Genomic DNA, 56,067 nt, shown 5'->3' with positions numbered 1-56,067 from the left:
TCGACACTCCGGGAAGTCTCTACCGCGCTCGGTAAGCGTGGCGCTAGCGCCAATGACGTTCGTTCGGGGCTGACGAAACTTCCGCTCGTCGAAAGTTGGCAAGGTGATGGCGGAGAGGCAGCCCGTGCCTCGCTGGACAAACTGAGTGCCTACCTTGCCTCTCACGGCGAAGAAATGGCCAGAGTGTCATCGGCGACCTGGGCCAGTGCCGACGAGATCGAAGGCGTCAAATCGACACTAGAGCGCATCTATGAGGACGCCCGTACTGAAGGCTTCAGCATCGATCCCGTCACCGCAGCGGTGACCGCTACCGACCAATCGAAAGTCGGCGACCCGCTGTACGCGCTGCAACAGGCCGACCTTGAAGTCCGGATCAAGGATCTGCTCGCCGCGGCAGATCAAGCCGACGACGGTTTGGCCAGAGCCATCACCGATGCCGGCGAGCATTCCGCCGGTACCGATCCGCCCGATGTGCGTGACGCACTGTCCAAGCCGGTCCCCGATGACCCCAACCAGTTCCGTGACTTCTGGGAAAGTCTGACACCCGAAGAACGTGACGCGTTGTATCAGCGGGATCCCTCAATCGCCAACCACAACGGCATGCCAGCCGTCGACCAGGACTACTACAACCGCCAGACACTGGACCGCGAACTGCCCCAAGCGCAGGCCGCCCAAGCCCGCGCCGAAGCACTCAAGGCGCAGCACCCCGACTGGGCTGGCGGCAACAACATCCCGCCACCCAACAAGCCCGGCGCCATCTTCGATGACCGACTCAAATACGAGGCGTGGCAGCGCGAACTCAACGACGCCCAAAACGGTGCCAAGCCGCTACCGGCTCTACAAGCCATCGACAGGGCCGTCCGCGACAATCCCGAACGCAAACTGATGCTGCTTGACACCAAATCCGGCGAACTGGTCCACGCGGCCATCGCCGTGGGAGACCCCGACACTGCCGACCACGTCTCGGTGACGGCTCCGGGTTTGAACACCACGGTGCAAGACTCCATCGAGGGCATGGCCAATGAGGCCACCGACGTTCGCAAAGAAGCGCTCAACCAACTCGATTTGGCCAACCGCGATGATGAGACGGTCGCTGCCATTGCGTGGATCGGATATGACACCCCGCAGGTTCCAGGCTGGGACCAATTTGGCGTGTCGGCGGAGGGCGGGTGGGACGTCACACACGACGACCTGGCCCGCGCCGGGGCCCACGACCTGGCTGGGTTCTACGACGGCATCAACGCCGCACACCAGGGCCCATTGGATCTCACTGCGATCGGGCACTCCTACGGCTCTCTCACCACCGGTCTGGCGCTGCAGGAACCCGGGAACCACGGTGTCGACAACGTTCTGTTCTACGGCTCGCCCGGCATCGAAGCCTCCACACCCCAAGACCTACAGATGCAACCCGGCCACGTCTATGTGATGGAAGCCCCCGACGACCCGATCCAGAAGGTGTACGACGCCAGAGCTGTCATCCAAGGCATCCCGATCATCGGCTCGTACCTCAATGACGAATTCGGCGATTTCGGACCGAACCCAGCCACCAACCCCAACTTCACCCAGCTCTCCACCGCCCCCACCACCTTGCCCATGCCTGATGGCCGCACGCTGGAAGGAGTCAGCGGTCCGCACGCACACAGCCAGTACCCTCAACTCGGCGACAACAGTCAGCCCCGCACCAGTGGCTACAACATCGCTGCCGTCGTGGCAGGCACAGCACCCATCCCGGACAAGTGAGCACAGCGCCTATGACCTTGAACCGCACCGTCCGCCACCAGCTCAGCGCGATCACCTGCCTCGCGTTGATTGCGCTACTAGCCACAGGATGTCACGTGACCAACCCGTACAAGCCCACCGACGCCGGCCACGCCAGTCAAGCCGCAGACGCGCTGAAAACCCTGCCCTCACTTGAAGAGACCCACACTCAAGTGCAATCCGCTATCGAAAAACTTGGCCAGCAGATCACCGCCATCGCTCCGTCGGTGACATGGGAATGGCGACGCACCGACAGCAGAGCTGGCTGTAAACCACCCTATGAGCAATCCGACGGCCAACTGATCCTGCTGCGAAACTACGTATCTGCCAGCCCAATTCCCGAACAGAACTGGAAACAGGCTTTCGAGCTGGCGCAACAGGCCGCTTCCTCGTTAGGGGCAACCGAACTGACTGTATTCAAAGACAACCCCAACAACCATGACCTGCAATTCACCAGCGACACAGGCACCACGCTGCGCGTTGGATCCCAAGCCGCCGCGCTGATCACCGGCAGCACGGGATGCAGACTGCCCAACAAATACAAGTAGCAACCTGAGGACGGTCTGCAATCTCGCAGGCAATCCCAACCGCACTACGCCGGTAGACACTTGACCCTTGCGCTGGCGGCGGGGACATGGCTTTGGAGATTGTGAGATCCGGCCGATGGGTCCCACGCGTGTCGCTGCCCGCGCTCGACCCCGACGGACCAAGTTGGTTACTGGCCCGCTTCGATATCGGCCACCTTGACGGCTGCTTCGTCTCCGCAGAGGCGTTGCAGGTTGACCGGCCCGGCGTCGAGCAGGGCATCGATGCGCGCGTGGAGGTCGCCTGAAGTGAGGTGAGCGTAGAGGTTGGCGCCCGGGCAGGCCGTGTCGGCGAAGTCCCGGTGCCCACCCAGGGTGTCGCTGGCCAGATGGAACTGTTGGGCTGCCCAGGCGAATGCTGTTGCCGCACCAGTGAGTTGGGCCTCAGTGACGGGTTCTTGGTCGAAGTCGCCCTCGCATAGGACGAGGAAGTGTCCGGCGGGGTCGTAGTTGGTCGCGGTGTCACCGGCGAGCTCGGGGGTGCGAAGTTCGTAGATGTTGCCGTTGCGGTCGACGCCGACGTGGTAGGCGATGTCGATCCACCCGCGGTCATTCTGGTGGTAGCGCTGGTGCTGACGTAACCGACTGGGCGCAAGTCGATTGTCGCCGAGAACAACAGCTGTGTGGTGCAACGTCATTCGCGTGATGGTGTGCGCACGCCCACCAGGCCGGGCCGGTGCCGCACCCCACGCCTGCCGGCAGATCTCGACCATGGGTTGGCCACCGACCAACGTGGTGGTTGATGGGGCAGGTTCAAGCGGCAGCGGACTGATGGCGGCAGGTGCTGGCGGCAGGGCCGGTGGATGGCTCGTCGGCGGCACCGTGGGAGTCGACGCCGATTCGGTGGTTGCCGCGCAGGCTCCGAGCGTTGCGGCCAACCCGAGGCTGCTGCTGAGCTGTATCAGCTGCCGACGACTCAAGGCGTCAATCCGTGTTCTGGATCCACCGCCCGGCTGCGTGTCCATCGTGGTCACGATACGTAGCCATTCGCTCCGTCTGGGGGTGGTTGGCAAAACTGTCCAGTCGTGCTCAGCGGCCGGGATGCAGCACCGCAATAGTACGGCAAAACACCAGATCAACTCGGGTGGCGCTGGGTAATATGCGGCCATGTCGATCCCTGACGGCCAGGTGTTTGCCGGCTACCGCATCGTGCGGCTGCTGGGAACCGGCGGCATGGGCGAGGTGTACCTCGTGCAGCACCCACGGCTCCCGCGTCAGGAGGCGCTGAAGATCCTTCCATCGGAGATCAGCGCTGACCCCCAGTTTCGTGCCCGGTTCACACGTGAGGCCGACATCGCCGCGACGTTATGGCATCCGCACATCGTGTCTGTCCATGATCGCGGCGAAGACGAGGGCCAGCTGTGGATCACGATGGACTACGTCGAAGGCAAAGACGCGGCCCAACTTCTGCGGGACCGCTACCCACATGGCATGCCGCCCGCTGACGTGTTCGAGATCGTGTCAGCCATCGCTGAAGCACTCGACCACGCCCACGAACGCTATCTGCTGCATCGCGATGTCAAACCGGCCAATATCCTGCTGACCGACACGCGCATCGACGACCGGCGAATCCTCCTGGCCGACTTCGGGATAGCCCGGGACACTTTCAATGCCACGGGATTGACCGCCACCAATGTCACGGTGGGATCGGTAGCCTACGCCGCCCCTGAACAGCTCACCGGTCAACCCTTGGATGGCCGTGCGGACCAGTACGCATTAGCCGCTACAGCCTTTCACCTGCTCACCGGCACATTGCCGTTCCCCAATACCAACCCTGCCGTTGTGATCGGCAATCACCTGTCGTCGCCACCTCCGCGGTTGGCCGCCATCCGTGCCGACCTCGGCGACATTGACGACGTGCTCGGCAAAGCCATGGCCAAAGAACCACACCAACGGTTCGACAGTTGCCGCGCCTTCGCTGCCGCACTCACTCAGCGCCATGTCCGGTCCGCGGCTCCGGGAGATGTCACCCAGCTAGCCGTTCCGGCGTCAGCCGCGCCCACTTTGTACGCCGTCCCGACTGCGCCGGATCCCGAACCAATTGCACGCGAAAAGCATTCATCGCAGCGGTGGCCCTTGATCGCCGGCGGGATCGCCGCTGGATTGCTCGCGGTCGGCCTGGTTGCCTTTCTCGGCGCAAGACTGGGGCAACCATCGCCTCCCGCCGCTCAACCTCAACCGACGGCCTCACCGTGGCCGGAAACGATCAGCACCCCAGCCCCGCCACGAACCATCACCCAGACCGCGCCCGCGACTGCGACCCCACCGGTCCCCGCTCCGGCATCGCCGAAACAGACCGCGCCGCCACGACCTGCGGCGGCGCCCTCGGGAGATTTGGGCCTGCGCCAGCCGATGAGCCGCCCGGCCTGCAACGGCCAAGGCATTGTCATCCTGGGATCCGTCACCACTCCGGGTCTGTATGAGGCTGGGGTGCAACGACTTCTAGACGCGCACCCTGGCGCCTTCTACCTGCGCACTGATCAAACCTGCCCTTCGCTACGGGCCGCTACGGAAGGCGGTGACCCGATCTACGCTGTATTCGTCCCGGGCGGCGCAACTCACGCCCAGGTGTGTGCCGGAGTGCAGGCGGCCGGCGGCGACGCCTATGGCAAGATCCTGGACTACACCACCGATCCCGGCTATAGGATCCCCTGCTGAAGGGAAATATTCGGCAAGGGTCAAGCTTCCGTCAAGAATCTTCGGTGACTGGGAGAGTCGTCGACCGGCGAGGTGCTGTGCGAGGTCCGGTCGATGGAAGTTCAGCTTCCGCCGGTGGGGTTACAGTCCGCCGACTAGAGCAAGCGCTTGGTCGGCCCAATACTCGGCGAACGCCGCGCCCTCGGGATGACTCACTATCCACTGATGGTGAGCGGCGCAGCGTCGTCGCATTTCGTCACTGTCGCTGTACTCGGGGCGCTCCGTCATTGCTGGATGATAGTGCCGCCCCTCGGCAGTGACCGCGAGGTACTCGGGGACCGCCCAACGTGCACTGCTCCCGTGGTCTGCACACCGTGCCTAATTCGTTGGCACCGCCCCGTTGAATTGAGGGTCCTTGTGCCGAAGGGCTGACGGTTAGCGGCCGACGGAATCGGATGTTATCGGCAGGGGTATTGGGCGAGATACATCCTTGAGGTAGCCGATGTCTGTCCGTGATCGGTCTTCATTCCCAAGGTTGGTATTCTGGGTCATGGTCGAGTTCTTTTGCACGCCAGGTCGGTCGCCAGTAGGCGTCGTTCTCAGCCGCTCGTTGGCGCCGGTAGGCGGCCGCCTCGTCGATTGTGCGTTGGCGTTCAAAGGCTTTGAGTTCGGCTTCGCGGGTGGCGTCGTTGAGGCGGGTCCATCCTTCGGCGGGATAGATGATCGGGATGCCGAGGTTGCGGGCGGCGGTGTGACGGGAATCGGTGGCGTTCGGGGTTACGGTCACTACCCACTGCACGGTTTTGGTGATGTTGATAGCGAGTTTGGCGCCGTAGGATTCGGCGTGTTTGCGAAGTTCGACGACCTCGCTGTGGTCGCCGAGTATGGCGATGCGTAGGCCGCGTAGGTATCGGGCTTCGGCTGGGGGGTCGGGCTCGGCGCAGGCTTCGATAACGGCGTGGATGTCTTTGGCGAGTTCGGTGAGTCCGAGAGCATCGGCCAAGAGGTACATTTCCCGGCGTTGAACCGGAGCAAGAGACGCCCAATCGACGTCCTTCTCGTCGGAATACGTTGCTTCCCAGGCTTGCTGGTGAAGGTCGAGAAGTTGAGGTCCGGTGAGTCTGGTCCGCCGCGCCTGGCGCGTAAGTGCCTCGGTCTCCTCATAGGTGAGTCGCCCGTCATCGACTGCATCAGCGAGAACTATTTTGTATTTGGATATTTCGGCAGGTTCTCCAGTCCGGAGTGTGTGTGAGCGGGGAAACGAGCTGAGAAGTTCGGCGACCGAAGCCCGCTGCATGGGGACTGGGCGGCAGCTGATCGGGCACGGCGCAAACGTTTTCGGAGCCGCGGGTATTGGTGCTGTGGTGAGGTGCAGCGGTTTGGGGGAGCTCTTCAGTAGCCAGAGCATGACTTCAGCTACAGCGCGGGCGTCGCCGAGAGCGGTGTGTTTCTGGTCGTTCCAACTTCCCGTGGCCGTCTTGTACATCGCGACGAGGCTGAAAGCGCGTCCCTCTAACTGTCGGCGTGAGGATTGCCACGTGCACACGCCCACTAGTTGGGGGACCGGAATGCCGGCACGCCGTGCCGCGGCGTTGAGGAAGCCTTCCTCGAAGTCGAGTTTGTGGGCGAGAAGCACCGTGTCGGTCATGAAGGCGAAGGCCTCAGGCAGAACCTGCTCGATACTGGGAGCATCGCCTAGAGCGGCGTCGTCGATGCAATGAATTGCTCGGGCTTCGGGGCTAGATCCTGGGTGGTTTACCAAGGTGGCGAATTCGTCGATGACGGTGCCGTCGGCGGTGAATTTGACCAGACCGATCTCCACGATCCGATCCCGTTCGGGGTCCAAGCCTGTTGTTTCGATATCGATTGCGGTGAAGGTCAGTCCTGCTGCCGGGTGTGCGGTAGCGGTGCGGGTGAGGTTAGCCCTGGTGACGCCCGCCTTGGGTGACGTACGTGCGGGGTCGGTCCGTGTGGCGACGCTTGCTTTGGCCTGGAGCGCCGGCGCCGGCTTCGGCTTTGGTTTCGGTTGGACCTTGCGACGTGTGGGCGTCAGCGCCACTGGTTCAGCGGGTTTCAGTGTGGCTGGCGCGGTGGATGGCCTAAGTAAAGGAACAGCAGCCAGGACCCTGGCCACTGCCGGGATAGCGTCGGCACGTGATACCTGCAATTGCCATAACAGTCCCTGGACGCTGGTGAAGTCGACTGTCCCGTAGAGCATTATCGGCAGGACTCGATTGTTCTTGTAGCGCCGGTCCGGGCCGCCCTTGACGTTGACGTATTGCCAGGTCTGGCCGACCTGGGCCCCATCACCAGGAGGTGAGGAGCTTTCGATGAACTGAGTCTCACCAGATCTGACGCCAAGTTGGGTGTAGCTGATATCGCTGAAGTGCTTACCCTCGCGCACCAGGATCCGGTCCGGAAGAAAATAGAGCGCGGCGCTACCTGCAGTGAGTGAGGGGACAGCGATGTTGGTGGATAGCTGCTTTGGGCCTGCGGTTGTCGCAGCAACGGCGACGCGTTTGATGACGTGGCTAGCACCCGAATTCGTTTTGAACTGGTGGGTGGTGGTGACCGCGCCTTCCTGCAGCACCCGCCATGTCCGTTGCGAGCCGGTGAACCAACCCCAAGTCGTTGCGAGCGAGTCAAACCATGTGTAGTGCTCGTCGCGAACGGGTCGTGTCCGGGACGCGGTGTAAATACGGAGCACGGGCGTAGGTTCCGCTTCACGACCTGCAAGTCTGCGAAGAAGGAGTCACGCCCGTGCCTGTTCGAGTATCAGCCGTCGATCGCATCCGCACCAGAATCGATGCCCTATTTGCCGAGGATCGGGAGCTTTCGGAGATCCTTGAAGAGGTTGCCCGGCTGGGCGCTCAACTGTTGATGCAGGCGGCCCTGGAGGCTGAGGTCACCGAGTTCCTCGGTCGCGAACGCTACCAACGCGCTGCTGCCTGTCCCGACGCTAACGGCGGCTCGCGCAACGGGTATCGACAGGTGACGGTGAAAACCACCACTGGGCCGGTTACGTTGGAGCGGCCGAAGCTGCGTGGCACCACCGCAGCGTTTGCGTCGCGGTTGTTCGGCAAGCACGTGACGAGAACCAACGCCTTGGAGACGCTGGTGATTGCCTCGTTCGTACGCGGGTTATCGGTGCGCGACGTGCAGGCCACCCTCGCCGAAACACTTGGCGACCAGGCCGCGATCTCCAAATCCACGGTCTCGGAAGTGTGCAAGGCGATCCGAGCCGAATACCAGGCGTGGGCGCGTCGTCGACTTGACGAGATCACGCTGGATTACCTGTTCTTGGATGCCAGCTTCTTTCGGATGCATCCGGGGTCGCCGGCCGAGCCGGTGCTGGCCGCCTGGGGCATCACCACCGAGGGCAAGCCGGTGTTCGTCGGGTTGGCGCCCGGGACCGGCGAGTCGACCGACGCATGGGCCGACTTCCTGACTGATCTGGGCGATCGCGGCCTGGGTTGTCCACTGTTGGTTGTCTCTGACGGCGCCAAGGGCCTGATCGCAGCCATCGAACAAATTTTCCCAAAAGCGTTGCGGCAGAGATGTCTTATTCATCGACTCCGCAACGTGCTCGCGAAGATTCCCGCCGGGATGCAAGCCGAGGTCCGCGACGGCTACTGGGCCATCTTCGATACCGCCGATCTGACGGTTGAACCGGGGCCTGGGCTCGTTGAGATCATCGACAAGCGGATCGAGGCGTTCGCCGCCAAATACTTCGACCTCTATCCGGCGGCGATGCGCATTCTGCTCACCGACAAAGCTGGGTTGACTGCCTATCTGCGGTTCCCGGTCGAACACCATGGGCGCGTTCGACATTCGAATTTTATTGAGCGCTCCTTTGGGGAGACCAAGCGTCGGACCAAGGTCATCGGCCGATTCCCCGGCGAGACCAGCGCCGTTAGCCTGGTATGGGCGGTGCTCGACCGGGCCTCGGCCGGTTGGCGCGGGCTGTCCATGACACCGGTCGGTACCCGATTGCTGCACGACCTACGTCGATCGCTGCTGGACCCACCCCGTGAACTGCGGCTGACACCGTCCACCACGAGTAACGGCACCAACCCCGCAGATCCCATCTCGGCCACCGCGTAACAACTCCGTGTCGCTTTGGCAGGCTCAGTTTCGGTGACGGCTGGCGGTGACCAGGTCGATCGGTGGGATGTAGCCGGTGATGCTGTTGATGGTGCGATGCAGGCCGTGGTGCAGCGCGTCGATGTCGCAGCGGGCCAGGCCGCCAGCGGTGGCGATGACGTGTTCGGTGGTGAACGCCAGGTCGTTGATCGTGCCCAGGATGCGGCGGTCGGCGGTCTTGGCCACGGCCACCTGCTGGGGATCAAGATCGCCGAGCGTATCGGCGGGCAGACCCTCGACGTGCAACGCGGCCTGGATCGCCGAGACGACCGGCGGGCCGATCGGGCGCAACCCGGCGGCGGTGACGTTCGGCATGAACACCGAGAACAAGGTCCCGGCGTGGGTCACCAGCAGGCATTTGCGTCGGTCGATCCAGACCAGGTGGGCATACCAGTCGGTCGCGCAGGCTTGGCCGATGGCCGGCTCAGGCGCCCTCAGCAGCGCCAACACCTTGGCGGTACATCGCAGCATCACGACCCATGATCGTAGGCAGCGTCCCCGAGGATCGGTACCCAAGAACACCGCGACGTGGCGCCGGTACAGTGTGGCGACGTGTTGGTCGCCGATCTGCATCACTTCCTCGACATGCCGCACGACGCTTCCGGTCCCGCGCGCCGCCTGGCACAACACCTGGGCGACATTGTCCGGGCGGGCACCGCCGGCCAGGTCGGTGATCGGTGGGTATCGGCATTGCCGTGTCGGCGCCGCCCCGCCCACAGGCGCTGCCCCGGGCGGATGACCATCGCTATCGCCTCGGCCGAGACGGCGGCGCCGATCCGATGGTCGTGCAGCGTCTGCGACGACGAGGGGGTGATCAGCAACTGGGCAGACTCCCCATACGACCTGCGCCGCCGCCGCTCCAGCGTTGCCGGCGACCTCAAGGAGGTCATCGTCAGCGACACGACCGCCGCCGTGTTACGCGACCTGATGCTGCTTGACCCCGACTGTGAGCGACTGGTGTACGGCATGCGCGCCCACCCAAACGGCGCTGCCTTACTGACCAATGCCGACGACCTCGAAGAGCTTATCGGGTTCGTAGCCGCCGAAGCCAACCACGAACCCAACCGCCGCCGCCAAGACCGCCTCGACGCCGCGTTCAACGCACTGACCGACGCCGCCCAAACCCTCTCCAGCTGAGCATCTCTCGGCCCTACGCATCAGCCCTGGGCGCGCCAAAGCATCCGCAGCAAGCTACCGAACCCGCTCGCCGTTATCCCCAACACCACCAGCTCAAGCTGCAAGAGCCTGTCACTTGAGTTCCCCAGCCCGTATGCTCACCCACGAAGCTGCGAACCGACCGGTGCTTTTACACCCACTTTCGGACGCGACCCGCGAACGTCATAGAACAACACAACGGTCTTGTGCGCCCTGTCGTTGAGAACCAACCAGATACACACCGGTGCCAGCACCGCCCACAGAATCAACCCGTAGGGCATGAGCGGCAAGCCCGCTGCGAATGCGGCCGCTACCGCCCACCAGCCCCACGCCGTGCGCGCCGACGCGGAATTGAGCTGCTGCACCAGGTCGCCGCTGCCAGTGGGCGCGAGCTCGATAGCGGTGCTGCCGGTGACGTCCTCCATGATCACCGCACTGGGACGAAGCTCGGCGGGCAATGGCTGCAGAGGTCTTGGGTGAACCGGGCTCGGGCCGGCACCGGCTTTCGGGGCACCCAATGTCGCCTGGTAGAACACCCCCGCGCGGCCCATCCGCACATAGTTTCCTCGGGGACCCGTTCCGACCCGGAAGCCCGGCACCCCAACGCTCACCCCGAGACCCGAACTGCTCAGGTTGAACCGGAACGGACCCGCGTTCAGGCTCTTGCGGACATAAAACCCCACGACAACCCCCACTTTTGACGCTTACGTCAGCATGGTGACACAAGTTGGCAGCTGGGCTGAAGCCTTTGCAGAGTCGAGGTTTGGATGGCCGCGAGTTCAATGCCCGTTTAGGGCGGCTCGATTCACAACTCGGACTGAAGCAGTGACTGCCGGACCTACGATGACGTAAGCAGTTCAAGATCGAGCGGGGACTGAGATGTACATACCGCCGGTGAACCCACCGCGACTCGGAGATCCCCTAGACGCGAACCACTACAGCTACGTCAAGCGATCCAGTGCGGATCATCAGGCTGATTGTGGAATCAGGTGCTCGCCGATCACCCCACCTTGGGCCCGAGTTCTGGCCTGGTCGTCCGCGTTGCACCGATACGTGATCACGCGGGCCGGTACCCACTGGTTTGGGTGTAAGCATGAGACGAAGGCCGTTCACCAGCGCAGGCGGCGACCCAAGAACTGGCAGGTCCACTCCTTCCAGCGGGTCACCGTCGGCCGATCAGCTCAAGGGCCTGGTCAGCCCACGACTCGGCGAACGCCACACCCTCGGGGTGAGTTGCTATCGACTCGTCGTGCGCGACGCAGCGTCGTCGGAGGTCCTCACCGTCGTCATACGCGCGGTGTTCAGCCATCGCTGGATGATAAGTACGGGCTGTTGGGCACCGCCACGGCGCTGGCTGCGAGGGCGACAGCACTGCCAACGATGAGCCGTTTAAATCTATAAGTCACACGCGTAGCGGTCGCCGTCGCCCCAATACGCCAGATCATCCTGCGGGATGTCATAACGACCGTCTTGAGGGAGACCTCCGTGCAGTTCTTGTACGGTCTTTCGGCTGCCGCGACTGGGGCCGGGCCGATCGTGCCTACGCTCATGGCTACGGCGATGAGCTGGGGCGGGAGCATCGTGCGGGCTCAATGGCGATTGACTCGTCACCAATCGGACACCCCGTGTATGTCGATCCACTGGCGTGGTGCGCGCACACCCGTCTGCATCCGTGCCAGAACCCTTGATCGAACTTGTCCAACTTATCGGCACCATCGTGCAGAATACTCTGCGTGACTGGACCTGACGACGGCGAAGAGCAACTAAGTGCGCTCAAGCGCAAGCTGTTTGGCGACAGTACGGCGAACGTTCCTCGAGTGCTGATCGAGCTACTCGGCCACTTTGGCGTGGGCGGCTTTCCCGCAGCAGTGTTTGAGCGTGACTATCAAAACGCGGCGTTCGGGGTCTACTGGCTTCACGGCGCACTCCTCCACAAGTGCGAGTACTCAGGCCGGGAAGAAAACGCGAAAGCAACCCATCGGGTGTTCCCATTGGACCGGCTGACTGGTTTCACCTCGGACTTCACGTTCGAGTGGGACGACTTCCATAATCGCCACACCGGCTGGAACCGGCAGATAACGCTGACGCCTGAACTCAATGAGCCAATCGTTCTGGAGGTACGCGGCAACACTCAGTGGGCCGCAGCACAGAACGAGCTGATCGACGCGTTGCTTGAGGCCTTCGGCGCAATGTAAGCCAACAATTTTCGTGAGCGAACCCTAGTTCTAGTGCGAGATCGAGATGTGGCGCCTCCGACCCGACGGGCAACGAATCCAGTACTCCCGGAAGCGGCGGGGCGATCGATACGTGGGAGTCTCGGGTTGAGTGAAGTCGACCGAGTCTGGTGTTGGTGGTGGGTAGGGGATCAGTTTGGTGGCCGCGTCAACACCATTTCCCGTGACGTCGGAATGTAAGACAATGGCGGCCCCCATCTCCGCTGTGAGACCGTGACGGCAATTGAGGAAGGACGTGGAGGAAACACTGTGAAGGTCTTCATCTCATCAGTCACCTACGCACTGAAGGAAGAACGCGCCGCTTTGGTTCCCTTCCTACGGCTGCTTGATCACCATCCGCTGAGATTTGAGGACTTTACGGCGCAGGACCGCTCCAGCCGAGAGGCTTGCCTCGCTGGAGTGGAGGCCGCCGATGTATACGTGCTACTGCTGGGTCCCCGGTACGGGCAGCCCTTCCCCGACACTGGACTGTCACCGACGGCGGAGGAATTCAAGAGGGCACGTCAGCGCGGCATTCCGATCCTGGTGTTCAACAAGCTCCTTGCCGAGGAAGACGACACAGAGCAGTCGGATTTCAAGGACCAAGTTGGGCACTACGTCAGTGGTCGGTTCTGGCGATCTTTCACCGATCCGCTTAGTTGTAATCAAGCCGTAGGGGAATCGTTGAAGGAGTTGGACCTAGAGTCGGGTCCGGTTGAGCGCTCAACGCCGCGAGAGTCGGTGAATGTTCCTTGGCTGGCCGAGAGCGGGATCCTGGCCACCGGATCGAATAGCGCCGTTTGGTCGGGCCAAGGGGGCAGACTGGCGCCGCCGTTCACCGTGGCCGCACCGATTCTGGAACTCCATGTGGTCGGATTGGGTGGAACAGATGCACCTAGTCGGAGGCAGCTAGAGGATCAGGCGACGCACTTCGCCCGAGACGCACGAAGTGCCGGCTTCGTGTCAGAGGCTGATCAGCTGGTCATCGGAGGGACGAGTGATATTGGCTGGGCAATACGTCCGCCTGGGACTACATCGTCTGGATCATCCCTCAGCCGACGCTCGGTTGAAAAGTTTCGGGGATTAGTGTGTCACCGCAGTGGAGTGGTCGGTGCCTTCATGTCCCTGGACTCAGATCTCATGGGCAGCCTGGTCGATCAACGGAGTCTTCAGACGGATCTTGCTGAGCTGTTCGGTTTGATGACACCGCATATGCCAAAGACCGAATTTCTTAGTGTGGCAGCCGGACTCAACAACGCCAGCCAGGTATGGGAGGGCAATCCGGCGAGCGTCGGGGACCGCAATTCAGGCAGGATGCGAATTGCTCAAGGAGTGGTGATCAGGGTTGGAGGAGACTTCGCCGTTCCCGGGGGTCAACTCTCGGCGTCTTTCGGTGACGTTGGCAAGGATCTCGCTCACGACCTGCTTACGCAACTGCGCGAGAACGATCTCTGAGAATCAGATCGCTAGCGCCATGCCATGTCCCACTATGTCAGCGGGACAGCGCGCTGCGGGCGGTTGCGACGAATCGCTCCCACCGCTCTAGCTTACCTGGATCATCCAGCGCCCCGGCCAGGCTGATCGTTGTCGAAATGCCATCTGAGAACGCGAGTTTGATCGATGTTGGGTAGAACTCGGGGGGAGGTTCGCGGAACGGACGTGATCGACGCACGTAGTGCACTGCATCGACGGACAACGCCGACAACGCATTGGCTGGACGTACCCACGCATGAACTGGCGCCGCCGCGATCGGCTTGTCGAAAGCGTCTGGCTTTGTGCGTCTTTCGTTGTCCTCGTCGTAATCGTAGTTCGTTTCTGCGTAGCTCGCTTCCGCATAGGCGACAGTTTCGGCAGTGAAAAGCCATGCCTGCCATTTTGTCTGCGGCTCCCATTGGTAGTGGGTATGTGATGCAATTACGGATCCGATGGACCCGACGAGTGTTCGGAGGGTGAGTATCAGCGGGTACGGAGGGATCCGTAGCAAGTCGCCTGGAAAGTTGGAAGCGCGTGTATGTTCAGAGATGGAAGCCCATTCCTGCTCGCTCGGATGAGTCATCCTAATTCCTCCTGATCGCGATCGATCGTATGCCTTGCTCCGTTTTGATCTTGAAGCAGCGTGAGTGTTGATGAAGGTGCGTTGGATCCATTCCATTGTGAATGAAGCCGCACCGAACTGCGGTTTTGATTATGGTCGGCAACAGCCGGGCGCTCGCGTGTGTGGTTGGCGGCGGCGAGTTGCGAGTATCACCGTCGGTACTGCCGTGTCTGGTCAACGGATACGATCCCGCCAGGTAACGATCAGCACCGTTCGAGAGCATAAGGGCCGCGTATGACCTTGAAGAAGTGCGAAGTAGTGGTTGGCGATGTGAACGACAGATTCGTCCCGGATAGCGGCGACGTGCCGACGGTGGTCTTTGAAGGTCCCGAAGACGCAGCGTGGGCGCATTATGCCGACGCAGTGCGTGCGGCCCGAACCGGGCGTTATCGGTGGGTGAAGCTTCGGTGCGGTGGCCGCTACGGTGAGATCGTTGCGTCGTGGCCACCGACTGAATCCGCATGACAGTCCTGGCGGTCAGCGGATGGTCGGGATCATGAAGCGCCGTGTGCAGCCAGCGACCGCGGCGCTGAGCGCCTTTGCAAACGAGTGTTGTCGGCGCGCTCGACACGGACAGCGTCGCCTTTTCGGCCGGAGAGTTTGCGGTTCATCGTCGCCTCGAATCGTTCAAGACGCGGCAGTGCTGACATCCTTGCACCCGCAAGCGGTGTCGCACAGAAGCACGGTACCGAAATGCCCGTGTTTGCTTTGGAGCCCGGGACAGGCAGTGCGAGTCCGGTCGTGCACGGCCCTCGGGTGTGGGTGTGGAACGGCGCTTTTACACATGCGAGCTGACTGATCGCGGACCAACGGGCGTGAGCTCGGCCGCCCCAGCGGAAATGACACGCGGTTGAGATTATTTGCGAACGGCGTGAGACCGCGGACTGGCGCTATTAGTAATGCCAATCCTCCCATTGAATCAGGTCTGCAACGCCCAGTTCACCTAGTGCCCTGCGGATCTCACCTGCGGAGACCCCTCCATAGAAGGGCGAAGAGATTTGCCTAGCGTCGGGCAGGTCGCGGGCAACCAAGCCCACAACACGGCCGTCTTGAGCGACGACTGGTCCGCCGCTGTTGCCCGGCCGAGCGATCGAGGAGTACAAGAAGTACTCCTCGTTCTCGCGCGTCCGCACTGCCGGGTTGACCGCCTCACCTCGCTGTACGACGAGGTATGGACCATCGAGTGTTGATATCGGTGGATAGCCGAAAACATATGTGTCGTCCGACCATTGCGGGTTTCGAAACGCTACCCCCGGGATCGCGTTAAGCGGTGGGCTTCCTACATCTAGTGGAATCACGGCGACATCAACTGTGTCATGAACGAGCGCATCAACCACCCGGAGTCTGATATCGCGTTCGTCTTGCGCTTCGCCTTCTAGAGCTGGATGCGGTTCCGGCGATGAGATCACAGGATCGAGCGAGCAATCCCGTACAACATGCGCGTTGGTCAAGATGTGGTGAGCGTCTAACACGAGGCCGCTGGCGTTCGTAACGTCTCCGTTCGGTGCGGTGCCAGTCATGTGTACGGTCACGGACCTGTAGTTCTCGATGATCAATGCGGCGCCCAGCGCGCGCGACAGCCACAGACTGCCGCCGCGTTGAGCATTCGTGATCGAACCTGGGATTGCTTGGTAAGCGTGCCCGAGCATGCCGTCTGTTGCTCGGGTTATGCCGTGGTCGTATAGAAGATCAGCGCGCGCCATGTCCCGCAGGACCGGATGTACGACGATCGAATGTAGCGTTGTGAAAAACTCTTCATCGGCAAGCAGGTGTTGTCGAAAGTCCTCGCCCGTTAGCGAGTTTTCGCGGTCGTAGCTGGGTTTGCCCAGAGCGTCGGCGTAAGGGTTTGGCTGCTCAGGATCAAAGAAGCGCATCGCTAACTCAGCAATACGCACGCGAACATCAAGCAGGCCCACGGTGTGCGGTGGAACGACCATCCTTGCGGGCGCCGGTTGGATCACTACAGGTTCGCCGGCTGGCGGACCGCTCTCTTCTGCCATCTGCTCTCCTGCAGCTGTGCACAGACTGAGTGAAAGTTATGCCAGGCGTGCTCGACGCACGGTGGCGCTCCTGCAATTTATCGGTCGCTTGACGAGTTGTCATCGCGGAGTGGAACGAGCAGTGGAAGCTCGATGCACTTGTCGTTGACTGGCCCCGCAAACTGAACCTCGACTGCAGGGCACGTTGCTGCAGAAGAAAGTCCGACATTCACGGTTCGAACGAGTCATACCATTCGTCCAAAAGTTGGGTTTCCACGGCATAGTACGAGCAAGCAGTAGACCCGACCACGTAGAGCAACATGCTGGCAAGCCTCATCGCTGAGTTCCAGTGTTCGGGATTGGCCCGGTAGGTGACGGTGGTGTGGTCACCGTTGTCCTGCCGATCGATCTGCATCGTCAGTGCGAGGGAATTCGGGTGGGCCAAGAATGAGAGGACGTCGTACACGCCCGAAAGGCTGTCCACCCCCAGCTTCTCGATGAGGCGACACTGGTGACCAAGAGTCGGGAAAACCTCGCCAGCAATCGTCCACGGCGGATGAGGATGCTCAGTTGGATCGTCCCACTCGGTCTCTGCGTCCGGGAAGCGCTGCAGCAGGTCACGGCGGATCTGGTCCCGGACCTTCTTGGCTTCACGCTGTTCTGGCCTGCTGGCGTTCCGCGCGCTGACCATCCACCGATAACGGTGCGCTGCAGCCAGGCGTGCCATCCACCTTCGCGCCATTCGTGCATCGGCGCTGATACCGGGCTCCAACAACCAAGCTGCGTACGCAACGTGCTCGGCGATTGCTCGGGCGATCGGCCATGGCGCCAAAATAGGTGTGCGATTGTCTGCCAAAGATTTAAGCGCCAGCGTGTATTGGGCCGCTGCGTCAATCATTTGCACTGCGTCGAGACCGGCGCCCGTTCCTTCGTACTTAGTACAGCGAACCCCGGCTTGTGCAAGCACCTCATCGTCGCGACTCGCTGGCGAATCTCTCAAGGGCACGTGCGTAAACTGCGCATTCGTTGCATTCCACGCAGAATACAAGTTGGCAAGGGTGACGCTCCACCAGGTGAAGTTGTAATGGTCATCAGCGCACTGTGTTGAAGCCACGGCCATAGAGTAGGGGAACGCCGATCTTTAGGCGCCGTCGTCCGAATTCCTTTGAATGACCGCCGGTGGCGTCTCCTCCTGGGCTGATGGATCGCACGCTACGAGTGTCGACTAGACGTCAATAAGATGGATAAGTTTCGTGGCATGAAGCGTATCTATCTCGACCAGAACATGTGGATTGAGTTGTCGCGCGTACGTCTGGGAAGTGCCGGAGCAAAGAAGGAGTTCGTCGAGTGCTACGAACTTGCGAAGTTTGCCGCCGCTCACGGCCTCGCGTCTTTTGTCCTGTCGCAGACTCACATGTACGAGACCCAGAAGCGCCAAGATTGGAACAAGAGGCTAGACGTCGTAGAGACTATGATTGAGATTTCGCGCCTCCACGCGATCAGGCATGTCACCAGTGTTGTGCCGATGGAAGCTGACTTTGCGATCGGTGTCCTCCATGGCTACACGTCGACACCGCCAAACATTTTTGGCTTCGGAATCAGGGACATGCTCGCCAGAGATCTCGATGAACAGCCATTTCCGCGTGATCTAGATCCTCGGAAACTCGGCTACAGGGAGTCTTTTGTCACGTTGGCGGACAGGCTGTCGCTTCTGCATAGGTGGGACGTGTTCCTGCTTGCTGGCGCGCCCCCGTGGATTGCGGATCGTCGGATTCGCCGTGTTCTGCTGGAGATCGACCTGGTGTTCGCGGCGGACCAGTCGGGAGTGGCGGACAAGATCAAGGCTCACGATCTGAAGGGAGGGGAACTGGAAGATGTCCTGATGCATTACACATTAAGTGAGGTCCGGCACGAGTTATTTCGTGCGGCGAGTGAGCGCGGTATCCCAGGGGAGGCGTTGGTTGAATTCGTGATTGCCGAGCCAGCCAGCATGCTGCGCATGCTGCCAAGTCGGCACGTCGTGCACGGCATGTATATGCAGCATGCGCAGCGCCAGAAGGATTGGAAGCCAAACGATCTGCACGACATTACCGCGGAGTAATTGTCAATACCTGTGGATTGGTGTTTTTCAGGCGACCTCCGTTCCGGTCGGGGTGGCCGGGTTGTCGGCCGGTTCGGGTGGGGTGATGTCGACGGGTCGTTCGAGCAGTTTGCCTTTGTGGAACACCGCTCCGGCCCGGACCAGGGCGACCAGGTGCGGGGCGTTCACCGCCCGCCAGCGGGCTTGTGCGGCGTCAATGAGCTTGTAGGCCATGGCGATACCCGCCGCGCGGGAACCCGGCCCCTTGGTGACCTTGGTGCGCAACCGGACCGTGGCGAAGGTCGACTCGATCGGATTGGTGGTGCGCAGATGTACCCAGTGCTCGGCGGGATAGTGGTAGAACTCCAGCAGCACATCGAGGTCGTCAACGATCTTGGCCACGGCCTTGGGGAACTTGGCGCCGTAGTCCAGTTCGAAGGCTTTGACCGCGACCTGCGCGTGGTCGATGTCCTCGGCGCCCGCGATTTCCCGCATCGCCGCGATCGCCCCCGGATGCGCCGACTTCGGTAGTGCGGCAAGGACATTGGCCTGCTTGTGAAACCAGCACCGCTGCTCACGGGTATCGGGGAACACCTCACGGACCGCTTTCCAGAACCCCAGAGCACCGTCCCCGACCGCGAGCACCGGGGCGCGCATGCCACGGCGCCGGCAGTCCCGCAGCAGATCCGCCCACGAGTCCGCTGATTCGCGGTACCCGTCGGTCAGCGCGACCAGTTCCTTGCGGCCGTCGGCGCGCACCCCCAGCATCACCAGCAGGCACAGTTTGTCCTGCTCCAGGCGGACCTTGAGATGGATGCCGTCCACCCACAGGTACACATAATCGGTGCCCGACAGGTCCCGGCGGCCGAACGCGGCGGCCTCGTCCTGCCACTGCGCGGTCAGTCGGGTGATCGCCGGAGCCGAGAGCCCCGCCCCCGAGCCGAGGAACTGCTCCAACGCCGGACCGAAGTCGCTGCTGGACAGGCCATGCAGGTACAGCAACGGCAGCACCTCGGCCATCTGCGGGGACTTACGCGCCCACGCCGGCAGTATCTTCGACGAGAATCGTTGCCGCTCACCGGTTTCCGGATCGACCCGTTTGTCGTTGACCCGCGGCGCCTTCACCTCGATCGCCCCAGCGCCGGTGAGCACCTCCCGGACGTTGTGGTGGCCGTTGCGGACCACCAGCCGGTGCCCATTCTCGTCGACCTGATCGACGAACTGGTCGACATAGGCGGCGACCTCGGCCTGCAAAGCGGCGGCCAGCATCTGCCGGGCACCGTCGCGGACAATCTCATCCAACAACGACCGACCGGCACCGCTGCGGGTGTCGTTGGCCTGCGCGACATCGTGAACTACGGTGAGCACGGGCGTGCCTTCCCAACCAGCGCGCCAACGCCGGTCTTGATCAGAAACGAACTGGACTTGTGATCATCCCCGGGAAGGCGCGCCCACATTCACGCCGCCCTACCAAGGCTCATCCACAGGTTCTGATCATTGCTCATTACCGCGCTCGGCGTCGCGGTTCCGTACTGCGATGCCGTAGCAACTGAGCGTCACTGGGTGACGCTGTTGCGCCGGCGCAAGATTGACGAGGAACATGGCACGACACTGTTGGCGTCGCCGGCGGAGTTAACCGAATATCTCGCATGTCTATAGCCTGAGAAGATTTATCGCAATGCTCCACAGCGCTTCATCACGATGGGGATGCCGTTGAGGTTGTCCAGGTGTGACCGCGCTCCGGGACGCGACTTGCTGCTGACGCTCGTGTCGGTGCTGGGTTCTACTCTTCCGATAGATGGAGACCGGTGTTCTGCCGGGTCGATGAATGAGGGGGAGCAGTGACCAGTCAACGAAAACGAGATGAAAGCGAAAGACTGCCGGGATTTCTTGATCTGCATGGGTTGGACGGTCCGACGTTTGATGTAGCGGCTGGCTGGGCGGCGCAGGATGTTCGCGGCGGAGATTTGAGTGTTCCGATCGGATTTGATGCCAGCGGCGCGGTCGTCGCGCTCGATTTTTCTCGGTGGACCGGCCTAGATGACCACGTCTTGGTGGTCGGGAGCACTGGCGCCGGCACCACTACGCTATTACGGACCCTTGCGCTGTCGCTGTGTGTTACTCAGCACCCTTCGCATGCTGGCTTTTTCGTTGTCGAAGGCAAGGCGGACATACAGGAATACGCTGAGCTGGGTTCGAAGGTCCCACATTGCCGAGGTCACGTCACGTTCTCCGATGATCGTCGTGAGTGGACGGTACACCGGTTGACGCAAGCGCTGGTAGGTGAGGTTGATCGCCGGGAGAGATTCCTACAGTCCATGGGCATGGCTAGCATTGAGGGCTATCGGAACGTTCTGAGGGTCAATCCTGTTGACGATCCGGATCGGGCTGACGTTCCGGAAGCGCTCGTTCTGATTGACAATTTGTCATGGCTGCACGGAGAGAGCTTCGATAAGGCGATTCGCCTTCTTGCCGCGCAAGGTCATCGTCTCGGCTTGCGGATGGTGGTCAGTGTCCCGTATCTGCTGTGGGAATCGTTGAAATCTACCGGCTATTTCGATAGTTTTACGGCCCGAGTCGCGCTCGGCCTGGGCCGGCGGCAGGCCTCAGCGGTGCTCGGTACCGATGTTGCCGATGATCTTGGTTCGCCCGGGGATGCATACGTTAGTTGGCTTGGCGCACAGCCGATCCGTGTCAGGATCGCGACAGCGGACACGCCTGTTGCGGAAACATCGTGAGCCCTGAAGCTTCAAGTGGCTCACCTGCGGCCCAGCAGAACTGCCGGAGCTGGCGTCCTCCGTGTCTGCCGGCTGGACATCTAACCCCCTGGTCGGCGACCTTCTCGGGAAGCCCCACGGTGATTTCAGGAACGAGCTATTCGACTGTTGTTGGGGGTGAGGTCTGAGGCGCCGCTGTCCGGCCCGAAGGGCGAAGGGTGTGCCCGGAATTCTCACAGGATCCTTGGCATACCAGAGATCGGAGCGGTGCTCGCCATAGCGTTGAGGCGCGGACTTTAGAGCGTTCGCTCAATTCGCACACGAGCAGCGGTCTTCGGGGGCCTCATTCGTAGGTCGATGGTTGCACTCCCAGCGGCGATGGCGTCGGCAAGAGTCGCTTCCGTGAGCGCGATGTTGGCGGATTGCCTGGCTCGCCCGATCATCTCGGCGGCCAGCGTCTTGGGGTCATCGGCGGTTCCGACAATTCTCTCGGCAATGATCAATGATCAGTCTGTAGGTGTATGGCATGGCTGGATCCTGGCAGCGCAACTGCTGCGCACCAGTTAACTCCATTGCTATACCTAGTGTTTCTGGTTGTGGAAGACGGAGTCATCGGTCGGAGGATCGGGATATCGCTGGCCGGTTAGCAGCTCCCGCACGTCCCATTTCAGATCATCGTTGCGATGACTCTCGCAGATGGTTTTCGTCGCGACTTTCGAATGGGCCACGCGGTTCATCACGGCGCATAACAAGAGCACCCGAGCACTGGCGGCCAGGATGGCTATTTCCCGAGCGTCGTAGCGGTAGAGCGGCTGGTGCTTCAGCGCTCCATACCTGTCCCATAGGAGCCGCGCCCACTTCTGCGGATCGCCGACAAATTCCGTGAAGTGTTTACCCAGGTGCCGCGCAAGCCGTTCCGGCTGAACGTCTTTGCTGCTCTGGGGCTTGGCCCAGTTGGTGCTCTTCTTGTGGAAGTTGACCCAATACTCGATACCCGTGCAGAGGTCCAACAACTGACTCTCGGCTGGTGTACTGCGGGAGATACGATGCCGGGCTGTTAGAGGTCCGGTAGCACGATCATGCCGGTCGGATAGACGCAGCCATCTCCTGATCCCGTCAACCCCGCCGATCGTCTCGTACCGCAGCAGAGGGAATGACAGGTGTGGGTCCGGAGTCTCCGTCCCGACGGGCAGTTGCATAAGACGGTCCGACCAGAGCTTCGCGTTCGACGTCTCGCTCGGTTCGATGAGGGCGAGTCGGACGTAACCGCCGTCTGCCCGCACGAAGCCGTCCCAGCACAAGCTCACAAGGTTCTGGATCGAGATCAGGGTATTCATGTGCTCACGCCAGTCGATGGGTGACCGTGAGACGGAAGAGACGCTCAACGGAGTGAAGACCCGCTGATCATCTTTTGGACCAGTCACGGCGAAGTGAGTAGATACCGAGATGGATCGGGATGGTGACAACGACGTCGTTTGCTCTGGTGCTGACTCGATTCGCGTTGTGATGACCTTGGGCCGGCGATGCTGATCATGCTCGACGTCCGTCGTCGATCCCGTGATGGCTGACCAGTACTCCATGCCAGGAAAGAAGGCGGTCATTTCGTAGAACTTCGAGGACTTAAGTTCGTCGAACCTGAAGCCCACGGCCATCCCGCGTGCGAAGTAGTACCGGCTCGACGCTTTCGGACCTCCGGCCGTTCGATGACCACCGATACGGGTTACGTCGAAGAAGAGGGTGCCGTGTACTTCCGAGACCGCGAGCAGCGAGTCCGGCATGAGTTTATGTTCGGGAATTGTGTCGAAGAATGAACCGAGCGGCAGCGGGGCGAGGACGGCAACTTTGACGCGATTCGCATCTTTGACGATGTTGGCGGCGTAGTTCTTGCTCTGCCAGTTGGCCTCGCCGAAGAAAGGCCAGATGTAACCGACCACGCCTGCCAACGTGTCCTTGATGAGCTGATCCACACCATCCCCCAGACATACGGTGGCGAGGCGGAGCCGCCCGGAGCGCGGCCGCGTCTAAACAATCATGGATGACATCTCCGACAAGATGCGGCAACGCATGCGTAAGACGTGAGTGTGCCCGCGCCGAGCCGATGCTTGCCCCGCCAGCAGCACTGCTCGGGCGCGTGCCGCACATCAGTACAGGAAAATGACACGCGGTTGAGACTATTTGCGCGTGACATGGCGTGAGACTGCCAGCATCGCCGCAGGTCAGAAGGTTGGAATATGGCATCCGATTTGAGAACCGACAGCTTGCTTGCTTGGCTTCCTCCGACGACGACGACGCCTGTCGGTTGCCATGCTCGATGGCGCATTGCCATCTGAGATGGCGCAACTTGGCGCGTGCGATTTTTGGATGGCAATGGTTCTGCGAGTGCCGCTGGTCTTCTGCTGATCCTGCTGACGACTGGCAGATCCGAGATCGGTCTTGGCGCACGCAGGCGTCGACGTCCTTGATGACGGAGCGTGTTGCTTTGTGTGGGGTTAGTACTTCGCCAACAAACTCAATGACGGCGACGGTTGACCGCCGCCCAGTAAGATCTGGGTGGCCGCGGGTTGTCAGATGTACATGCCGCCGTTGACTCCGATGACTTGTCCGGTGATGAATCCGGCGTCGTCGGTGCACAGGAATGCTGTTGCGGCGGCGATGTCGTCTGGAGTTCCGCAGCGTCGGACCGGGACCATGGTAGCCAGAATATCCAGTGGTGGAACGGTTCCCAGGTCGACTCCGCCGCGCGCCATAGGGGTGTCCACGATCGATGGTGGGATGGTGTTGGCGGTGATGCCTTGTGGCGACAGCTCGAATGCCAGTGCCTTGGTGAGTGCGATGACACCACCTTTGGATGCGACGTAGTGCGCTCGTTCAGGCGCCCCGGACTGGGCGCTGGACGATGAGATGGTGACGATGCGGCCCCAGCCGGCCGACTGCATGTCGGGAACGGCCGCTTGGATGCAGGTGAATGTTCCGGTGAGGTTGATCGAGATGAGCCGGTCCCATTGTTCGGCAGTGATGCTGGTGATCGGCACGGGTGTTCCGACGTCGACGCCGGCGCTGGTCACGATGATGGCGATGCGGCCCAACTCGTTTCGGACGGTAGCCATCGCCGCCGTGACGGCGTTTCGGTCGGTGACGTCGACTTCGATGGCGATCGCGGTGGCGCCCTGGGCGGTCAGTTCGTCGGCGTGAAGGCGGGCGAGGCCGGCTTGGCGGTCCAGTAGTGCGATGGGGTGGCCGGCCAGTGCCAGTCGGCGGCCGACGGCAGGTCCGATGCCCGAAGCTGCGCCGGTGACGACAGCGACGCGCGAGGCGGCTAGGGACGCGGGATCGGTCAAAGGATTGCCTTTCGCAGGGGGGCGCGACGGTTCGATGCTGCGATCGTGGTGCAGGCATCGGTCAGCGGATGGCGACGTCGAATAGGCGGACGCCGAAGTACCCCGAACACTAGGTTAGGCGTTCGCCTAAAGCAAGGCTACTTCGAGAGCGGCGGCTGCGCCCCGGCGCTGGGTTCGTGTTCGGCGAGCTCGTAGTCGTTGAGAAACTCGCGCACCAGGTCCATGGTGTTGGCGTGCCCCGTGGTGATGCCCATGGCGGCCTCCAGCACGATCAGTCGGCCCAGGGCGGCGATGAGCACTGAGACCACATCGGGTGCGATAGCGGGGTTGCCGGGGCGGCTGCGCAAGATGAAGGTCAACGCGGCGACCTGGGCTTCGCGGAACTTCTCTGCACCGGCCGCCAGTTCGGCGCGGATCTCCTTGCGATGATTGCCCAGGGCCATGAATTCGGTCAGCAGTCCCACCCCGCGCGGATCAACGGTCAAGTCCCACAGTGCATGCAGTGGTTGATCAGCATTCAATGCGGTGCGCTGGGTTTCCAGACTGGCCTCGCTGCCGCGACGCAACACGGCTAGGTACAGCTCGTCCATGGTCGGGAAGTAGTAGTAGACCAGCGCCCGCTGAACGCCGACTTCTTCGGCGATCCGACGCGACGTCGCTGCGGCGTAGCCCTCGGTGAGCATGATGTGCGCGCAGGCATCCAGGATTTTGTCGCGCGTACCGGTGTCGCGCGTCCCGGTCCGATTCGATTTCGCCATGGTGTGGTCCGCCTTGCGTTCGCTGCCGCCACTGGGGCGCTCTCACCTTTTCCTTGACCGCCCCAGTCTTCGAATGCTAAGCATATGCCTAGCTACGAACTAGGCGATCGCCTAATTAGGTGCCTCCGCTTTAGGGAGTGGGCGGCGTTGCGAGAAAGGGGACGGCGTTGACGGTGCGTACCGAGCAGATCGAGAAGGCTGACATATTCACCGAGGAGGCGGTCATCAATGACCCCTACCCGTACTTCGATGCCCTGCGCTCGCGGTGTCCCGTGCACGCCATCGCCCAGCCGGGCGTTCTGGCGGTGACGGGCTACGACGAGGCGATCGAGGTGTACCGCAATGACGTGGTGTTCTCGTCGTGCAATGCGATGGGCGGCCCGTTTCCGCCGTTCCCGGTGGAGCCGGACGCCCAGGACATCACCGAGCTTGTGCAGAGCAACCGCGGCCATTGGGTGTTCAACGAATTCATGGTCACCAAAGACGGTGCCGCACATGAGGATGAGCGCAGTCTTTTGCGGCGGCTGATGACCCCCAAGCGGCTCAAGGAAAATGAGGCCGAGATGACTGGTCTGGCCGATGCATGCATGGACGGGTTCCTTGACCAGGGCCACTGCGAAGTGGTCGCCGACTACGGAAAACCGTTCACCACCATGGTTATCGCCGACCTGCTTGGTGTGCCCGACGGTGACCGCGACCATTTTCGCAAGATCTTCACCGGCCAGCATGTCGCGATGGCCGGTTCAGACACGCCGCTGCCGGACAATCCGTTGGAATACATGTACGAGACGTTCAGCAGTTACATCGAGGACCGCCGGCGCGAGCCCCGTGAGGATGTCTTGACCGCGTTGGCGACCTCGACCTACCCCGATGGTTCGTTGCCGCAGGTCGAGGATTTGGTGCGGTTGGCGACGTTCCTGTTCGGCGCCGGCCAGGACACCTCGGCGCGGCTGATGGGGTCGGCGCTGCGGATTCTGGCCGACGATCAGCAGTTGCAGGCCACCCTGCGGGCTGATCTGCGCCGGGTGCCCGACTTCATCGAGGAGGTGCTGCGCCTGGAAAGCCCCACGATGAGCGATTTCCGGATGACCCAGAAGCGCACCCAGATCGGTGGGGTCGATGTTGCGGCAGGGACCACGATCATGCTGCACCCGGGAGCGTCCAACCGCGACCCACAGCGCTTTCCCGACCCGGCAACGTTCCGCTTGGATCGCGAAAACGTCCGCGAACACATCGCTTTCGGCCGTGGTGTGCACTCCTGCCCCGGGGGGCCGTTGGCCCGCGCCGAGGGCCGCGTCACCATCGAACGTTTTCTGACCCGCACCGCCACGCTGACGTTGTCCGAAGAGCATCACGGGCCTGCCGGAAACCGGACCTTCCGCCACGACCCGACCTACATCATCCGTGGCCTGTCGGATCTGCATTTGGAGTTCACTCCGGCCTGAGCGCCAAAACCGGACCGGCCAAGAACAGGACCCATTGTGGCGACATCCCCACCCACCGACGGCGCAGAACAACCCGGACCTGACAGGGTCCGCAAGCTCAACGCTGTAGTGACCGCCTGCTCTCGGCAAGCCATCTCGGTCCTCATCAACCACCTCAGCGTCTGAAAGGTAGCAACGTGCGCGTGAGCATCACCCCCATCTCAGAGTCGATCGGTGTCGAAGTGCTCGGCTTGACCAGTAACGATTTCGCCCATGAGCAAACAGCCACCCAATGCCGGCAGCTGCTAGCGGCACATGGGGTCATCGTCTACCGCGAAGCCCACATCACCGATGCCGATCTGGTGACTTTCAGCCGAATGCTCGGTGAGGTCGTTGTCGCTGGCGCCGGGGGCCACCCTGACTTCCCCGAGATTTCGCCGGTCACCATGGACCCGTCCAAGAGCACGTTGGCGGGTCTGCGGCGGAGCACCATCTTTTGGCACACCGACGGATTGACCGACACCGTGCCCCAGAAGGCGACTCTGTTGACCGCCCGTGAGGTGGCCGACGACGGTGGTGACACCGAGTTCGCCAACACCTACGCCGCTTACCAGTCCCTCCCGCCGGAGAAGAAGGCTGAACTGGACGGCTATCGCGTGGTGCACAGCGTGGCAGCATCGCAGTTGCTGCTCGAACCCGATCCGACACCCGAGCAGCTCGAAAAATGGAACCGGGCACCCTCACGCGAACACCCACTGGTCTGGACCCACGCTGACGGCCGCAAATCTCTACTGATCGGCGCTACGGCCGGTGACATCGTCGGGATGGACCATACAGACGGCCGCGCGGTACTCGACGACCTCCTCGACTGGTCGACTCAGCCGCAGTTCGTCCTGCACCACACCTGGACGGTCGGTGACCTCGTCGTCTGGGACAACACCGGAATGTTGCACCGCGCCATGCCGTATGAGCCGACCTCCCGGCGGCTGATGCACCGCACCACTCTCGTCGGCGAGGAAGTGATCGCGTGAGCGCACTTCCGGCCTGGACCACTCCGCGCACCGCCATCGTCACCGGCGGCGGATCCGGTATCGGACTGGCCATCGCCCGACGACTCTCGGCTGAAGGCGCGACGGTAGCCATCTTCGACCGCAATGCGGACGCAGCCAGCGCCGCGGCCAACGCCATCACCACCGCCGGCGGCCGAGCCATCGGCTACGGCGTGGACGTCACCGACCGATCCCTGATCGACACCGCAGTCGCCGAAGTCACCCAAACACGGGGCACACCAACAATTCTGGTGAACAGCGCCGGGCTCGACGGCTTCGAGAAGTTCCTCGACATCAGCGCCGACAGTTGGCAGAAGATCCTGGCCGTCAACCTCACCGGGACCTTCGACTGCTGTCAAGCAGTCGCGCCGCACATGGTCGACGCCGGCTGGGGCCGCATCGTCAACATCTCCTCCTCCAGCGCCCAGACCGGCAATCCGCTCATGACGCATTACTCTGCGGCCAAGGCCGGGGTGGTCGGATTCACCAAAGCCCTTGCCCAAGAACTCGGCCCGCGAGGTATCACCGTCAACACCATTCCTCCAGGTTTCATCAACACGCCCATGCTGCGGCGCACCGAGGACCGCGGATTCCTGGGACCGGGCATCGATGCGGCCGAGGCCACCACCCCGGTACGCCGCGTCGGGCAACCCGAAGACATCGCCGCCGCCTGCGCCTACCTGGTACGCGAAGAGGCCGGCTACATCACAGGACAAATCATCGGCGTCAACGGCGGAAGGACCATCGGCTGACATGGCACGTATCGAACCTCTGAACCCCAAAGAATTTCCGAAAGAAATGCGCACGGCCTTGGCGGCGCTGCGCCCGCCCAATCCCCGCCACCAGCCGCTGGCCACCACCGACCGGCCGAAAGCCCTGCACGTCTTGGGCGCCATGGCTCATCATCCCGCTTTGGCCCAGGCGTATTTTCCCCTCAACGGCCATCTGCTGTTGGGTACCACGCTCAGTGAGCGGCATCGAGAGCTACTGATCATGCGGGTCGCTGCGGTGCGCAAGTGTGGCTACGAATGGGCCCAGCATCTGTTCGTCGCACGCGACGCTGGGCTGACCGACGAGGAGATCGGACGGATCGCCTACGGGCCTGAAGCGCCGTTCTGGAGCCCGCTGGAGGCCGCCATGCTCAAAGCGGTCGATGAGCTCATCGATCCGGGCGTGATCAGCGAACCGACCTGGCAGACGCTGGCCGCCGAATTGAACACCCAGCAGCTTCTCGACCTGATCTTCACCGTTGGCAGCTACGACATGCTGGCGCGGATGTTCAGCTCGCTGGGCCTGACCATCGATGACGATATCCCCGCCCTGATGGCCCGATACGACGAGCTGTTCGCATGAGCGGCCCGGTAGCCGTCGTCACCGGCGCCAGCCGTGGTGCCGGTGCCGGCATCGCCGCCGCGCTGGGCAGCCATGGCGCCACGGTGTATGTGACCGGGCGCACCGAAAAGTCCGGTGAAGCGGCACTTCCCGGGACCATCTACGAAACCGTTGAGCGCGTCAACGCCGCAGGCGGACAAGGGATCGGGGTCCGCGTGGACCACGGCGACGATCAGCAAGTCGCGGCGCTGTTCGATCAGATCCGCGACGAACAGGGCCGGGTCGACATCCTGGTCAACAACGCCGCCATCATCCGCGACGAGATGATGGACCGCACCAAGTTCTGGGAGGAACCGCTCAGCGTCATCGACACTCTCGATGTCGGGGTACGCAGCAGCTACATTGCCACCGTCATGGCCGCTCCACTTATGTTGCCGCAACAAAAAGGGCTTGTGGTCTTCACCTCATCGTCCGGCTCGGTCCATTACGCATTTGGGCCCGCCTACGGCGTTCCCAAAGCAGCAGTCGACAAGATGGCCGCCGACATGGCCGTCGATTTCGAAGAATTCAGCATCACCACGGTGTCCATCTGGATGGGATCACTACTCACCGACCGTGTCCGGTCGATCATCGCATCCAACCCGAAAAAGTTCGGTCACATCCTCGACACCGCCGAGACCCCCGAGTTGACCGGCCACGTGATCTGGGCACTGTTCAACGACCCGGAGGCGATGAACGTCAGCGGCCGCACCCTGATCGGCGCCGAACTCGCAGAACGCTACGGGATCACCGACGAGCACGGCCGCCAACCTCCCTCCTACCGCACCATGTTCGACGTACACCCGCACAGCCAATACGCCCACAAAATGAGATGAAACGAGGCCCCATTGGGGCCTCCGAGAAGGTTGCCAACAGTGCCACGTGCACCGTGGCAGGTGCACGCAGAACTCGGATCCGCCATCTGGATGGCAAAAATGTGTACGCCAACTCCGTGGCAACGCCGGGAGAGATACAGGTAGGGGAGTTGCCTCCCGCCATTGAGAATGGCAACCGACACTACCGCCCGAGAATGTCCCCACCCAGCCACCGCAAACTAATTTTCGTGTCGCGGACCGCGTCAGCTTCGGCGACTTCCGACCTTAGCGCGCGAAGATCGATGAATTGGCGCGAGCGGGCAAACGAGGTGATGGCTGATGCGCCATTTGTCCGCCGCAAGCCTGGAACCGCGGTTCGATGCGGATACCGCCGATTTGGCCTGGTCACGGGGTCGCTGGTGGATGGTCCCATTGACCGGATGGACCGGCCACAGGTTGCGCAGCGAGGCGGCCGGCGGCGAAATCGACACCTTGGTTGATCAGGCCGTCGTAGCCCGAGGAGGTGTGGGCGGCGAAGTCCATTCCGTCTGAGCAGACGGCGTCCTGCGGAGCACAGACTTTGAGGGTTTTGCCCTGATACTGCGGACCGATGACGACCGGGGGTTCTCCGAGGAAGTTCATCGCCCGAACGTTCGGTGTGCCGTAAAGGACAACGGCGGCCACGTTGTCGGCGACTTCGGGCTGCAACGGTTTGGGCACCGTGGCCGGGTCGACGCCGTCGGGCACAGCGGCCGAGGTGACAAAGCCCATCACGGCCGCGCCTTGGGAGTATCCGCCGAGCACCATCTTCGTTTCAGGGCAGTCGGCCGACATCTTGGTGACGTGCGCGCCCGCGTCGCGGATCCCGTCCACACCGGTGGCCCATTGATCGGTGGCCGGATAGTTGACCGGATACACGCCAAAAGACCTGTCGCCCAGGCGGTGTCGCAAAGTATCGGCAAATACCTGCCCGGTCGGGCCGAGGCCTGGTGCTTCACCGGTGCCGCGGGCGAAAACCACTTCCACCTCAGGACAGGGCTGCGCCCAAGCGATCGGCGGCCAACCGCCCAGCCCCAGCCCTGTCCCTACGAACACCACAGCAGCGATGCGAGCAACCAAATGTTTGAACACGTTGTTTCCCTTGGTCGTACGAATGCGGCATTGAACTAGCGACGGCCGGTCGGTGCCGGTCGCCGGTCGGCGGGTGGAGCTCATCATTGATTGTGTGGGCGTTGCTGCACCCGTGACAGGGCCGCGGTGAGCGACTCGCTGATTGGGAACGCCTGGTTGTGGCCGCAGAGAGTGAGCAATCTTGACACCGGCCGGCTGGGAACCAGCGCCCAACGGACGTCGGTATCGGCGCAGTGGACGTTGATGGTGTGAAGAGCCGTGATGCCGGAGGTCCCCATGAAGTCGATCGTGGTCATGTCCAGCACCAGCCATTCACACCACGTCGTGTGACGAACCTGGTCGACCAGCTGGTCGGCGTTGGCGGCATCGATGTCACCGTCAACCCTGAGCAGTCCGCCGGTGCGGCCCCAGTGCGTCGTGAAGCGGGCCCGGCCGTGCTCGCGGCGGGCACCGGCAATACCCCGAACTGGTCCGCCGCCCGGCGCATGCGCAGTGGCTGTCAGGACAGACATCATCGACCCCCTTCAGACGATGATTCGCTCTGCTGGGTTGTATGCAGGGAGCCTGCCAGCCTGCTCCCCGCGACATTCCGCGGTGGGCTGTGGGCTCAACCTTGCTAGAAAAAAATACGCCCTAACCGCAGCGCTCGGCAACCATTTGTCGACAGTTCAATTCCGGGTCAGCCGGCAGGCTGTTTCACCCGTCGACCTCGTTGAATCTCGACACGGGTGTGACGTTGGCTATGACAGTGCTAGGAGCGCATCAAACTTTTGCCCGGCATGAGAACGGTGTGGTGCATTCGCCGAGGCGATAGAGCTCACCAGGGCCTGTCGAGGGCCCAACTTCCTGATGAGGCAGACGGGTCGTGCCGCTTGTCGGCCAGTCGTCGCGCATCGACCTCACGACATGCCGAAATGTCTCGGCATTCTCAACTGCGATTGGCAGTCATGATTGCGGTCAGCTCCTGCAATGAGTCCACACGCAGATCAGCAAGCGCCGCTTCCTCTTTGAGAGCATGCAGATAGCCCCACGGGCCGCGCCGAACGAAGACTGTACGCATCCCGGCCGCGCGAGCGGGCAGCATGTCGTTGTCGATGCGATCGCCCACATACAAGATGCTCTCGGCAGGAACGCGCGCTTCCGAGATCACACGGATGAAGAACGCGGGGTCCGGTTTGGCCACTCCCCACGCCGCCGACGAAGCAACGAAGTCAGCCTCCAAGCCGTCCGCAGACAGCACTTGCTCGATCACCGCAGGCTGGTTTCCCGCGACACCGACTGCCAACCCGAGCTGACGGACAGCGGCGACACATTCCAAAGCGTCGGGATACAGATCGCTCTGACCAGGGTCGACGCCCGCAGCAGGCCGATCGACACCAATCACGTCCCACAGATCGTGGTGATCCTTGCCCATCGCGATCAAGGCCCCCACCACTCCGCACAAAGTGAACGGGGTCAGACCCAACCGCTGAGCCAGCGCAGTCCACATCCGGGTTTCATCGACCAACGTCTCGCCGACGTCGAACACCACACAACGGATCTGTGCCCAGAACCCCAAGTCCACCGACCGAGGGTTTCACACCACCGACCGGAACCGGCCAGAAGGCTATTCATGGCCATAGAGCGGTTGTGGTCTGCGGATCGGACGCGGACACGGAACGGCCCCGTTTCCTGTGGCTGCATGGGGGAGCCAGCGGACAACGAGGCAGTACCGGGTCGGTTCAGTGGGATCTACCCGGGGCCAACTGTCCCTTCTCGGAAATTCACTGGGACCTGTGGAAACGCGGTGCTACTTTTCACGGCGTGACCACGTTCTGCCATGGCTGTGAGCCGCTCGCCGGGATGCGCGAAGCATCCGCGGCGAGTTTGTGGTGTGTGGGGACCGTCGGCGCTGTGCGCATCACCTGGCCGTCGGCCGTGCGCAATTCCCTGGCGTATCGCTGCCGCTTCCGGTCGATCCGTCGACGAAATCTCACCCTGTCAATGGGTGCGCGCCCTGGTCGGCAGCAAGGGCTCCACGAACAATCTCACAAATCTCTCAACTTCGCTGTTGTCGCTGACAGGAACGTCGCCTGACGTTTCTGTAGTTTGTCGCGCCGAATTATGGTGGTAAGCAACAGATTACGAAGAAATATCTGCTCGACAATCTCATCTCCCTCGGTGCATGCTGTTTGCGGCAACGCCGACAGGCGAACGTGTGCAGAGCGGCATGACGATCGAAATCACCTGTTGCGTCAGACCTTTGAAAATTGAACAATGTGGCATCCGCGCTCGTGGCGGAACTGGTATACGCGCTCGGCTCAGACCCGGGTGCCCAATGCGGGCATGCAGGTTCAACTCCTGCCGAGCGCACGAGAGCCCTCGATCTTGTGGACTATGGAATCGATGCGCGCGCCACAAAGTCGCGAGCGTTGTCGAACGGGTCGTTGGTGAAATCGTGTATCACCCTTGGTTCTTACCCATGACTTCCGGGTTCGAATCCCGGGCGGCCCACGGAGGAACCACATGCGGCGCCGTTAGCTGAGTTGGGATAGCACCAGACTCTTAATCTGGGGACGGGGGATCGAAACCCTCACGGCGCACCCATGGTGATGCTGTGGAGGTGCAACAGTTTTGCACATCAGTCCTCCACGGGCAGAACGGGTTCGAGTCCCGTCACCCATGTCAAACCTGTCCCGCGACGACAACCAGAGAGGAGGCACGCGGTCATGAAGCACTTTCGCCAACACAGAAATCGCCCGTACACCGTGACGGTGTACAACGCCGACTACCGCGTGCTGACCTACGTGACCTGGCAGGAGGCGGTTCGGCTGCTGCTGCGGGGTTCGGTCTATGTGATCGAGCGCCACAGTCCGGCCGTCCACATACAAAGCCCGTCGACGGTCGTCGAACTGCCGGTGTCCGTCGCGCTGCGTGAGTACGTCCACGTGCCGTACCGGGTCCGCCATCGGGTGAGTCGTGTCGGGATTCTGGAACGTGACCGCTATACCTGTGCGTACTGCGGTGGGCACGGCGACACGTTGGATCACGTAGTGCCCGAGTCGCGTGGTGGTGACAACACCTGGCTGAATCTCGTCGCCGCGTGTGCACCGTGCAATGGGCGCAAAGGCAACCGTACGCCCGAAGAGGCCGGGATGCGGATGCTCTGGGAGCCCTACGAGCCACGCAGCAGGGACCGCTACCGTGTGCCCGAGATGGCCTGACCAACGGCCCCCACCCAGCCGGCGGGGCGGACGACAGAATCGAGAAAGTCTTCCGCCCCGCCCGCTCCTTACCTCGTAGCTCTGGCGGCTCAACGACGGTCCGTTGGTGTAGTGGTAGCACACCTGGTTCTCAACCAGACGGCAGGAGTTCGACTCTCCTACGGACTACACGCCTTCGCTGGTAGATGTCGGGAAGTGTGGCAGAACGGTAATGCAGCGGCTTGCTAAGCCGTCGCCGCGGTGATCCTGCGGCTGGGGGTTCGAATCCCTTCACTTCCGCTGTGACGGTAGCTCAATCGGTAGAGCGCCAGGTTGTGGTCCTGGTCGTTACGGGTTCAAATCCCGTCCGTCACCCCACGTACGTCGATGCCCCTGTAGCTCAAGCGGATAGAGCGTCGTCCTCCGACGGCGAAGGTTGGCGGTTCGAGTCCGTCCAGGGGCGCGGTACCTGATGCCGGCGTAGCTCAAGTGGAGAGAGCGCCTGTTTACGAAGCAGGAGGTTGCTGGTTCGAGTCCAGCCGCGGGTGCGCCCGCTGAACCGCACTCGGCCGGTCCTCGCCGGCTACACCTGGGCGGACATGAAGTTGATATGAAGTCGGCGGCGACCGGCGTTGTTGTCCGCAGAATGTCAGGGTGACGATGTCGGTCCCCTCCCGCGATCAGCGACGTGCGGTCAGCCCGCTGATTCGTGTGTTGGGTGTTGCCGAGGAGTCCGAGGGGCTCGATCCGCCAGCCGCTGACGACCGCGGCGAGGTTGTCCGCCTGACCCGCCAGCAGGAGCTGCGGCAGGCCCGCTACTACCGGGGACTTCTGGAGGCGCGGCGGGCTGAGATCGATGACGAGTTGGCCCGTGACTGCGAACTGCTGGTCAGGCACTTGGCCGACGGTCGCAACCGGCGTCGGATGCCACGCCTTCGTGAAGCCATCCGGCGTAACCGCCGTGAGCAATACCAGATCGACTGTCTGTTGGAATCGCTGAACATGAGGTTCTTTCGGCCGCGGCCGATGCCGCTTCCGGACCTCCGTTTCACCATTGAGATCGAAGCCACCCGGCACGGCTACCGGATTCGGATTCCCGAACTGGATCAAGTCGTGACCGCAGCCAGTCGCGATGACGCGGAGATGACGGCCCGCGAGCACATCGCCGTGAGCATCGGTACGGCAATCAGCCGGATCGCGGTTCACATCAGCTCGGGGCGCTGCGCCACCTAGCCCGGCGAGCGTACGTACCGCGCCCGCCTCAGCCGGCGGCGCCCTCGATGGAGCGCGTAAAGGCGCACACCGTTGACATATGATCTTCTAATCTTTTTTCGCGACGGCAACGCGGAAAACAACTGTGGCTCAAGGCATAACGTTCTTGGTGTGGACTGCGCTCTACTGCTGGCGGTTAACATCCAGGTACAGTTTCCCTGTCATTCACCTTCGGGAAACGCTGTGGCCCAACTGTTTATGGGTAACCGGTCGATGGATGGTGACACCGTTCTGCGGGCGCTGCTACGTTCCCCCCGGTAAGAAACTCGCGAATACTGAGAGGCGCGCCGCCGCACCATGCTGAAAACTGTTGTCACTCTGGCTGTCGCCTGTTCGTTCGGGACTGGTGCATCGCTATCGAGCGCCATTGAGTCTGGAGCCCAGCCGATTCCAGCTCCGCCGGCGCCCGATGTCGCGCCTGGTCCCGGGGTCGACAACGGTGCGGTGCCGTCGGCTGCGGCTGGGATCCTGTCGACACCTGAGGGCTGGGCTCTGTCGGTCAAGGCGGTGGACGAAACGCAGCTCGATGTCGCGCCGCTGACCACTGCCGTCTCCTCACGCGAATACCTGGTGGGCGGAACGTTTCTGGGTGAGGTGGCCGGATCTGGCACAGCGCCGCTGGCGGGCGGCACGCTGGAGGCCGGGTATCAGATCGGGTGTGGCATCAGTGCTGATGTCGTCGACGCGAGGTTCGGGGGCAACATCACGCCCTCGCTGAGCTCTGTGGGCGTGCCGAGCGTCGGTGGCGGTCTTTTCGCGCAGATCCGCCCCACCCTCAAGCCGGGCACCGCGTCCGTCATCCCGGTGACGAAGATTGAATATGAGGGCGATTCGGCCCGTGTGACGATCACCGGCCTGCGGATCAAGATCGACAGCTGCGTCGGTCAGTCCTTCATTCGCTCGTACGCGACGTTCACCAGCTCCACCGCTGACACGCAGGATGTCGTCTCCTACGTGGGCGTGACCAAGGCCGTGTGAAGTCCGGACCTCAAATCCACACTTGCTCAACCATTTACGTTTCTCGAGAGGTATCAACAACTCAGATGACCAGGATTCTCGCTGCCCTGATGACGGTCGGTGCACTGGTGGTGCCGGCGCCTTACGCGACCGCCGCTCCCGAACCCGCTTTGCCGCACGAGCCGAACGCAGACGCTCTGCCGCCCGTCGACGGCGAACCCGGAACACCGCCGGACACCGGGACCGTCGGCTCCGCGGAACCGTCCGTGGTCACGACGCCCGATGGTTGGGTGCTGAAGCTCGCTGCCAGGGACGAGACCCAATTACCGATCCCGGCCCTGACCACCGCATCCTCATCGCGTGAGTATCTGGCCGGTGGAACCTTCACCGGCAGCATCAGCGGCAGCGGCACTACGTCACTGCGGGGCGGCACGCTCGAGGCGGGTTACCAGATCGGGTGCGGCATCGAGCTGAGCTCGGTCCGCCTGACCGGGAGCCTCGGCCTTTCCTCGTCGGTCAGCCGAACCGGCCTCGGCGGGATCAGCGCACCGATCCAGGGCAATGTGGAAGTGCGACCGAAACCTGGCGAGGTCATCGACGTCTCGGTCACCGAAATGAAGTTCAAGGGCAAGGATTCCCGGGTCACGCTCAAAGACGTGCACATCAAGATCGATGGGTGCGTTGGCCAGTCTTTTCTGCGGTCATTCGCAAAGCTGACCAGCGCAGCCCCGGGGTCCCAAGATGTCGTTGCCTACTACGGCGTGACCAAGACCGTCTGATCCACCTCTGCCCGCATCTGCGGATACGTCGGGTACTCGATGCCCGACAGGTACTGCACCGTGCGCACCACCTGGGACGAGTAGCCGAATTCGTTGTCGTACCAGACGTAGAGGATGACGTTGTCCTCGTCGACGATCGTCGCGTTGGCGTCGATGATGCTCGCCGCGCGTGAGCCGATGAAGTCGCTCGACACGGCGTCGGTCGCCGCGGTGTAGTCGAGGTTGCGGCTCAACGGGCCCGACAGGGACGCCTGACGCAGGTACTCCAGCGCCTCTTCCTTGGTGGTCGGGCGGTTCAGCTGCATGTTCAGGATCGCCACCGAAACATCCGGGGTGGGAACGCGGATCGAGCTGCCGCTGATCTTGGCCTTCAGGTCGGGCATCGCCTTGGCGACCGCGGAGGCCGCACCCGTTTCGGTGAGCACCAGGTTGAACGGCGCGGACCGGCCGCGGCGATCGGCGTTGTGATAGTTGTCCAGCAGGTTCTGGTCGTTGGTGAACGAGTGCACGGTCTCCACGTGGCAGCGCGCGATGCCGTACTCGTCGTCCATCGCCTTGAGCGGCGGGACGATCGCGTTGGTCGTGCATGACGCGCAGGAGAAGATCTGCTGCTCGAGATCGAGCGTGCGGTGGTTGACCCCGTGCACGATGTTCGGGACGTCGCCCTTGCCCGGAGCGGTCAGCAGGACCTTCGCGATGCCGGGGCGCAGGTGCTTGGACAGGCCTTCGCGGTCACGCCATTTACCGGTGTTGTCGATCAGGATCGCGTTGTCGATTCCGTACTCGGTGTAATCGACACTCGCCGGGTCGTCACTGTGGATGAACTTGATGACGTTGCCGTTGGCGATGAGGCTGTTGGTTTCGGTATCGACCTTGATCGTGCCGTCGAACTGGCCGTGTACCGAGTCGCGGCGCAGCAGCGACGCCCGCTTGGCCAGGTCGCCCTCGCCGTTGCTGCGGATCACGACGGCGCGCAGGTTCAGGCCGTTTCCGGACCCGGCTTTCTCGATGAGCAGGCGCGCGACGAGCCGGCCGATCCGGCCGAACCCGTAGAGCACCACGTCGCGCGGGCCTTGCGGTTCGCTCTTGTTCTCGCCGGTCACGTCGCTGAGCACCTGCGCGGTGAATTCCCGCACGGACAGTCCCGCATCGCTGGCGCGGTACGCCATGATCAGCAGGCCGAGGTCGATCTTCGACGGGCCCAGGTCCAGGTCGGCCAGTGCCTGCAGGAAGGGGAAGGTCTCCTCGACCGACAGTTCCTCACCGCCCACCTGCCGCGCGAACCGGTGGGTTCGCAGGATCTTGATGACGGACCTGTTCACCAGCGACCGGCTGTGCAGCAGGACCGTCACGCCCTTCGCCCGGTACAGGGTGCCGATGATCGGGATCATCGCCTCCGCGAGTGCTTCTTGGGCATTCCAGTGGGCGAGTTCTGGCGAGTTCAAATCAAGCGTCCTGTGGGTCGTGTGGGCTGGCCCCTCGGATGAGTAGCGCTTCGATGTTAACGACCGCCGTTTCTCACAATACGCCACGGTAGGGCGGTGAGATCAGCAGTGGCGCAGGTCACAGGTGGAATGATCGCGTTTGCAGGGGTCGAAAGGGGTCGTCATGCCAATCCCAGAGCAACCTCCCGGCGTCGAGATCGAGGAGGTCGAAGGCCACATCGTGACCGGCGTGCCCACCGCGATCTGCGCCTTCGTGGGGAGCTGCGCCCAGGGCCCTGTCGAAGAGCCGGTACGGGTCGCGTCCTACGCCGAGTTCGAGGGCACGTTCGGGGGATTGTCGGCCGACCGTGGTCTGGGATACGCCGTGCAGGACTTCTTCGCCAACGGCGGAGACTCGGCGATCATCCTCCGCCTGATTGCCGAGGATGGCGTCCTCACGGAAACCGACTACATCGGCGCGGGCTTCGAGGACGCCGACAAGGGCATCTACGCACTGGCGAAGGTCGATCTGTTCACGCTGCTGTGCCTACCGCCGCCGGTGCCGGACGGCGACCTACCGCAGACCGTGTGGAAGGCGGCGCTCGCCTACTGTGCTCGACGCCGCGCATTCCTGATCGTCGACGCGCCCGGCGCGGCTACCCCGAACACCGTCCAGAGCTGGCCGGCTGCCCACGCGCTGACCGGGGATGCCGCACGCAACGGCGCGGTCTACTTTCCCCGGATTCGGCGGCCCGACCCGCTGCGTAACGGGGCGGCGGGCGACTTCGCGGCGTGCGGAGCGGTCGCCGGCGTGATCGCCCGCACCGATGCCGACCGTGGCGTGTGGACGGCACCCGCGAATGCGGGGCTGGCCGGGGTCTCCGGGTTGACGGTGGTGCTCACCGACGGCCAGAACGGCACCCTCAACGCGTCCGGGATCAACTGCTTGCGGACGTTCCCCGGCAGGGGCCCAGTGGTGTGGGGTGCCCGCACGCTGGCGGGCACCGACGCCCTGCACGACGAGTTCAAGTACGTCCCGGTGCGGCGGCTGGCGCTCTACATCGAAGAGTCGGTGTATCGCGGCACACAATGGGCGGTGTTCGAGTCCAACGGGGAACCACTGTGGACGCGGCTTGGCCGCAGTGTCGGCGCCTTCATGAGGGTGCTGTTCCAGCAAGGAGCTGTTCAAGGGCAGACGGCGAAAGACGCCTACTTCGTGCGGTGCGACCGGACCACCATGACTCAGGACGACATCGACCAGGGCCTCGTCACCGTCATGGTGGGATTCGCGCCGGTGAAGCCCGCGGAGTTCGTTGTCATCCGAATCCAACTCTTGGCCGCGGCCCCGACGGGATAGCCACGCCTGTGCCCGCACCTGCAAGTCACCGCAGGGCGCTGCCGCCGAGCCACTTGTCCCACGGGACGCCCCAGTCGCCGTTCTGCCAGACGGGCAGGGGCTCGCCGCCGGTGTTGTGTACTTCGAATACGTCTCCGGGTTGGGAGAATTCGTAGAACCACCGGCTGTTGTCGGCGTTGACATTCAGGCATCCGTGCGACGTGTTGGTCTTGCCTTGGGCCCAGACCGTGCTGTCGAGTCGGTGGACATAGATTCCGCTGTTGGTGAGTCGCACCGCATTGCTGACCGTCAGCTTGTAGCCCAGCCGTGAATCGACGGGCAGTCCGTAGGTCGAGGAGTCCATGACGACGGAGGGGGCCTTGTCCATCACCGTGTAGACGCCCGGCTGGGTCCAGAACGAAATTGTCTTGCCTGCAATGGTTTCGGAGCCGCCCATGCCCATGGAAGTCGGGATCGTGCGGATCAGCTCGTCATTGCGGTAGACGCGGATCTGCTTGGTGGCGTCGTCGGCGATGGATACGTGAGATTCCCCGACGCGGAACGAAACTCGACCGGCTCCTTGGCTGTCCGCGGTCACGACCACCTCGGTGCCCGGGCTGTAGTAGCTCTGCGGCCGCCAATGGGCACGCTGGTCGTTGATCCAATACCAGGAACCGTCAACGGGCGGAGCGGTCTTGACGGACAGCTGCTTCTCCACGGCCGCACGGTCGGCAACCGGTCCGTCGAATTTGGCCACGATGACGGTGCCGACGCCGTACGTCCCACCGTCGACCAGCTTGGCGCCCGAGGTCGTGGTGAAACTCACCGGAGCCTTCTCGCTTGATGTGGTCAGGGTGTAGGCGGCGCGCTCACCCGCTGGGGTCTCGGCGCGTGAGAAAGCCGCGCTGAGCGTGGCGACGAGGATCAGTGTGAGCGCCGACAAGAGTGGTGCCGGCCACTTCCGGGGTGAACTCACCGGCATCGCGGCGCCTCCCATCTGTTCCTGCGCCCTGGTGACGCGCTGTGCTAGAACGGAATACGTAGCTACGGCGTAGCTACGTAGGTAAGGCTAGCATGGAGGTGTGCGGTGAGTGGACGGCGAGAGCGTGTGAACAAGGACCTGATCGTCATCGGAGGACTTGTTGTCATGGCGGCTGCTCTGATCGCTTACCTGGTCTTACGTCCTGACAGTGATGCCGTCGCCGACGGATCCGCCGCCGGTCCGTCGGTGACATCGCTGGCGGCCGGTGCCGATTCCGCCGGCGGCAGCACCGAGGGCCGCCGCTCCCCGGTGGAGCGTCGCCAGGCGGGTGACCCACTCGCATTGGGTGCTCCCGACGCGCCCGCGGCCCTGGTGGTGTTCTCCGACTATCGATGCCCGTTCTGCGCCAAGTTCAGCCGCGACATCGAGCCCGAACTCGTCAGGCGCTACGTCGATTCGGGCCAACTCCGCATCGAGTGGCGCGACTTTCCGATCTTCGGCCCGCAGTCGATGTCAGCAGCACGCGCCGGACGTGCGGCGGCCGAGCAAGGCAAGTTCTGGGAGTTCAACAGGGCCGTCTATGCCGCCGCACCGGAGCGATCGAAGGCAGACCTGACTGACGAGGTCCTCATCGAGTTCGCCAGGCAGGCAGGAGTTCCCGATATCGGCCGATTCACCGCCGGGATGCGCGGAAATGCCTTCGACTCCGCTATCAACGCCGATCTGGCGCGGGGCACGGCGATCGGGGTACCCAGCACTCCGGCATTCCTGATCAACGATGTGCCGATGCTCGGGGCGCAGCCCACCGAAGACTTCGTGCGCGCCATCGACGGTGCGCTGGCCGCTCGATGAGTGGCATCGGTCTGCTCGGAGCCTTCCTCGGCGGCCTGGCCTCCCTGCTCAGCCCCTGCTCGGCCCTGCTCCTGCCGTCGTTTTTCGCCTACGCCTTCGATCGGGCGCAGCTGTTGATTCGACGCACTCTCACGTTCTGGGTGGGGCTCTGTGTGGTGCTGGTGCCCCTGGGCGCCGGGGTTGGGCTGTTGGGCAGCGCGGTCACACGGTATCGCAGTGAGATGACCGTCATCGGTGGGCTGGTGTTGATCGCGTTCGGGTTGATGACGTTGCTGGGCAAGGGGTTCGGTCTGTCATTCGTGCAACGGATGATGGGGCGGATCAACATTTCCGGCACTGTCTCGGTGTTCGTGCTGGGAGCTGTCTATGGGTTGGCCGGTTTCTGCGCGGGTCCACTGCTGGGGGCGGTCCTGACCATGTCGGCGATGGGGGCCGACCCGGCCTACGGGGCGCTGCTGATGGCCGTCTACGCACTGGGGATGGCGGCGCCGCTGTTCCTGCTCGCGTGGTTGTGGGACCGCTTCAACCTGTCGAAGCGGACCTGGCTGCGGGGGCGGCCGGTACGGATCGGCCCACTGCAGACGCACACCACTTCTCTGCTCACCGGGGCGGCATTCATCGTGCTCGGTGGGGTGTTCCTGTTCACAGACGGAACCGCGAACCTCGGCGGCGTGCTTTCCGTCGACGCGCAGTATGACCTGCAAGTATGGCTGGGTCGACTGTCGTCGAGCGTCAGCGATCCCTGGCTGATCCTGGGTGGGGTGGTCGCACTCATCCTGTGGCGGTCAATTCGGTTGTGGCGGCGGCGCGCCCGGTCGCGAACCCGCATCGCGGAATCTCCCGCCGTGGACGCGGATTCCCGTGCCGCCGGCATCGGAAGCACGGCGAAATGAGAAGAGCAGCTACTATCGCGCTACATAGGTTTGACGCGCGGGGCCGGGAAACGGTGACGGCGCACCTCAGTGGGCGGTAGTGGGTATGGGAATAAAGGGATTTGGCGATCTCGAAGCTGTGGTGATGGAAGTGCTCTGGTCGCGTGCGGAGCCCTCCACGGTGCGCAGCGTGCACGATGAGCTCGTCACCCAGCGCCAGATCGCCTACACCACGGTCATGTCGACGATGGACAACCTGTTTCGCAAGGGGTGGCTGCAGCGGGAGAAGGTAGGTCTGGCCTACAGCTATCGGCCGGTGATGAGCCGCGAGGAACACTCCGCGCAACTCATGCGCACGGTGTTCGAATCCGGCGGTGACAGCGAGCTGATCCTCAACTTCTTCCTCGAGCAGATCGTCGACGACGACTCGACAAAGCTGCGGCAGGCGCTCAAGCGATTCACCGAGGGGCAGTCGCGATGAACGCGGTCACGTTTCTGCTCGGCTACGCGATGGCTTTGAGCTGGCTGGCGCCGGTACTTTTCACCGGCCCGATCTCGGCCGGTATCCATCCCCGGCTCTCGGTAGCGGGCTGGCTGGTGGTCGTCGCCACCGCGTCCTTCGCGTGGGTGGCCGCGTTGGTGATCCTGATCGTGGGCGCCGCGCACAGCCTGATCACTCGCAGCGCACCGACGTTCTGCGTCGAAACACTGGGGATCGCCGGCGCGGTGACGTTGCCGCCCACCGTGGCGACCGTGTTGGTCGTCGCCCTGCTTGCGGTCACCGCGGCAGTGGCGACCAACACCACGCGCCGGGTGGTCGTCACGTTGTACCGAACGCGGCGCGCCAATCGCCGTCACGTGGACGCGGTCCGAATCATCGGCAGGCCTACCGACCACGTGGGCGTCGTCGCCATCACGGCCGACCAACCGACGGCCTACTGCGTATCCGGCGGCCGCCGGCGCGCCATTGTCGTCACGACCGCCGCCCTGGAGTTACTGGATCCGCCGGCGTTGGCCGCCGTCCTGGCCCACGAGCGGGCACATCTACGCGGCCGCCATCACCACATCATCGCGACACTCAGCACGCTTGCGGCTGCGCTGCCGCGACTGCCGTTGATGCGCGCTGCGGCGGAGGCGGTACCGGCATTATTGGAGATGTGCGCCGACGATGCGGCCACCCGCAGGCATGGCCGTGAGCCACTGCTGGCCGGTCTCGTCACGCTGAGCACCCGGCTGCGCCTCCCCGAAGGAGTGCTGGCCGCGACCGGTACCGCGGTGACCGACCGGGTTACCCGCCTCATGCAACCCCGGCGAGCGTTTTGGTGGCACGCGCGGTCGCTGACGACGGTGCTCATCGTCATGGTGACTGCGGCCGCACCTGCCCTCGCGCTCACCATGTGCACCCTCCAGTCCTGACGCGCAGGGGTCAGATGTCGCCGCTGCTGCTCGGGCCGGTGCGCGGTCCGTAGCGTTCGGCGTAGGCCTGGTGGATGTGCGCATTCTTCTTGCGCGACAGCTCGTCGATGAGGGCCGGGTTCAAACCGTGTTTGACGAGCATGTGACGCCGCCACACCTTGTTCAGTGCGTGGGAGAAATACACGAACGGGATGAAGATGGGCACCGTCATGCTGGCGTGCAGATAGAGCGACATCGGGATGAACCAGATCGGCGCCAGGACGAGGAGGGCCGGGATCGCGACGCGCACCATCATCCGAATGGTGGCTCCGGGGCCTGCCAGGTCGTTGGCCACCCAGTCGCGCATCGAGTCGGGCAGCCGCTTGCCGTAGCAATACCCGATGTACTGCAGCGGGCCCGGTTTCGTGCGTGGGGCTTGGCCGGTGGGCATTGCTGAAGGGTAGCGGCCGCAAGACATTCCTCGCCGACACCCTGCCGCCAACATGATCAGCGCGGCAGGCGATCGAGCCAATCGGAATTGCCGTCGACCGATTCGCCGTCGATGACCACCATCGGAACTCCGGAGTCGGGGATTGCCCGCAGCAGCGGCAGGTTGTTGGCGGCGATGAGATGTCCGTCGAAGGGGACGGGTAGTCCCAGCTTGATCATGTCCTGCGCTGACGGCGGTGCGCCGGCGCGATCGGCCAGCCCGGCGAGCTGATCGTTGCTCAGATCGGTCGGGCCTTCCTCCTTCGGCTGCTGATCGGCGGAGAAGATCTGCTCGATGAACTGCCAGGTGACGTCGCTCGACTTCGAGTGATCGGCGACGATGAAGGCTGCATAGATCGCGCGGCTGTCGTAAGTGCCACTGGCTGAGTACTTTTCCAGAAAATTGACGAGCCGAAGATTGATGTGGAGCTTGCCGGTCTCGATGCGGCGGCCGATCTCGGCGCCCTGCTCGCGGACCATCTTTCCGCTGTAGGGGCACAGCGGATCCAGGTAGAGGTCGATCTGGCCCGGCGCGGCGGGGTCGCCGATGGAGAGGGTGTCCCCGGCCGGCGACGCTTCCGCCGCGTACGCGCGTCCGGCGCCGGGCCCCCACAGCAGAACCGTTGCCAGCAGGCTCAGCGTCATCGCGATGGCAATCGAGATACCTCTCGACCGGTGTCCGGATCGGGTTCGCGTGTGGCTCATGGGCTCCATCATGTCTGAACCGATCAGCGTGACGGCGCGAGCCCGTGCTCGATGAGGTGCATGACCTCGCCGGCGACGTCGTCCTGTGTCTTCTCGGAATTGGTGACGTTGTGCAGCATCGCGGTCATCATGATGGCGCCGAAGACGCTGATCGCTGCGCTCTCCGGGTCGGCGAGGTTCCGCAGTGAGCCATCGGCGGCTCCGGCGTGCAGCACTCGGGCGATGGGTTCGTAGAAGGCCTCTTGAACAGCCGACGCGAGTTCGGGCAGTCGAATCGCCCGGCCCAGATCACCGACGAGCGCCTGGGCGGTGCCCGGACGGTTCATGGTGTGCGCAACCTGGACCTGGATCACGGCGGCCAATCGGTCTCTGCCCGGCCCGGGGGCGTCGGCAGCCGAGGCGACATCGCGGGCGAGTGCATCGAGAGAATCCCGGAAGAGGAAGGCCAGGATGTCGTCCTTGCCCTTGAAGTAGTAGTACAGCGTTGCCTTCGGGACGCCTGACGCCTTTGCGATGTCCTCGATCTTGGTTTTCTCCAGCCCGCGGGCGGCGATCAGGTCCGTCGCGGTGTACAGCTTCTCGGCCACCGCGGGGGGCACGGTCCGCCCGGTCTGTTCAGCCACGAGGGCAGTTTACGAGCGTCCTTGCGCATAGCTTGTACTTTGAGTACAAACTATGAGTTTAAGAGTGGCGGCCGATCACTTTCAGGGAGAGTCATGCCAGACGCGCGCACAGTCGATGTTCTCGTGGTCGGATACGGAGCCGCCGGGGTGTGTGCCGCCCTGGAAGCACGGTCGAGAGGTGCCGATGTGTTGGCGATCGACCGCTTCAACGGTGGCGGCGCGACTCAGGTGTCCGGCGGTATCATCTATGCCGGTGGCGGGACCTGGGTGCAGCGACAAGCCGGCGTCGAGGACGATGCCGATGCGATGTACGCCTACCTGCAGGCCGAGGTCGGCGATGCCGTGCGCCCCGAAACGCTTCGTCGTTTCGTCGACACCAGCCCGGCGATGATCGACTGGCTCACCGAACACGGCGTGCCGTTCGAAGCGTCGGTGTGCCCGTACAAGACGTCCTACCCGAACAACAAGTACTACCTCTACTACTCGGGCAGCGAGAATTCCGGCCGCTTCCGCGCCATCACGCCGCCTGCCCAACGTGGTCACCGAGCCAAGGGGCCGGGGGCCTCGGGCAAGAAGATCTATCAACCCCTGGCCGAGTCGGCGGCGACGCACGGCGTGCGCACGCAGTTCCACACTCGTGCGCTCGCACTGTTGACCAACCCGGAGGGCCGCGTGGTCGGCGTGCGGGCCAGCACGCTTGCCGATGCGCCGGCCTGGGTTCGGCACCGCTATCGCGCCTACGCCGAACTCGCGATCAAGCCGGGCATCTACTACCCGCCGCTGCGGGCCGCGATGGAGAAGCTCCTCAACCGTCTGGAGCGGAGGTATGCCCGCGCGGTCGACATCCATGTGCGCCAGGCGGTCATCCTCAGCGCGGGTGGCTACATCGCCAATCGTGAATGGATCGCCGAGCACGCACCGGAGTACCGCGACGGACTCCAGCTCGGCACCAGTGCCGACGACGGCAGCGGAATCACTCTCGCCGCCGATGTAGGCGCCGCAGTCGATCGCCTCGACAACGTATCAGCGTGGCGATTCATCACGCCGCCGAGCGCGTTCCTGGGCGCCCTCGTCGTCGACGAAGCTGGGCAACGATTCATCGACGAGACCCGCTACGGCGCGGCCGTGGGACACGCCATGATTCAGGAGCACGGCGGCCGCGGCTGGATTCTGGCCGATCAGCGGTTGCTCAACGAGGCGCGCGCCCAACTTCCCGAGCAGGCCATCTGGTTTCAGCGCCTGCAGATGGAAGCCATGCTGCGGACGGACCGGGTGTCCGGGGACACCTTGGACGAGGTGGCGGCCAAGGCCGGTATCGATCCGGCCGGCTTGCGTGCCACCGTCGAGGCGCACAACACCGCGGCCGAGGCGGGGTTGCCGGATCCGATGGGGAAGCCGGCTGAGTACGTGAAACCTGTTGAACAGGGACCATTCTCACTGATCGCGATATCGATCAAACGTAGCTTGATCAACCCCTGCCCGATGTTCACCCTCGGTGGCCTGGTCGTCGACGAACTCACTGGGGCGGTGACAACGCCTGAGGGGCAGGCGATTCCGGGACTCTACGCGGCGGGACGCACGGCGATCGGGATCTGCGCCAACTCTTACGTCAGTGGATTGTCGATCGCCGACTGCGTGTTCTCGGGGCGCCGCGCCGCCGAACATGCCGTCCAGTTGGAACCCGCTCCGGCTCCGTGAGCGTCTGAACTGCACGTTTCCGCGATTTCTCTAGCAAGTTAGAGGAAAAGTGGCACAGCAAGACACTTTCTTGTTACTGTCCGGTAATGCGCAACGCCGGGGGGATTGTCGTCGTCCTCATGCTGATGATCGGGTCGCTCGTCGCATCTACCACGACGGCGTTGGCCGACACCGGTGACGAGCCGCAGTACGCAGATTTCTATCTCCCGCCCGACCCGCTGCCGCCAGGTTCTCCCGGCGATGTGATCCGCACCGAGGAGAGTCGGCTCGTGCTCGAGCCGTCCGGTCAGCTGGGCGCGATCATGGCGACCGGGACGCGGATCATGTACCGCAGCACCGATTCTCGTGGTAAACCGAATGTCATCACGGGTACCTACTTCGAGCCGTACAACGACTGGCCCGGCAAGGGGCCCCGCCCGCTGATCGTCTACGCGCCGGGTACGCAGGGGCAGGGCAACCAGTGTGCGCCGTCGCGGCAGTTCAACCAGGGCATCCACTACTCGGGTGGCTGGGACATCATGGTCAACTACGAAGAGGCGTTCGTCGCCACGATGGTGGCCCGTGGTTTTGCCATCGTCATGACCGACTACGAGGGCCTGGGCACCTCCACGATGCACACCTACGTGAATCGTCTGGCCGAGGGCTACGCCGTTCTCGACGCGGCCCGCGCCGCCCAGAAGCTTCCCGACACGTCGCTGGATCCCCATGGGCCCGTGGCCTTCTGGGGATACTCTCAGGGCGGAGGGGCAACGGCCTCGGCGGCCGAGCTTGCCTCTGCCTACGCGCCCGATCTGAACATCGTCGGCACCTACGCCGGTGCGCCGCCGGCCAACCTCAAGGAACTGCTGCCCTACGCCGACGGCAGTGCGCTCGTCGGGGTCGTCGGGTATGCGCTCAACGGCGTCATGGCCGCTTATCCCGAAGCGGCCGATGCCATTCGTTCCAAGCTCACTCAGCGCGGGAAGGACATGCTCGAATCGGTGTCGCGCCAATGCGTGGGTCAGACCATCGTCGATTTCGCTTTCCGTCATCTGCAGCCCTATTTCAACGAGGACATCGGGAAACTCGTCAACGAGGAACCGTTCAGCAGCCTGTTCGACCTACAGAAGCTCGGCCGGTACAAGCCGAACGCGCCGGTGCTGATCAACAGCAACCGTTACGATCCGCTGGTGCCGTGGACCGCCGCGAACCAGCTGGGCAGGGACTGGTGTGCGCAGGGTGCCGACGTCGAGTTCCGCACCAACGAAGAGCCGCCCTTCCTGAACAAACTGGTGATCAACCACGCGCTGCCGATGTTCGTCGATGGCGAGCCGGCCATGCAGTGGATCGCCGCTCGCTTCAACGGGGAGCCGACCACACCCAACTGCGGGCAGTTCTGAGGGCCGCGGCGTATCCGGAGCCGCGGGTGACCGGTCGATACACTGCGGTACATCGCTGAACGCAGGAAGTACAACGCAGCCCAGCGTCGCCGCGAACTGGCCGACGCTGCCATTGAACTGCTCGGGGCACATGGTGCGCGCGGTGTCAGCCACCCAAAGGTCGACAAGAAGGCCGGGGTGCCTGCGGGTAGCACGTCCTTCTACTTCCGGACCCGACAGGCGCTGATGCATGCGATCGCCGCGCGACTCAACGAACTCGACCTCGCCGATCTGTCCCTGCTCACCGAGGCAACTGACGCGGATCCGACGGAGTTCGCGGGCACGCGCGGATTCGCCACCCTCATCATGTATTCGGCGACCGAGCCCTGGCTCACCCGGACCAAAGCCCGCTACGAGTTGGCCCTGCACGCCGGTCGCGACGATGATCTCGCCGCGACGTTGAGCGATTCCGTGGAAGGGTTCTACGGACTCGCTCGCGCCGTCGTCACCGAATGGCATGCCGCCGACGAGAATCCGATGGCCCCGGAAGTCATCGATGACCAGGCCAAGACCCTGTTCTCATTCGTGAACGGGGTGATGATGACCTTCGTCATCGGGCAACCTCTTGTGGACGACGCTGATCAGCTCGATCGGTTGATCCGGGGAGTCCTGGCAGGATGGCCGGTTGGGCCTATCTGACTGCGTCGCTGAACAAGGGCGACGACAGCAGCATGGTCGTCACGTGCTCGACGAACATCTCCCGGTCGGAACCCAGGTTGCCCTCGGTCCATTCGATGAACAGCGAGATGATGGCGCCGAATACGGTGGCGTACTGCATCTTCGCCCGCTCCGGTGTAGCGGCGGCCCCCTCGATCGGAGCAGTGAGCCCGCCCAGCGTCATGGTGCCGATCGTGTCGCGCACAAATTGTCGCAGACCGAGGTCGGCTATGGGCTCTACCAACAGGATTCGGCAGATACGGGGATCGTCCCTGACCAGTTGCGCTGCTGCGCGGACTCCCGCGCGGATGCGTGAGGCCAGATCGGCCGCCGGATCTCCGGCGTCGTTGATGACACGACGCGCATGCTCGAACGTGCTGCGGTACACCTCGCGGAGCAAGTCGTCGGTGTCGGAGAAGCTTTCGTAGAAGAACTTTTGGCTGAGCTCGGCCTCACGACACACGGCGCGCATGGTCATGGCGGACACCCCTTGGGTGCCGACCAGATCCACGCCTGCCCGCAGCAGCCGGGCGCGGCGATCCGCCGACCGCGCATCGGCGGCCTGGCCGCGATAGGGCCTTGACATGTCGCGAGCATAGCGGGCACCATCCAATTTCGGAAGCACCTGCTTCCGGATAGGGGAGGGATGCCCGTGGCCGCGCCCAGTGCAGGTGAACCTCGCGCCGAAGTCACGTCCTGGAACGCATTCGTCGATGGATTACGCACGGCCGGTGAGCAACTCGCGGTCGACACCGCGGACCTGTCGGAGAACGAGCGCGCCGACGGCTTTCGTGCGTTGCTGCGTGCCGTGTCAAATCAACTGGGACGCTTGGAAGTTGATCGGGACAAGCCCGAGTTCGTCGCGTTCAACGGTTGGCGTCAGAAATTCCTGATGGACAACCCCGACTTCCAGTACTGGGTGGCCGATATCAGCGCGGACGGCCGATACCGGATCCGGGGAAACCGGGGCGACGCGTCGTACGTGTCGATCACCGTATACGCCGGTGCCGGCGGTGCCGAGGCGCAGGCCAACGCCCGGATCGACAGTGATGCCATCACTTTCGACGAGGACGGCGGCTACGAAGTGACGGTCGGCGGTGATCGCTCGCCGGCCGGGGATGGGTTGGACCTGCCCAATCGCGCAACCGTGATCTGGGTGCGCCACTTCCACGATGACGCGCAGACCGATCGGATCGGGTGGTGCGTCATCGAGGCGGCCGAGCCGTCGCCGGTCCCGGCGCCGATCGATCCTGCGCGGTTCGGCAAGCAGCTGGCCAAGGCCTCTGTCGCGGTAACGCACCTGCCTCGGATCTGGAGCGCTGCGGCGGCGGCTGATCGCGCCGAACCGAACCAGCTTCGGCATTGGACCGAGATGGCCGGTGGTGCGGTGTACACCGAACCGGCCATCCATTATGTGCGTGGCGGCTGGCAGTTGGGCCCTGACGAAGCGCTGCTGATCGAAGGCGATCTGGTTCCGTGCCGGTACTGGAACATCTTGGCGTACAGCAGATTTCTCAACTCACTCGACTACCGCCACCGGCGGGTCTCCTACACCGGCGCGACGGCGAACCTCGACCGCGGGCGCTACCGATTCGTGGTCTCGGCCACCGATCCCGGCCCGGCCGCCGGCGACTGGATCGACAGCGAGGGCCGCGCGTTCGGAATCATCGTCATGAGGTTCCTGCAGCCCGAACGACAACCCGTGGTGCCCTCGACGCGCGTTGTCCGGCTGGCTGATCTGGCAGGGCACTCATGACCGGATGGGCCGCGCCCACCCGCACACCGGAGGCGCGCAAGGCGTATGCGGCTGCGGAAGAGGATCGGACGGTCCGCCCTGACCGGTACCGGCTTGGCGCCGACGCCGTCGACACCGCGATCGACCGCGGCACCCGCGGTGCAGGCGCCGGGATACTTGGCGAGCCCGACCAGTGGCGTCCGGGCCTGCACCAGTACCTCGCGTCGGCCGAGGAGGACGGACGGCTCAATGCGCTCGGAGCGTTGACCGCGAATCGAACGGCGGCCGGCCGACTGGCGGCCCGCATCGCGATCACCCGGTATCTGCAGGAGAATCCCGCGGCCGATACCCGGCCGCTGCGTCCGCCGATCATCATCACCGGAGGATGGCGCACCGGCACGACCTTCCTGTTCCGGCTGCTCGACCGTGATCCCCGGTTGCGGGCACCGTTGCCTGCCGAGCTGGGCACGCCGTGGCGGTTTCCCGGTGACCTCGACCCCGACGAGCGCGCTCGGCGCCTCGAAGCAGCTGCCGCCGGCCAGTACATGCTGCATGTCCTCAACCCGGCGATGGCGGCGGTGCACGACTCCGGCCCCGGCCTGCCCGAGGAGTGTGTGCTCGGGATGGGCACCACCCTGCGCAACTGGGGATTCGCGGCCACCACTCGGCTGGACAGCTATGCGTCCTGGCTTGCGGGCCAGGACTTCGCGTCCGAATACGCGCAACACCGGCGAATGCTCCAGATCCTCGATGCGGGTGACGGGCGCCGCTGGGTCCTCAAGGCACCGGCGCACACCGCAGAACTCAGCCACGTGATCGCGACGTACCCGGGGGCCTGCATCGTGCAGCTGCACCGCGACATCGTCGAGACCGTCGCCTCTGGCGCGAGCCTGTTCGCGACCTACCGGACCACCTACAGCGACCATGTCGACGGGGCAGACGTGGGCCGGTTTCAAACCGAGCAGACCGAGCTGTGGCTGCGCCGAGCCTTGGCCGCCCGAGCCGCGGCGACAGGCGTGACCTGGCTCGACATCCGGTACACCGACCTGATCGCCGATCCCGAGGCAACGGTGCGCCGCATCTATGCCGGGGCACAGGTGGAGCCGCCGGACATCGCCGGGATGCTCTCCGAGCATCACCGCGCTCAGCCGCGCGACGGCAAGGGCAGGCACCGCTATCGGCCCGAGGAGTTCGGCATCAACCCCGACGAGTTGCGCGAGCGTATGAGCTTCTACACGCAGGCGCTCGACACGTCCGACGGTGGCTGCGCGCGGTCGTGACGCGCCGTCCCGGTGGGCAGCGACTGGCGCTTATCGCGTCGCGCCATTACTTTCCCTGAGGTGATGTCCTCAGCTGCTGGCGCAGTCGCGCGGTTGATCGTCCCTTTTCTGACAGTTGCCTCCGTGGTCGGCGCGGGTCTTGCCGCCGAGCCGGCGCCGACGGTGCGCCTGGCCAGTGATGGCAACCCGCTCGAGGGGCACTCGTTCTACGTCAACCCCCAGTCGAAGGCCGCGCGCGCCGCGCAGGGTGACCCGAGCCCCGAGCTGCAGGCGATTGCCAACACGCCCACGGCGTACTGGATGGACAACGTCTCCAGCCCCGCGGTGGACGCCAAGTACATCGCCGCGGCGCAGGCCGCCGGCACCATGCCGATCCTCGCGTTGTATGGCATTCCTCATCGCGACTGCGGGAGCTACGCCGCAGGTGGCTTCGGATCGGCTGCCGCCTACAAGGGCTGGATCGACGGCGTCGCCGCCGCGATCGGTGGCGGGCCGGCTGCGGTCATCCTCGAGCCCGATGCACTGGCCATGGCCGACTGCCTGTCGGGCGATCAGCGCGAGGAGCGCTACAACCTGATGAGCTACGCCGTCGACACGCTGACCCGCAATCCGGGCACCGCGGTGTACGTCGACGCGGGCCACTCCCGGTGGACGGCGGCCGGCGAGATGGCCAACCGGCTCAACCGGGTCGGTGTGGCCAAGGCACGCGGCTTCAGCCTCAACACCGCGAACTTCTTCACCACCGAAGAGGAAATCGGTTACGGCGACGCGATTTCGGGTCAGACGGGTGGCAAGCCCTACGTCATCGACACGTCGCGCAACGGTGCCGGACCGGCCGAAGGCGAGATGTACTGGTGCAACCCGAGCGGCCGGGCCCTCGGCGCTGCGCCGACCACCGCGACCGGAAACGGGAATGTCGACGCGTTCCTCTGGGTCAAGCGTCCCGGTGAGTCCGACGGCGCGTGTGGCACCGGCGAGGCCTCCGCGGGGACCTTCGTCAACCAGTACGCCATCGACCTGGTCCGCAAGGCGCACGGGTAGCCGATCACGGCAGGTGGCCTACTGGGGTGGGGGAGCCACCTCGCACTCGGCGAGCATCGGTGTCGAGAAGTTGACCGACCCGACACCGCCCAGGGTCATCCCGTTGTCGGCGAGCGTCATCGTCGTCGTGTAGCGGCAGGTCTGATTGACCGTCAGCCCGGTGAGGAACTCGACGTCGTAGGTGTAGAGGAACGAACGCACCAACTGGTTCGCGTCCCACGACACGTCGAGGGCGAAACCCAACGATGACCCGGACCGGGCGTTGAGCAGTCGCGGGCCGACCTCACCGATCCCCGGCGTCAGATAGAACGGGGCACCGTCGAGCTTGGTGCCGGACACGCTGACACTTCTGATGCGATAGCCGGTGGTGCCGGACGGGATGAGTGGGCCGCGCCTGATGTTCGTGCTGAACAGGATCGAGTAGTTCGTGGCGCCGACGATCGCTGTCGTGCTGAAACTGGTCGAGGTGAACTCCTGCGGCAGTTGTGCCGCGCAATTGCCGACCTTGCCGGATGGATCACCGCATTCCTGGGGTGCCGCAAGGGCATCTGGCGCAGCGACCGCGGCTCCGATGATGGGCACCGTGAGCGCGGCGCCGCGGATGAACGTGCGTCGGGAGAACGCACTTCCTGAACGATTCGTCATTGGTCTTCCTCCTTGTTCGCTCGTGCTTACCTGTCTCCAATTCCGAAGCTACAAGGGTGACCAGCGGTTTGGCGGGGATTGCCGCTACCGGAACGAGCCGGCCCCGCCGTCGACGAGCAGCGTCTGGCCGGTGAGGTAGGTGGAGTCGTCGCCGAGCAGGAAGGCCACGACGGCGCCGATGTCGTCGGTGGGATCACCGATTCGCTTGAGTGAGGTGCTCCTGACGACCGCCTCGTACTGCTTGGGCGCCATGTCGCGCAACACTTTCAGGCCGTCGGTTTCGGCGAGCGGGCAGACCACGTTGACGCGGATGCCTTCGACGCCCCATTCCAGTGCGGCGACCTTGGACATACCGCGAATCGCTTCCTTGGCGCCCGCGTAGGCGCCGAAAGAGTGAGTGCCGACCGTGCCCGCGGCCGAACCGAGGTTGACGATGGACCCGCCGCCACCTTTGACCATCACGGGATGAATCGCCTGCATGAGCCGGAAGGTTGCCCGCGGCCCGGTGTCGTTGACCCGCTCGTACTCGTCGGCGGGGATGTCGACGAAGGGGATGGGACCGGCGCTGGCGACGGCGTTGTTGACCAGTCCGTCCACCGTTCCGAATGCGTCGAGCGCGGCGTCGACGATGCGCTGGGCGCTGTCGGCGTCACGTAGGTCGGCCACCACCGACGCCGCGTCGAATCCGGCTTCGGCGAATTCTGCTGTGGTGTTTGCCAGTACGTCATCGAGGATGTCGGTCACGAGCACGCGGGCCCCGCGGGACAGCAGAGCCGTGGCGATGCCTTTGCCGACACCGCGGGCTGCCCCGGTCACGATCGCGACGTGGCCGTCCAGTGAATGCGGATGGCTGTAGGAGGACATTGGGGTTGCCTTTCTGGAGTCGGCCAGATTTGGCACGCTAGCCGATACGCTCAAGCGCTGACGAGGAAGTCGAGGAACGCCATGCTGTCTGATCTACGTTTCTGCCACCTGGTCGTCGGCGTGACCGACATGGATCGGGCGCTGGATTTCTACCGCGGCCTGTTGGGCATGGATGTGGTGTTCGATCAGTTGATTTCCGGCGAGCCGTTCGATGCCGTCCTCCACTCGTCCCGCAAGCAGGAAGGCCGTGTCGTCGGGGGAAGGGTGGGCGGCGTCATGCTCGAACTGGTCAGCCTCGGTTCGACGACCCCGCCTGGACCGGGGAAACGGGGCATCATCGGCAACCAGAACATCGCGTTGTCGGTCACCGATCTCGACGCCACCTACCGCGCCGTGATCGATGCGGGCTTCCAGCCCGTTCAGGAGCCCTTCCCGATCGACCGGGTCCGGATGTTCTTCGTCAACGATCCTGACGGCACCGCAGTCGAGTTCGTCGAGTTTCCCGGTGGCGCCCGCAGCAGCTATGAACTGCACCGGGGCGCAGAGTTCACCGCGGAACCGTAACCGTCATGGCCATCGACCTCGTGCGGGGTTCCCGGCTATTTGATGGCGTG

The 56,067-nt window shown here is 63.5% G+C and carries 55 protein-coding genes and 8 tRNA genes (1 of these 63 cut by a window edge); 39 read left to right on the top strand and 24 right to left on the bottom strand.

Annotated elements, in window-relative coordinates; genetic code table 11:
- The first annotated feature begins 174 nt into the window (after positions 1–174).
- Positions 175–1,740 carry an alpha/beta hydrolase gene (locus ACNQR1_RS34720; RefSeq protein WP_418050020.1) on the top strand — a complete coding sequence of 522 codons (1,566 nt, stop codon included), beginning with the start codon at positions 175–177 and terminating at the stop codon, positions 1,738–1,740.
- A gap of 11 nt (positions 1,741–1,751) precedes the next feature.
- Entirely contained in the window at positions 1,752–2,306 is a 555-nt protein-coding gene (locus ACNQR1_RS34715) for an LppA family lipoprotein (RefSeq protein WP_418050019.1), read from the top strand.
- A 167-nt stretch (positions 2,307–2,473) separates the two neighbouring features.
- On the opposite strand, the gene ACNQR1_RS34710 is transcribed toward ACNQR1_RS34715, so the two are convergent.
- Complete coding sequence (locus ACNQR1_RS34710) at positions 2,474–3,055, bottom strand: peptidoglycan recognition family protein (protein WP_418050617.1); 582 nt, start codon at positions 3,053–3,055, stop codon at positions 2,474–2,476.
- Between the two features lie 394 nt (positions 3,056–3,449).
- Between ACNQR1_RS34710 and ACNQR1_RS34705 the strand changes: the two genes are divergently transcribed.
- A complete protein-coding gene (locus ACNQR1_RS34705; protein ID WP_418050018.1) occupies positions 3,450–5,000 on the top strand; it encodes a serine/threonine-protein kinase in 1,551 nt (516 codons plus the stop codon).
- A 120-nt stretch (positions 5,001–5,120) separates the two neighbouring features.
- On the opposite strand, the gene ACNQR1_RS34700 is transcribed toward ACNQR1_RS34705, so the two are convergent.
- Entirely contained in the window at positions 5,121–5,267 is a 147-nt protein-coding gene (locus tag ACNQR1_RS34700) for a hypothetical protein (RefSeq protein WP_418050017.1), read from the bottom strand.
- A gap of 235 nt (positions 5,268–5,502) precedes the next feature.
- Complete coding sequence (locus tag ACNQR1_RS34695) at positions 5,503–7,569, bottom strand: PolC-type DNA polymerase III (RefSeq protein WP_418050016.1); 2,067 nt, start codon at positions 7,567–7,569, stop codon at positions 5,503–5,505.
- Between the two features lie 170 nt (positions 7,570–7,739).
- On the opposite strand from ACNQR1_RS34695, the gene ACNQR1_RS34690 reads away from it, so the two are divergent.
- Positions 7,740–9,083 (top strand): IS256 family transposase, encoded by a 1,344-nt coding sequence (locus ACNQR1_RS34690; RefSeq protein WP_074328301.1) that lies wholly within the window; start codon positions 7,740–7,742, stop codon positions 9,081–9,083.
- 24 nt (positions 9,084–9,107) lie between these two features.
- Here the strand turns inward: ACNQR1_RS34690 and ACNQR1_RS34685 are convergent, their stop codons facing one another.
- A complete protein-coding gene (locus ACNQR1_RS34685) occupies positions 9,108–9,839 on the bottom strand; it encodes a DUF6933 domain-containing protein (RefSeq protein ID WP_019348133.1) in 732 nt (243 codons plus the stop codon).
- Between the two features lie 18 nt (positions 9,840–9,857).
- Between ACNQR1_RS34685 and ACNQR1_RS34680 the strand changes: the two genes are divergently transcribed.
- The gene (locus tag ACNQR1_RS34680; protein ID WP_019348132.1) at positions 9,858–10,259 is read left to right on the top strand and encodes a hypothetical protein; all 402 of its coding nucleotides are present in this window, start codon (positions 9,858–9,860) and stop codon (positions 10,257–10,259) included.
- Positions 10,260–10,396: 137 nt separating this feature from the next.
- Here ACNQR1_RS34680 and ACNQR1_RS34675 read toward each other — a convergent pair whose 3' ends face one another.
- Together ACNQR1_RS34675 and ACNQR1_RS34670 are read right to left on the bottom strand one after the other, a co-directional pair.
- Entirely contained in the window at positions 10,397–10,960 is a 564-nt protein-coding gene (locus ACNQR1_RS34675) for a DUF4236 domain-containing protein (protein ID WP_418050015.1), read from the bottom strand.
- Between the two features lie 479 nt (positions 10,961–11,439).
- Positions 11,440–11,586 carry a hypothetical protein gene (locus tag ACNQR1_RS34670; RefSeq protein ID WP_418050014.1) on the bottom strand — a complete coding sequence of 49 codons (147 nt, stop codon included), beginning with the start codon at positions 11,584–11,586 and terminating at the stop codon, positions 11,440–11,442.
- Between the two features lie 424 nt (positions 11,587–12,010).
- On the opposite strand from ACNQR1_RS34670, the gene ACNQR1_RS34665 reads away from it, so the two are divergent.
- The gene (locus tag ACNQR1_RS34665; protein WP_418050013.1) at positions 12,011–12,472 is read left to right on the top strand and encodes a hypothetical protein; all 462 of its coding nucleotides are present in this window, start codon (positions 12,011–12,013) and stop codon (positions 12,470–12,472) included.
- Positions 12,473–12,760: 288 nt separating this feature from the next.
- Positions 12,761–13,945 carry a DUF4062 domain-containing protein gene (locus tag ACNQR1_RS34660; RefSeq protein ID WP_418050012.1) on the top strand — a complete coding sequence of 395 codons (1,185 nt, stop codon included), beginning with the start codon at positions 12,761–12,763 and terminating at the stop codon, positions 13,943–13,945.
- 37 nt (positions 13,946–13,982) lie between these two features.
- Here the strand turns inward: ACNQR1_RS34660 and ACNQR1_RS34655 are convergent, their stop codons facing one another.
- From ACNQR1_RS34655 to ACNQR1_RS34645, 3 genes are all read right to left on the bottom strand, one after another.
- Positions 13,983–14,546 (bottom strand): hypothetical protein, encoded by a 564-nt coding sequence (locus tag ACNQR1_RS34655; protein WP_418050011.1) that lies wholly within the window; start codon positions 14,544–14,546, stop codon positions 13,983–13,985.
- A 932-nt stretch (positions 14,547–15,478) separates the two neighbouring features.
- On the bottom strand, positions 15,479–16,585 hold the full coding sequence (locus ACNQR1_RS34650; RefSeq protein ID WP_418050010.1) for a S1 family peptidase: 1,107 nt from the start codon (positions 16,583–16,585) through the stop codon (positions 15,479–15,481).
- A 208-nt stretch (positions 16,586–16,793) separates the two neighbouring features.
- Positions 16,794–17,678, bottom strand: coding sequence for a hypothetical protein (locus ACNQR1_RS34645; RefSeq protein ID WP_418050009.1), 885 nt, complete (start codon positions 17,676–17,678; stop codon positions 16,794–16,796).
- A gap of 144 nt (positions 17,679–17,822) precedes the next feature.
- Here ACNQR1_RS34645 and ACNQR1_RS34640 point away from each other — a divergent pair, with 144 nt between their 5' ends.
- Entirely contained in the window at positions 17,823–18,665 is an 843-nt protein-coding gene (locus ACNQR1_RS34640; protein ID WP_418050008.1) for a hypothetical protein, read from the top strand.
- A 27-nt stretch (positions 18,666–18,692) separates the two neighbouring features.
- Here ACNQR1_RS34640 and ACNQR1_RS34635 read toward each other — a convergent pair whose 3' ends face one another.
- Positions 18,693–20,012, bottom strand: coding sequence for an IS256 family transposase (locus tag ACNQR1_RS34635; protein ID WP_016894482.1), 1,320 nt, complete (start codon positions 20,010–20,012; stop codon positions 18,693–18,695).
- A gap of 473 nt (positions 20,013–20,485) precedes the next feature.
- On the opposite strand from ACNQR1_RS34635, the gene ACNQR1_RS34630 reads away from it, so the two are divergent.
- Positions 20,486–21,382, top strand: coding sequence for an FtsK/SpoIIIE domain-containing protein (locus ACNQR1_RS34630; RefSeq protein ID WP_418050007.1), 897 nt, complete (start codon positions 20,486–20,488; stop codon positions 21,380–21,382).
- Between the two features lie 560 nt (positions 21,383–21,942).
- On the opposite strand, the gene ACNQR1_RS34625 is transcribed toward ACNQR1_RS34630, so the two are convergent.
- From ACNQR1_RS34625 to ACNQR1_RS34615, 3 genes are all read right to left on the bottom strand, one after another.
- Complete coding sequence (locus ACNQR1_RS34625; protein WP_418050006.1) at positions 21,943–23,328, bottom strand: hypothetical protein; 1,386 nt, start codon at positions 23,326–23,328, stop codon at positions 21,943–21,945.
- Between the two features lie 597 nt (positions 23,329–23,925).
- A complete protein-coding gene (locus tag ACNQR1_RS34620) occupies positions 23,926–24,699 on the bottom strand; it encodes an SDR family NAD(P)-dependent oxidoreductase (RefSeq protein ID WP_418050005.1) in 774 nt (257 codons plus the stop codon).
- A 137-nt stretch (positions 24,700–24,836) separates the two neighbouring features.
- Complete coding sequence (locus tag ACNQR1_RS34615) at positions 24,837–25,457, bottom strand: TetR/AcrR family transcriptional regulator (protein ID WP_418050004.1); 621 nt, start codon at positions 25,455–25,457, stop codon at positions 24,837–24,839.
- A gap of 167 nt (positions 25,458–25,624) precedes the next feature.
- On the opposite strand from ACNQR1_RS34615, the gene ACNQR1_RS34610 reads away from it, so the two are divergent.
- The 5 genes from ACNQR1_RS34610 (at position 25,625) to ACNQR1_RS34590 (ending at position 30,137) form a co-directional block, all read left to right on the top strand.
- Complete coding sequence (locus ACNQR1_RS34610) at positions 25,625–26,902, top strand: cytochrome P450 (protein ID WP_418050003.1); 1,278 nt, start codon at positions 25,625–25,627, stop codon at positions 26,900–26,902.
- Between the two features lie 176 nt (positions 26,903–27,078).
- Positions 27,079–27,912: a TauD/TfdA dioxygenase family protein gene (locus tag ACNQR1_RS34605; protein WP_418050002.1), complete on the top strand. Its 834-nt coding sequence runs from the start codon at positions 27,079–27,081 to the stop codon at positions 27,910–27,912.
- Positions 27,909–28,682: an SDR family NAD(P)-dependent oxidoreductase gene (locus ACNQR1_RS34600; RefSeq protein ID WP_418050001.1), complete on the top strand. Its 774-nt coding sequence runs from the start codon at positions 27,909–27,911 to the stop codon at positions 28,680–28,682. Before ACNQR1_RS34605 ends, ACNQR1_RS34600 begins: the two co-directional genes overlap by 4 nt.
- A 1-nt stretch (position 28,683) precedes the next feature.
- Positions 28,684–29,283, top strand: coding sequence for a carboxymuconolactone decarboxylase family protein (locus ACNQR1_RS34595; RefSeq protein WP_418050000.1), 600 nt, complete (start codon positions 28,684–28,686; stop codon positions 29,281–29,283).
- Positions 29,280–30,137, top strand: coding sequence for an SDR family NAD(P)-dependent oxidoreductase (locus ACNQR1_RS34590; RefSeq protein ID WP_418049999.1), 858 nt, complete (start codon positions 29,280–29,282; stop codon positions 30,135–30,137). Before ACNQR1_RS34595 ends, ACNQR1_RS34590 begins: the two co-directional genes overlap by 4 nt.
- Positions 30,138–30,521: 384 nt before the next feature.
- Here the strand turns inward: ACNQR1_RS34590 and ACNQR1_RS34585 are convergent, their stop codons facing one another.
- From ACNQR1_RS34585 to ACNQR1_RS34575, 3 genes are all read right to left on the bottom strand, one after another.
- A complete protein-coding gene (locus ACNQR1_RS34585) occupies positions 30,522–31,214 on the bottom strand; it encodes a cutinase family protein (protein ID WP_418050616.1) in 693 nt (230 codons plus the stop codon).
- Between the two features lie 116 nt (positions 31,215–31,330).
- Positions 31,331–31,759, bottom strand: coding sequence for an STAS domain-containing protein (locus ACNQR1_RS34580; RefSeq protein ID WP_418049998.1), 429 nt, complete (start codon positions 31,757–31,759; stop codon positions 31,331–31,333).
- A 416-nt stretch (positions 31,760–32,175) separates the two neighbouring features.
- Positions 32,176–32,778, bottom strand: a complete 603-nt coding sequence (locus tag ACNQR1_RS34575) for an HAD family hydrolase (protein ID WP_418049997.1) — start codon at positions 32,776–32,778, stop codon at positions 32,176–32,178.
- A 736-nt stretch (positions 32,779–33,514) separates the two neighbouring features.
- On the opposite strand from ACNQR1_RS34575, the gene ACNQR1_RS34570 reads away from it, so the two are divergent.
- The 12 genes from ACNQR1_RS34570 to ACNQR1_RS34515 all read left to right on the top strand — a co-directional run bounded on the left by ACNQR1_RS34570 (position 33,515) and on the right by ACNQR1_RS34515 (position 37,437).
- A tRNA-Leu gene (locus ACNQR1_RS34570) sits at positions 33,515–33,599 on the top strand.
- Between the two features lie 68 nt (positions 33,600–33,667).
- A tRNA-Lys gene (locus ACNQR1_RS34565) sits at positions 33,668–33,740 on the top strand.
- A gap of 17 nt (positions 33,741–33,757) precedes the next feature.
- Positions 33,758–33,829, top strand: a tRNA-Lys gene (locus tag ACNQR1_RS34560).
- A gap of 126 nt (positions 33,830–33,955) precedes the next feature.
- Complete coding sequence (locus ACNQR1_RS34555; protein WP_418049996.1) at positions 33,956–34,450, top strand: HNH endonuclease; 495 nt, start codon at positions 33,956–33,958, stop codon at positions 34,448–34,450.
- Between the two features lie 97 nt (positions 34,451–34,547).
- A tRNA-Glu gene (locus ACNQR1_RS34550) sits at positions 34,548–34,618 on the top strand.
- Between the two features lie 23 nt (positions 34,619–34,641).
- A tRNA-Ser gene (locus ACNQR1_RS34545) sits at positions 34,642–34,729 on the top strand.
- Between the two features lie 2 nt (positions 34,730–34,731).
- A tRNA-His gene (locus ACNQR1_RS34540) sits at positions 34,732–34,807 on the top strand.
- Positions 34,808–34,818: 11 nt separating this feature from the next.
- A tRNA-Arg gene (locus ACNQR1_RS34535) sits at positions 34,819–34,892 on the top strand.
- 11 nt (positions 34,893–34,903) lie between these two features.
- Positions 34,904–34,977 (top strand) — tRNA-Arg (locus tag ACNQR1_RS34530).
- Positions 34,978–35,083: 106 nt separating this feature from the next.
- Positions 35,084–35,662 carry a hypothetical protein gene (locus ACNQR1_RS34525; protein ID WP_418049995.1) on the top strand — a complete coding sequence of 193 codons (579 nt, stop codon included), beginning with the start codon at positions 35,084–35,086 and terminating at the stop codon, positions 35,660–35,662.
- 336 nt (positions 35,663–35,998) lie between these two features.
- Positions 35,999–36,679 carry an MspA family porin gene (locus tag ACNQR1_RS34520; protein ID WP_418049994.1) on the top strand — a complete coding sequence of 227 codons (681 nt, stop codon included), beginning with the start codon at positions 35,999–36,001 and terminating at the stop codon, positions 36,677–36,679.
- A gap of 65 nt (positions 36,680–36,744) precedes the next feature.
- Complete coding sequence (locus tag ACNQR1_RS34515; RefSeq protein WP_418049993.1) at positions 36,745–37,437, top strand: MspA family porin; 693 nt, start codon at positions 36,745–36,747, stop codon at positions 37,435–37,437.
- Here ACNQR1_RS34515 and ACNQR1_RS34510 read toward each other — a convergent pair.
- Positions 37,413–38,882 (bottom strand): glyceraldehyde-3-phosphate dehydrogenase, encoded by a 1,470-nt coding sequence (locus ACNQR1_RS34510; protein WP_418049992.1) that lies wholly within the window; start codon positions 38,880–38,882, stop codon positions 37,413–37,415. The genes ACNQR1_RS34515 and ACNQR1_RS34510 overlap by 25 nt on opposite strands.
- 163 nt (positions 38,883–39,045) lie before the next feature.
- On the opposite strand from ACNQR1_RS34510, the gene ACNQR1_RS34505 reads away from it, so the two are divergent.
- Complete coding sequence (locus ACNQR1_RS34505; protein WP_418049991.1) at positions 39,046–40,218, top strand: DUF2586 family protein; 1,173 nt, start codon at positions 39,046–39,048, stop codon at positions 40,216–40,218.
- A 25-nt stretch (positions 40,219–40,243) separates the two neighbouring features.
- Here ACNQR1_RS34505 and ACNQR1_RS34500 read toward each other — a convergent pair whose 3' ends face one another.
- Positions 40,244–41,173: a L,D-transpeptidase gene (locus ACNQR1_RS34500; protein ID WP_418049990.1), complete on the bottom strand. Its 930-nt coding sequence runs from the start codon at positions 41,171–41,173 to the stop codon at positions 40,244–40,246.
- 171 nt (positions 41,174–41,344) lie between these two features.
- On the opposite strand from ACNQR1_RS34500, the gene ACNQR1_RS34495 reads away from it, so the two are divergent.
- From ACNQR1_RS34495 to ACNQR1_RS34480, 4 genes are all read left to right on the top strand, one after another.
- Positions 41,345–42,031 carry a DsbA family protein gene (locus tag ACNQR1_RS34495; protein WP_418050615.1) on the top strand — a complete coding sequence of 229 codons (687 nt, stop codon included), beginning with the start codon at positions 41,345–41,347 and terminating at the stop codon, positions 42,029–42,031.
- Complete coding sequence (locus ACNQR1_RS34490) at positions 42,028–42,924, top strand: cytochrome c biogenesis CcdA family protein (protein WP_418049989.1); 897 nt, start codon at positions 42,028–42,030, stop codon at positions 42,922–42,924. The genes ACNQR1_RS34495 and ACNQR1_RS34490 overlap by 4 nt, the downstream gene beginning before the upstream one ends.
- Positions 42,925–43,009: 85 nt before the next feature.
- Positions 43,010–43,384 carry a BlaI/MecI/CopY family transcriptional regulator gene (locus ACNQR1_RS34485; protein WP_418049988.1) on the top strand — a complete coding sequence of 125 codons (375 nt, stop codon included), beginning with the start codon at positions 43,010–43,012 and terminating at the stop codon, positions 43,382–43,384.
- Positions 43,381–44,319 carry a M56 family metallopeptidase gene (locus ACNQR1_RS34480; protein WP_418049987.1) on the top strand — a complete coding sequence of 313 codons (939 nt, stop codon included), beginning with the start codon at positions 43,381–43,383 and terminating at the stop codon, positions 44,317–44,319. The genes ACNQR1_RS34485 and ACNQR1_RS34480 overlap by 4 nt, the downstream gene beginning before the upstream one ends.
- 10 nt (positions 44,320–44,329) lie before the next feature.
- On the opposite strand, the gene ACNQR1_RS34475 is transcribed toward ACNQR1_RS34480, so the two are convergent.
- From ACNQR1_RS34475 to ACNQR1_RS34465, 3 genes are all read right to left on the bottom strand, one after another.
- Entirely contained in the window at positions 44,330–44,749 is a 420-nt protein-coding gene (locus ACNQR1_RS34475) for a DUF5313 domain-containing protein (RefSeq protein WP_418049986.1), read from the bottom strand.
- A 56-nt stretch (positions 44,750–44,805) separates the two neighbouring features.
- Positions 44,806–45,432 (bottom strand): DsbA family protein, encoded by a 627-nt coding sequence (locus tag ACNQR1_RS34470; RefSeq protein WP_418049985.1) that lies wholly within the window; start codon positions 45,430–45,432, stop codon positions 44,806–44,808.
- 83 nt (positions 45,433–45,515) lie between these two features.
- Positions 45,516–46,115, bottom strand: coding sequence for a TetR/AcrR family transcriptional regulator (locus ACNQR1_RS34465; protein WP_418049984.1), 600 nt, complete (start codon positions 46,113–46,115; stop codon positions 45,516–45,518).
- A gap of 93 nt (positions 46,116–46,208) precedes the next feature.
- On the opposite strand from ACNQR1_RS34465, the gene ACNQR1_RS34460 reads away from it, so the two are divergent.
- The 3 genes from ACNQR1_RS34460 to ACNQR1_RS34450 all read left to right on the top strand — a co-directional run bounded on the left by ACNQR1_RS34460 (position 46,209) and on the right by ACNQR1_RS34450 (position 49,870).
- Positions 46,209–47,813, top strand: a complete 1,605-nt coding sequence (locus ACNQR1_RS34460) for an FAD-binding protein (RefSeq protein WP_418049983.1) — start codon at positions 46,209–46,211, stop codon at positions 47,811–47,813.
- Between the two features lie 86 nt (positions 47,814–47,899).
- Positions 47,900–49,192 (top strand): lipase family protein, encoded by a 1,293-nt coding sequence (locus ACNQR1_RS34455; RefSeq protein ID WP_418049982.1) that lies wholly within the window; start codon positions 47,900–47,902, stop codon positions 49,190–49,192.
- Between the two features lie 111 nt (positions 49,193–49,303).
- Positions 49,304–49,870: a TetR/AcrR family transcriptional regulator gene (locus ACNQR1_RS34450; RefSeq protein ID WP_418050614.1), complete on the top strand. Its 567-nt coding sequence runs from the start codon at positions 49,304–49,306 to the stop codon at positions 49,868–49,870.
- On the opposite strand, the gene ACNQR1_RS34445 is transcribed toward ACNQR1_RS34450, so the two are convergent.
- On the bottom strand, positions 49,863–50,474 hold the full coding sequence (locus ACNQR1_RS34445; protein WP_418049981.1) for a TetR/AcrR family transcriptional regulator: 612 nt from the start codon (positions 50,472–50,474) through the stop codon (positions 49,863–49,865). The genes ACNQR1_RS34450 and ACNQR1_RS34445 overlap by 8 nt on opposite strands.
- A gap of 66 nt (positions 50,475–50,540) precedes the next feature.
- Between ACNQR1_RS34445 and ACNQR1_RS34440 the strand changes: the two genes are divergently transcribed.
- The 3 genes from ACNQR1_RS34440 to ACNQR1_RS34430 all read left to right on the top strand — a co-directional run bounded on the left by ACNQR1_RS34440 (position 50,541) and on the right by ACNQR1_RS34430 (position 53,944).
- Positions 50,541–51,644: a hypothetical protein gene (locus tag ACNQR1_RS34440; protein ID WP_418049980.1), complete on the top strand. Its 1,104-nt coding sequence runs from the start codon at positions 50,541–50,543 to the stop codon at positions 51,642–51,644.
- Positions 51,641–52,903: a sulfotransferase family protein gene (locus tag ACNQR1_RS34435; protein ID WP_418049979.1), complete on the top strand. Its 1,263-nt coding sequence runs from the start codon at positions 51,641–51,643 to the stop codon at positions 52,901–52,903. Before ACNQR1_RS34440 ends, ACNQR1_RS34435 begins: the two co-directional genes overlap by 4 nt.
- A 63-nt stretch (positions 52,904–52,966) precedes the next feature.
- Positions 52,967–53,944: a glycoside hydrolase family 6 protein gene (locus ACNQR1_RS34430; RefSeq protein WP_418049978.1), complete on the top strand. Its 978-nt coding sequence runs from the start codon at positions 52,967–52,969 to the stop codon at positions 53,942–53,944.
- Positions 53,945–53,962: 18 nt separating this feature from the next.
- Here ACNQR1_RS34430 and ACNQR1_RS34425 read toward each other — a convergent pair whose 3' ends face one another.
- Together ACNQR1_RS34425 and ACNQR1_RS34420 are read right to left on the bottom strand one after the other, a co-directional pair.
- A complete protein-coding gene (locus tag ACNQR1_RS34425) occupies positions 53,963–54,589 on the bottom strand; it encodes a hypothetical protein (RefSeq protein WP_418049977.1) in 627 nt (208 codons plus the stop codon).
- Positions 54,590–54,673: 84 nt separating this feature from the next.
- Positions 54,674–55,453: an SDR family NAD(P)-dependent oxidoreductase gene (locus tag ACNQR1_RS34420; RefSeq protein WP_418049976.1), complete on the bottom strand. Its 780-nt coding sequence runs from the start codon at positions 55,451–55,453 to the stop codon at positions 54,674–54,676.
- Between the two features lie 81 nt (positions 55,454–55,534).
- Between ACNQR1_RS34420 and ACNQR1_RS34415 the strand changes: the two genes are divergently transcribed.
- Together ACNQR1_RS34415 and ACNQR1_RS34410 are read left to right on the top strand one after the other, a co-directional pair.
- On the top strand, positions 55,535–56,017 hold the full coding sequence (locus ACNQR1_RS34415) for a VOC family protein (RefSeq protein WP_418049975.1): 483 nt from the start codon (positions 55,535–55,537) through the stop codon (positions 56,015–56,017).
- 5 nt (positions 56,018–56,022) lie between these two features.
- Positions 56,023–56,067: the start of a RidA family protein gene (locus ACNQR1_RS34410; RefSeq protein WP_418049974.1), read on the top strand. Its footprint extends 369 nt past the window's final position; only the first 45 of its 414 coding nucleotides appear in the window; its start codon is at positions 56,023–56,025; the stop codon falls past the right edge of the window.

The organism is Mycobacterium sp. 48b (genome assembly GCF_048282725.1).
In the GTDB taxonomy this organism is placed as follows: domain Bacteria; phylum Actinomycetota; class Actinomycetes; order Mycobacteriales; family Mycobacteriaceae; genus Mycobacterium.
This window is presented reverse-complemented; position numbering and strand designations above follow the sequence as displayed.

Bases quoted from the DNA above. Each gene is read 5' to 3' on its own strand.
- ACNQR1_RS34485 (WP_418049988.1), top strand. From the start codon at position 43,010: ATGGGAATAAAGGGATTTGGCGATCTCGAAGCTGTGGTGATGGAAGTG.
- ACNQR1_RS34705 (WP_418050018.1), top strand. From the start codon at position 3,450: ATGTCGATCCCTGACGGCCAGGTGTTTGCCGGCTACCGCATCGTGCGG.
- ACNQR1_RS34520 (WP_418049994.1), top strand. From the start codon at position 35,999: ATGCTGAAAACTGTTGTCACTCTGGCTGTCGCCTGTTCGTTCGGGACT.
- ACNQR1_RS34455 (WP_418049982.1), top strand. From the start codon at position 47,900: ATGCGCAACGCCGGGGGGATTGTCGTCGTCCTCATGCTGATGATCGGG.
- ACNQR1_RS34425 (WP_418049977.1), bottom strand. From the start codon at position 54,589: ATGACGAATCGTTCAGGAAGTGCGTTCTCCCGACGCACGTTCATCCGC.
- ACNQR1_RS34430 (WP_418049978.1), top strand. From the start codon at position 52,967: ATGTCCTCAGCTGCTGGCGCAGTCGCGCGGTTGATCGTCCCTTTTCTG.
- ACNQR1_RS34475 (WP_418049986.1), bottom strand. From the start codon at position 44,749: ATGCCCACCGGCCAAGCCCCACGCACGAAACCGGGCCCGCTGCAGTAC.
- ACNQR1_RS34640 (WP_418050008.1), top strand. From the start codon at position 17,823: ATGAAGCGTATCTATCTCGACCAGAACATGTGGATTGAGTTGTCGCGC.
- ACNQR1_RS34460 (WP_418049983.1), top strand. From the start codon at position 46,209: ATGCCAGACGCGCGCACAGTCGATGTTCTCGTGGTCGGATACGGAGCC.
- ACNQR1_RS34700 (WP_418050017.1), bottom strand. From the start codon at position 5,267: ATGACGGAGCGCCCCGAGTACAGCGACAGTGACGAAATGCGACGACGC.
- ACNQR1_RS34720 (WP_418050020.1), top strand. From the start codon at position 175: ATGGCCAGAGTGTCATCGGCGACCTGGGCCAGTGCCGACGAGATCGAA.
- ACNQR1_RS34420 (WP_418049976.1), bottom strand. From the start codon at position 55,453: ATGTCCTCCTACAGCCATCCGCATTCACTGGACGGCCACGTCGCGATC.
- ACNQR1_RS34655 (WP_418050011.1), bottom strand. From the start codon at position 14,546: ATGACTCATCCGAGCGAGCAGGAATGGGCTTCCATCTCTGAACATACA.
- ACNQR1_RS34490 (WP_418049989.1), top strand. From the start codon at position 42,028: ATGAGTGGCATCGGTCTGCTCGGAGCCTTCCTCGGCGGCCTGGCCTCC.
- ACNQR1_RS34470 (WP_418049985.1), bottom strand. From the start codon at position 45,432: ATGACGCTGAGCCTGCTGGCAACGGTTCTGCTGTGGGGGCCCGGCGCC.
- ACNQR1_RS34480 (WP_418049987.1), top strand. From the start codon at position 43,381: ATGAACGCGGTCACGTTTCTGCTCGGCTACGCGATGGCTTTGAGCTGG.
- ACNQR1_RS34595 (WP_418050000.1), top strand. From the start codon at position 28,684: ATGGCACGTATCGAACCTCTGAACCCCAAAGAATTTCCGAAAGAAATG.
- ACNQR1_RS34590 (WP_418049999.1), top strand. From the start codon at position 29,280: ATGAGCGGCCCGGTAGCCGTCGTCACCGGCGCCAGCCGTGGTGCCGGT.
- ACNQR1_RS34415 (WP_418049975.1), top strand. From the start codon at position 55,535: ATGCTGTCTGATCTACGTTTCTGCCACCTGGTCGTCGGCGTGACCGAC.
- ACNQR1_RS34680 (WP_019348132.1), top strand. From the start codon at position 9,858: ATGACCATCGCTATCGCCTCGGCCGAGACGGCGGCGCCGATCCGATGG.
- ACNQR1_RS34670 (WP_418050014.1), bottom strand. From the start codon at position 11,586: ATGGCTGAACACCGCGCGTATGACGACGGTGAGGACCTCCGACGACGC.
- ACNQR1_RS34710 (WP_418050617.1), bottom strand. From the start codon at position 3,055: ATGGTCGAGATCTGCCGGCAGGCGTGGGGTGCGGCACCGGCCCGGCCT.
- ACNQR1_RS34445 (WP_418049981.1), bottom strand. From the start codon at position 50,474: ATGTCAAGGCCCTATCGCGGCCAGGCCGCCGATGCGCGGTCGGCGGAT.
- ACNQR1_RS34715 (WP_418050019.1), top strand. From the start codon at position 1,752: ATGACCTTGAACCGCACCGTCCGCCACCAGCTCAGCGCGATCACCTGC.
- ACNQR1_RS34505 (WP_418049991.1), top strand. From the start codon at position 39,046: ATGCCAATCCCAGAGCAACCTCCCGGCGTCGAGATCGAGGAGGTCGAA.
- ACNQR1_RS34580 (WP_418049998.1), bottom strand. From the start codon at position 31,759: ATGTCTGTCCTGACAGCCACTGCGCATGCGCCGGGCGGCGGACCAGTT.
- ACNQR1_RS34495 (WP_418050615.1), top strand. From the start codon at position 41,345: ATGGCGGCTGCTCTGATCGCTTACCTGGTCTTACGTCCTGACAGTGAT.
- ACNQR1_RS34650 (WP_418050010.1), bottom strand. From the start codon at position 16,585: ATGGCAGAAGAGAGCGGTCCGCCAGCCGGCGAACCTGTAGTGATCCAA.
- ACNQR1_RS34615 (WP_418050004.1), bottom strand. From the start codon at position 25,457: ATGGCGAAATCGAATCGGACCGGGACGCGCGACACCGGTACGCGCGAC.
- ACNQR1_RS34515 (WP_418049993.1), top strand. From the start codon at position 36,745: ATGACCAGGATTCTCGCTGCCCTGATGACGGTCGGTGCACTGGTGGTG.
- ACNQR1_RS34435 (WP_418049979.1), top strand. From the start codon at position 51,641: ATGACCGGATGGGCCGCGCCCACCCGCACACCGGAGGCGCGCAAGGCG.
- ACNQR1_RS34555 (WP_418049996.1), top strand. From the start codon at position 33,956: ATGAAGCACTTTCGCCAACACAGAAATCGCCCGTACACCGTGACGGTG.